This window comes from Candidatus Ulvibacter alkanivorans (genome assembly GCF_003333325.1).
GTDB classification, from domain to species: Bacteria; Bacteroidota; Bacteroidia; order Flavobacteriales; family Flavobacteriaceae; genus Ulvibacter_A; species Ulvibacter_A alkanivorans.
On the sequence record NZ_QOLC01000066.1, the window covers coordinates 57672 to 100938 of the forward strand.

38 protein-coding genes are annotated in these 43267 nt (G+C 41.1%); 16 read left to right on the forward strand and 22 right to left on the reverse strand.

Features of this window, described 5'->3' with window-relative positions; all coding sequences use genetic code 11:
- Positions 1-91 precede the first annotated feature (91 nt).
- From DWA30_RS05435 to DWA30_RS05445, 3 genes are read right to left on the reverse strand one after another with little or no spacing between them, the layout of a single operon-like run.
- Entirely contained in the window at positions 92-1330 is a 1239-nt protein-coding gene (locus DWA30_RS05435) for a DUF1015 domain-containing protein (RefSeq protein ID WP_114491522.1), read from the reverse strand.
- A gap of 6 nt (positions 1331-1336) precedes the next feature.
- Positions 1337-2224, reverse strand: a complete 888-nt coding sequence (locus DWA30_RS05440; protein ID WP_114491523.1) for a 3-hydroxybutyryl-CoA dehydrogenase — start codon at positions 2222-2224, stop codon at positions 1337-1339.
- Between the two features lie 11 nt (positions 2225-2235).
- Entirely contained in the window at positions 2236-3204 is a 969-nt protein-coding gene (locus tag DWA30_RS05445; protein ID WP_114491524.1) for a Gfo/Idh/MocA family protein, read from the reverse strand.
- 128 nt (positions 3205-3332) lie between these two features.
- Here DWA30_RS05445 and DWA30_RS05450 point away from each other — a divergent pair, with 128 nt between their 5' ends.
- Positions 3333-3974 carry a protein-L-isoaspartate(D-aspartate) O-methyltransferase gene (locus DWA30_RS05450; protein ID WP_114491525.1) on the forward strand — a complete coding sequence of 214 codons (642 nt, stop codon included), beginning with the start codon at positions 3333-3335 and terminating at the stop codon, positions 3972-3974.
- 23 nt (positions 3975-3997) lie between these two features.
- On the opposite strand, the gene DWA30_RS05455 is transcribed toward DWA30_RS05450, so the two are convergent.
- The 4 genes from DWA30_RS05455 to DWA30_RS05470 form a co-directional block, all read right to left on the reverse strand.
- Entirely contained in the window at positions 3998-4375 is a 378-nt protein-coding gene (locus tag DWA30_RS05455; protein WP_114491526.1) for a hypothetical protein, read from the reverse strand.
- Between the two features lie 49 nt (positions 4376-4424).
- Complete coding sequence (locus tag DWA30_RS05460) at positions 4425-6902, reverse strand: DUF5686 and carboxypeptidase regulatory-like domain-containing protein (RefSeq protein ID WP_114491527.1); 2478 nt, start codon at positions 6900-6902, stop codon at positions 4425-4427.
- 117 nt (positions 6903-7019) lie between these two features.
- Complete coding sequence (gene smpB / locus DWA30_RS05465; RefSeq protein ID WP_114491528.1) at positions 7020-7487, reverse strand: SsrA-binding protein SmpB; 468 nt, start codon at positions 7485-7487, stop codon at positions 7020-7022.
- 65 nt (positions 7488-7552) lie between these two features.
- On the reverse strand, positions 7553-8515 hold the full coding sequence (locus DWA30_RS05470; protein ID WP_114491529.1) for a peptidoglycan DD-metalloendopeptidase family protein: 963 nt from the start codon (positions 8513-8515) through the stop codon (positions 7553-7555).
- Between the two features lie 71 nt (positions 8516-8586).
- On the opposite strand from DWA30_RS05470, the gene DWA30_RS05475 reads away from it, so the two are divergent.
- Entirely contained in the window at positions 8587-9324 is a 738-nt protein-coding gene (locus DWA30_RS05475; RefSeq protein ID WP_114491530.1) for a DUF6503 family protein, read from the forward strand.
- Between the two features lie 3 nt (positions 9325-9327).
- Here the strand turns inward: DWA30_RS05475 and DWA30_RS05480 are convergent, their stop codons facing one another.
- The gene (locus tag DWA30_RS05480) at positions 9328-9768 is read right to left on the reverse strand and encodes a type I restriction enzyme HsdR N-terminal domain-containing protein (RefSeq protein WP_114491531.1); all 441 of its coding nucleotides are present in this window, start codon (positions 9766-9768) and stop codon (positions 9328-9330) included.
- 85 nt (positions 9769-9853) lie between these two features.
- On the opposite strand from DWA30_RS05480, the gene holA reads away from it, so the two are divergent.
- Positions 9854-10858, forward strand: a complete 1005-nt coding sequence (gene holA, locus DWA30_RS05485; protein WP_114491532.1) for a DNA polymerase III subunit delta — start codon at positions 9854-9856, stop codon at positions 10856-10858.
- On the opposite strand, the gene DWA30_RS05490 is transcribed toward holA, so the two are convergent.
- Both DWA30_RS05490 and DWA30_RS05495 read right to left on the reverse strand, forming a co-directional pair.
- Complete coding sequence (locus tag DWA30_RS05490; protein WP_114491533.1) at positions 10855-11481, reverse strand: DUF6090 family protein; 627 nt, start codon at positions 11479-11481, stop codon at positions 10855-10857. The genes holA and DWA30_RS05490 overlap by 4 nt on opposite strands.
- Positions 11482-11611: 130 nt before the next feature.
- Positions 11612-11983, reverse strand: a complete 372-nt coding sequence (locus DWA30_RS05495; protein WP_114491534.1) for a DoxX family protein — start codon at positions 11981-11983, stop codon at positions 11612-11614.
- 160 nt (positions 11984-12143) lie between these two features.
- Here DWA30_RS05495 and menA point away from each other — a divergent pair, with 160 nt between their 5' ends.
- The 7 genes from menA (at position 12144) to DWA30_RS05530 (ending at position 22108) form a co-directional block, all read left to right on the forward strand.
- Positions 12144-13046, forward strand: coding sequence for a 1,4-dihydroxy-2-naphthoate octaprenyltransferase (gene menA, locus DWA30_RS05500; protein WP_114491535.1), 903 nt, complete (start codon positions 12144-12146; stop codon positions 13044-13046).
- Between the two features lie 27 nt (positions 13047-13073).
- On the forward strand, positions 13074-13754 hold the full coding sequence (locus DWA30_RS05505) for a metal-dependent hydrolase (protein ID WP_114491536.1): 681 nt from the start codon (positions 13074-13076) through the stop codon (positions 13752-13754).
- A 5-nt stretch (positions 13755-13759) separates the two neighbouring features.
- Positions 13760-14800, forward strand: a complete 1041-nt coding sequence (locus DWA30_RS05510; RefSeq protein WP_114491537.1) for an o-succinylbenzoate synthase — start codon at positions 13760-13762, stop codon at positions 14798-14800.
- A gap of 51 nt (positions 14801-14851) precedes the next feature.
- Complete coding sequence (locus DWA30_RS05515; protein WP_114491538.1) at positions 14852-15805, forward strand: CPBP family intramembrane glutamic endopeptidase; 954 nt, start codon at positions 14852-14854, stop codon at positions 15803-15805.
- Positions 15806-15810: 5 nt separating this feature from the next.
- Positions 15811-16890, forward strand: a complete 1080-nt coding sequence (locus tag DWA30_RS05520; RefSeq protein ID WP_114491539.1) for an AMP-binding protein — start codon at positions 15811-15813, stop codon at positions 16888-16890.
- Positions 16891-17011: 121 nt separating this feature from the next.
- Complete coding sequence (locus DWA30_RS05525) at positions 17012-20134, forward strand: hypothetical protein (RefSeq protein WP_114491540.1); 3123 nt, start codon at positions 17012-17014, stop codon at positions 20132-20134.
- A 117-nt stretch (positions 20135-20251) separates the two neighbouring features.
- Positions 20252-22108 (forward strand): vWA domain-containing protein, encoded by a 1857-nt coding sequence (locus DWA30_RS05530; RefSeq protein ID WP_114491541.1) that lies wholly within the window; start codon positions 20252-20254, stop codon positions 22106-22108.
- Between the two features lie 41 nt (positions 22109-22149).
- Here the strand turns inward: DWA30_RS05530 and DWA30_RS05535 are convergent, their stop codons facing one another.
- The 3 genes from DWA30_RS05535 to DWA30_RS05545 all read right to left on the reverse strand — a co-directional run bounded on the left by DWA30_RS05535 (position 22150) and on the right by DWA30_RS05545 (position 25700).
- The gene (locus DWA30_RS05535; protein WP_114491542.1) at positions 22150-22572 is read right to left on the reverse strand and encodes a DoxX family protein; all 423 of its coding nucleotides are present in this window, start codon (positions 22570-22572) and stop codon (positions 22150-22152) included.
- Positions 22573-22680: 108 nt separating this feature from the next.
- On the reverse strand, positions 22681-23967 hold the full coding sequence (locus tag DWA30_RS05540; RefSeq protein ID WP_114491543.1) for an MFS transporter: 1287 nt from the start codon (positions 23965-23967) through the stop codon (positions 22681-22683).
- A 104-nt stretch (positions 23968-24071) separates the two neighbouring features.
- Positions 24072-25700 (reverse strand): acyl-CoA carboxylase subunit beta, encoded by a 1629-nt coding sequence (locus DWA30_RS05545; protein WP_114491544.1) that lies wholly within the window; start codon positions 25698-25700, stop codon positions 24072-24074.
- Between the two features lie 228 nt (positions 25701-25928).
- Between DWA30_RS05545 and DWA30_RS13185 the strand changes: the two genes are divergently transcribed.
- The 3 genes from DWA30_RS13185 (at position 25929) to DWA30_RS05560 (ending at position 29966) form a co-directional block, all read left to right on the forward strand.
- Complete coding sequence (locus DWA30_RS13185) at positions 25929-26105, forward strand: CAL67264 family membrane protein (protein ID WP_245933867.1); 177 nt, start codon at positions 25929-25931, stop codon at positions 26103-26105.
- Positions 26106-26137: 32 nt separating this feature from the next.
- Positions 26138-27829, forward strand: coding sequence for an energy-dependent translational throttle protein EttA (gene ettA / locus DWA30_RS05555; RefSeq protein WP_114491546.1), 1692 nt, complete (start codon positions 26138-26140; stop codon positions 27827-27829).
- Positions 27830-27932: 103 nt separating this feature from the next.
- Positions 27933-29966 (forward strand): S9 family peptidase, encoded by a 2034-nt coding sequence (locus DWA30_RS05560; RefSeq protein ID WP_114491547.1) that lies wholly within the window; start codon positions 27933-27935, stop codon positions 29964-29966.
- 100 nt (positions 29967-30066) lie between these two features.
- Here DWA30_RS05560 and DWA30_RS05565 read toward each other — a convergent pair whose 3' ends face one another.
- The 3 genes from DWA30_RS05565 to DWA30_RS05575 all read right to left on the reverse strand — a co-directional run bounded on the left by DWA30_RS05565 (position 30067) and on the right by DWA30_RS05575 (position 35479).
- Complete coding sequence (locus DWA30_RS05565; protein ID WP_114491548.1) at positions 30067-31365, reverse strand: amidohydrolase family protein; 1299 nt, start codon at positions 31363-31365, stop codon at positions 30067-30069.
- Between the two features lie 5 nt (positions 31366-31370).
- Positions 31371-34328 (reverse strand): amidohydrolase family protein, encoded by a 2958-nt coding sequence (locus tag DWA30_RS05570; protein ID WP_114491549.1) that lies wholly within the window; start codon positions 34326-34328, stop codon positions 31371-31373.
- An 83-nt stretch (positions 34329-34411) separates the two neighbouring features.
- Positions 34412-35479 (reverse strand): DUF3810 domain-containing protein, encoded by a 1068-nt coding sequence (locus DWA30_RS05575; protein WP_114491550.1) that lies wholly within the window; start codon positions 35477-35479, stop codon positions 34412-34414.
- Between the two features lie 85 nt (positions 35480-35564).
- Between DWA30_RS05575 and DWA30_RS05580 the strand changes: the two genes are divergently transcribed.
- Positions 35565-37028, forward strand: a complete 1464-nt coding sequence (locus DWA30_RS05580) for an aminoacyl-histidine dipeptidase (protein WP_114491551.1) — start codon at positions 35565-35567, stop codon at positions 37026-37028.
- 73 nt (positions 37029-37101) lie between these two features.
- On the opposite strand, the gene DWA30_RS05585 is transcribed toward DWA30_RS05580, so the two are convergent.
- From DWA30_RS05585 to DWA30_RS05595, 3 genes are read right to left on the reverse strand one after another with little or no spacing between them, the layout of a single operon-like run.
- A complete protein-coding gene (locus DWA30_RS05585) occupies positions 37102-38205 on the reverse strand; it encodes a peptidylprolyl isomerase (RefSeq protein ID WP_114491552.1) in 1104 nt (367 codons plus the stop codon).
- 7 nt (positions 38206-38212) lie between these two features.
- The gene (gene gldI, locus DWA30_RS05590) at positions 38213-38767 is read right to left on the reverse strand and encodes a gliding motility-associated peptidyl-prolyl isomerase GldI (protein WP_114491553.1); all 555 of its coding nucleotides are present in this window, start codon (positions 38765-38767) and stop codon (positions 38213-38215) included.
- Positions 38757-39779, reverse strand: coding sequence for a DHH family phosphoesterase (locus tag DWA30_RS05595; protein ID WP_114491554.1), 1023 nt, complete (start codon positions 39777-39779; stop codon positions 38757-38759). The genes gldI and DWA30_RS05595 overlap by 11 nt, the downstream gene beginning before the upstream one ends.
- Positions 39780-39860: 81 nt before the next feature.
- Between DWA30_RS05595 and DWA30_RS05600 the strand changes: the two genes are divergently transcribed.
- The gene (locus DWA30_RS05600) at positions 39861-40910 is read left to right on the forward strand and encodes an alkaline phosphatase D family protein (RefSeq protein ID WP_114491555.1); all 1050 of its coding nucleotides are present in this window, start codon (positions 39861-39863) and stop codon (positions 40908-40910) included.
- A gap of 59 nt (positions 40911-40969) precedes the next feature.
- On the forward strand, positions 40970-41389 hold the full coding sequence (locus DWA30_RS05605; RefSeq protein WP_114491556.1) for a nucleoside-diphosphate kinase: 420 nt from the start codon (positions 40970-40972) through the stop codon (positions 41387-41389).
- Between the two features lie 56 nt (positions 41390-41445).
- Here DWA30_RS05605 and DWA30_RS05610 read toward each other — a convergent pair whose 3' ends face one another.
- From DWA30_RS05610 to recF, 3 genes are read right to left on the reverse strand one after another with little or no spacing between them, the layout of a single operon-like run.
- On the reverse strand, positions 41446-41742 hold the full coding sequence (locus DWA30_RS05610; RefSeq protein WP_114491557.1) for a DciA family protein: 297 nt from the start codon (positions 41740-41742) through the stop codon (positions 41446-41448).
- A 48-nt stretch (positions 41743-41790) separates the two neighbouring features.
- On the reverse strand, positions 41791-42204 hold the full coding sequence (locus tag DWA30_RS05615; RefSeq protein WP_114491558.1) for a hypothetical protein: 414 nt from the start codon (positions 42202-42204) through the stop codon (positions 41791-41793).
- Positions 42201-43265: a DNA replication/repair protein RecF gene (gene recF / locus DWA30_RS05620; protein ID WP_245933866.1), complete on the reverse strand. Its 1065-nt coding sequence runs from the start codon at positions 43263-43265 to the stop codon at positions 42201-42203. Before recF ends, DWA30_RS05615 begins: the two co-directional genes overlap by 4 nt.
- Positions 43266-43267: the final 2 nt, after the last annotated feature.

Sequence of the window (43267 nt, forward strand, 5' to 3'; positions counted from 1 at the left end):
TGCAACCGTGTCTCTTATAACTTACAAAGCCCAATTGTTCTAAAAAAATTGATCGCCTTTAAATTAGTAGGTTGTTTTGTCTTGAAAACTATTAGAACTCATAGATCGTAACACCACTACGTAATTTTGGTTCGATATAAGTGCTTTTTGGAGGCATTTTCAACCCTTCATCTGCGATCTGTTTCATTTCTTCTGTGGTGATTGGCAGCAAACCAAATCCAACTTTAAATTCTCCGGTATCGACGGCTGTTTTTACAAAGGCCAAATCGTTCTTACCATGCGAGTAGGCGATTCGTTTGTCATTCCGAAGATCTTCTATTCCTAACACTGGTTTTAAGATGGTCTTATAGAGTATTTGAGGGTCTAAGGCATCAAGCGCATTTTCTATAGGATACCTCTGTTTCCGAAGGTATAACGAATAGAACGATCCGTCGAGATACATACTAAAATGGTGCTTTTTAGAAGGCTTGTAATATTCTTGCCCCCGTTTTTCGATGCGGAACATTGCATCTAACTGAATCAAGAACTCTTCTTTGCTCAACCCGTTTAGATCTTTCACCAACCTGTTGAACTCATAGATCTTTAAGTCACTTTCCGGAATAAGAAAACTCATAAAATAATGATACGAGTTTTTGGAGTTTGAGTTTGTAGCGTTTAGTTCTTCATCTTTTGCCAAAAGATATGAGGATGCCGACCTATGATGCCCATCGGCAATATACAAGGTATTCATGCCTTTAAAAATGTTCTTGATCTTCTTGACCAATTCGGCATCGCTAACATTCCACAAATAATGCGTATCTCGATAGGTGGTGGTAAATTCGTATTCGGCCCTTGACTCCATTTGCGTCGCAATGATTTGTTCGAGCTCCGCGTGATCGGGATAGGTTAACAATACCGGTTCAGCGTTAAAACCAACAGTCTTTAAATATTCCTTAAAGATGATCTCTCTAAATTCTAACGTCTCTTCGTGTTTCTTGATCACATCTTTTTCATAATCGCTAGCACTTGCCGCTGCAACTACACCGTTAAATTCGAGTCCGTCACGATTTACAATTCTATAGAAATAGAACGAAGGCGTATCGTCTTGCATAAAAATACCATCCTCCTTAAATTCTTGATAGCGATTTCGTACCAAGGTATAACGAGCACGACCCGAAATTTCTTTTTCGTATTTATATCCCGGATTTATAATATGTAAAAAGGAAAACGGATTATCCCTAAGTCTAGCTTCTACTTGAGCAGTGGAGTAGCTGTCGTACGAACGGGACGCGATCAAACTTACCTTGTCGCGTGTAGGTCGTACGGCTTTAAAAGGAATAATCGTTGCCATACCTAATTATGAGAATTGTGCTGCTACCTTTTCTGCTCGACGGCTTTCTCTGTAGTCGTAAAAGCCTTCGCCGCTCTTAACACCCATTTTACCGGCCATTACCATATTTACGAGTAGAGGACACGGCGCGTATTTCGGATTCTTAAATCCGTCGTACATTACATGTAAAATAGATAAGCATACATCTAGACCAATAAAATCGGCAAGTTGTAGCGGCCCCATAGGGTGAGCCATTCCGAGTTTCATAACAGTATCGATCTCCTCAACACCGGCGACGCCATTATACAAGGTCTCGATCGCTTCGTTGATCATAGGCATTAAAATACGATTGGCGACAAATCCTGGATAATCATTTACCTCAACAGGGACTTTATTTAATTTCTTAGACAGCTCGGCAACGGTAGCGTAGGTTTCATCGCTTGTGCTATACCCTTTTATGATCTCTACTAACTTCATTACCGGCACCGGATTCATAAAATGCATGCCTATTACCATTTCCGGACGTGATGTTTGAGCCGCAATTTGTGTGATAGAAATAGAGGACGTATTGCTGGCCAAGATAGTGTCATCCGGACAAAAAGCGTCTAGATCTTTAAAAATCTTAAGTTTTAGATCTACATTCTCGGTGGCCGCTTCAACCACTAGTCCGGCATATTCTACTCCCTCTTCTAGGTTGGTATAGGTAGTGATATTGCTGAGCGTTCGCTGCTTATCTTCTTCACTAATCTTTTCTTTAGCGACCATGCGATCTAGATTCTTCGCTATGGTAGCCATTCCTTTGTCGAGGGAAGCTTGTGAAATATCAATTAATTGAACTTTATAATCATATTGAGCAAAGGTGTGGGCAATTCCGTTTCCCATAGTACCGGCTCCAATTACGGCTATGTTTTTCATTGTATGTTGAATTATAAGTGCTTAAATTTTTTTATGATCTGCATGGCAACTCGCAAGGCTTCTGCTCCTTGTTCTAGGGTCACAATAGGAGTTGATCTGTTGTGGATGGCATCAGCAAACGCGTTTAACTCATCCAAAATAGCGTTGTTGTTATCTATCTCCGGGTTATCGAAATAAATTTGTTTCTTGATCCCTTCGGCGTTGGTAAGTATCATGGCGAAGTCATCGGGATTTTCCGGGGCATCCTTCATCTTTACCACTTCACATTTCTTTTCGAGAAAATCTACCGAAATATAGGCGTCTCTTTGAAAAAATCGTGCTTTACGCATTTTTTTCATCGAAATTCGACTTGCCGTAAGGTTGGCAACACATCCATTTTCGAACTCGATACGGGCGTTAGCAATGTCCGGTGTTTCACTAATTACTGAAACCCCACTCGCATTGATCTTACTAACTTTCGAATCGACCACACTTAAGATAGCATCGATGTCGTGGATCATTAGATCGAGGACTACCGAAACATCGGTGCCGCGCGGATTGAATTCAGCGAGGCGATGTGCCTCAATGAACATTGGGTTGTCTATCTTTTCGTGAACCGCCATAAAGGCCGGGTTAAAGCGTTCGACATGTCCCACTTGTCCCATCATGCCTTTTTCTTTGGCTAAGCGCAGTAGTTCGTTCGCCTCATCTACGGTATGGGTAATCGGCTTTTCGATAAAGAGGTGTTTACCGGCAGCAATTACTTGTTTTGCACATTCAAAATGATAGATGGTAGGTGTGACCACATCTATCATATCGCAGGCTTCGATCAATGCTTCCATCGTCGGAAAGCTCTTGTAACCCAATTCTGCTTCAATCGTTGCAGAAGCTTCTTTGTCTCTATCGTAAAATCCAACCAGTTCATATTGGTTCGATTGGTTCAATAATTTTAAGTGAATTTTTCCGAGGTGACCAGCACCCAGCACGCCTGCTTTTAGCATTGAAATCTGTTTTTCACAAAGGTACGTGTTTCATTAGAATTATCGAAGCGTGGCTACCGATTTAGAAATTGCTGTTTTTTAAAGTTGAGGTTTGTAATTTGGAACATCATTTCCGTTCTTTGTTACCCATGAAAGATACATTTACCCATAAAGGAATGCGCAAGCGGCTGGTAACGACGCTTCAGCAAAAAGGAATCACCAACAAAGCGGTTCTGGCGGCGATCAATGCCATACCACGACATTTTTTTATGGACTCAGGTTTTGTAGATCATGCTTATGTCGATAAGGCATTTCCTATCGCAGCCGATCAAACCATTTCGCAGCCTTATACCGTCGCACGACAGTCTGAGTTATTGGAGATCGAAAAAGGCGATAAGGTGTTAGAAATAGGTACCGGGAGCGGTTACCAAACTGCTGTGCTACTTGAAATGGGCGCCGTAGTCTACACGATTGAGAGACAAAACGAATTGTTTAAAAAGACAAAACTATTCTTATCAAAGCTTGGCTATAGACCAAAACGATTAATTTTTGGCGATGGTTATAAAGGATTAGAGGAAGAAGCACCATTCGACGGCATCATTGTAACAGCGGGTGCGCCATACGTGCCTAAGCCATTACTAGCGCAATTACAAGTAGGAGGGAAATTGGTTATTCCCGTAGGCGAAGATGTACAGATCATGACAGTATTTACGCGTACCGCTGAAACTGAGTTTGAGAAAGAAGAATTTGGCGAATTCCGATTTGTACCGTTGTTAGAAGATAAGAACTAACAACTCACAGTAGTTTTCTATCGTTATTCACTCACGAACGTTAGTCGAGGTCCATCCAATTCGGGCATGTCCTCTAGATACAAGGTGTCATTTTCAAAATAATAATCGAAGGTCATTCCATCGACACTAAGTGTGGTCTCTGTTTGTTCAAGCGTGTAGGTGCCAGTTGCTAAAATTTGTAGGTCGTCTTCTACATTGTTGATCACTTCCAGTTCATTTTCGGCCAGTTTAAAGGTCCAAACATGATCGCCAACGTCATAGTTGCCGGGTTCGCATAGGCAGGTAACATGTATCAAATTCCAAGTTCCATTTAATTCGAGTGTCGTGTCTCCTTGACTATCATCGCTCGTACATGATATTAATAAGGGAACAAAAAGAAGTAAAGTATATACAGTTTTCATGGTAGTTGTTTTCCTTATGACATGAGAAATTAAAAAGGTTGCGTGCTTCTTATTCAATAATATTCAAAAACTTTAGTCCAAATATGAATGCACCTTCACTTGTACCGTGATAGAAATTACGAACGTAATCTAAACGTAGCAGTCGGTATTTTCCAATACCCAAATTGTCTATTCCTATTGATACTTCAGTGTAGGGCTTATTGTCGGCAATGCTTAAGGCATGCGCGCCTAGAATGAGATTAAAATTAAGTTGGTTCAATCCCGGGATCTTTCCGAGGAAAAACCCTTTAAAATCATGCTCTATATGACCTTCAAAATAGCTTTTATTGGTGCTTAGTGCATAATATGGCAACAAGTTAAAAGAATTTGTATAATTAGGTGTGGTGCCAACTCGTGTTTGGTTGCCGTTAAAATGTTGATAGTCCACGAACGAAATAGCATCCCCATTAAAAAAGGTACCGCCTTTTAGCCGGTATCTAAAATCGCCTTTATTGCCAAGCGTAATTCGTTGGTATAAACTTGCTCGTAACTGGCTGTAATTATAGCCGTCTTCGGAAGCTGCTGTCCCATTTTCAAATGTGATCTGCAACGCGGGATAATCGCCACTACCTAAATTGTACTTTCCGTCAGGATAAGTCATGTATTTTTGATCGAAGGTGATGTTGGCTGTGATATTGGATTTGAAAATAGTATGTTCTAGTATAGCTGCGCTGTTTTCTTCGGAAGGGTTTAATGGATTGTTAGACGTGAAGGATACATCATCATTTGGAATGGTCACATAGTCTGTATTATTAAAAAGGGGCTTTCGTTCTTCATAACTAAAATTTGTGAACAGTCGCAGTCCATTAAATACCTCTTGACTATATCCGAAGCCGCCGTAATTCATTTCATATACCTTCATATAATTTCGTTCAAAAAACAGTGTGGCAATCGAATTGATCAACGGTGATATTGGTGCTGCTGCATTAAATTGTTGTACCGTGCTTCCGCCGTACAACGATAAGCGAAGACGGTTGGTTCGATTAAAGTTTTTAACGATACCCCCGGTAAGTCGCAGTCGGTCGTCGGCGATACCATAGGTAGCTCTCGAATATACCTGTAACCATTTTGTCTGATTCTCATCGTACCATTTAAAATACGACAATCCGGCGCTACCATTCCACCCTTGCACCGTATTGAACTGGATCCCGGGGAGTGGACCTTCGTATCGAATACGCCATTGGTCGTAACTATTTTGATAGGTGTAACCGGTAAATGGGTCGAGCAGTTGTAATCGGTTTTGTTTCGCATCGATAGAATCTAAATATACCTTAGATTTTCGAAGTGTTTGGATGCTGTCTTTTTTTATGTAATCATTTAATTCTTCGTCGGTAAGTGGAACCGGACGAGTACCTTTCCAAAACAGGCTGTCTTTTTTATTTGCGGCTTCGGCAAAGGATAGGACTTCATTGGTAAAGGAACCTTTATTAAATTCGGGCGTAAAATCGTAGTTGCTATATACGGCTATAAAGCGGCCGTCGCCTTCCACACCAAAAAATCCAAAACTAAAATCGATCGTTTGCGAGATCTTGATCCAAAAGTTAGTCTGTTCGTCGTATTTAAAATTCTGTTTAAACACCAAGGTATTGATAAATGGAACTTGAATTGCATCTCCGTTAGTAGTTAACTCCACACCGTACAACTGCCAATCATCTTCTACGATATACAAATAGCCTTCCCAGACTCGGTCCTTGGGTCGACGTGGCGTCACTTTGATCTTATTAATAAGCTTGTCTTCTTCGTAAAAAACACCATCTAGATTGTATTGATAATAACTTAAGGCGTTATTGGCGATAGGGGAAACGATCGCGGCATTTAGGTCTAGGGTGTTCTCGTAAAAAGAAAAATTGGCCTCTTGGGCACTGTTAAAACTAAATCCGTTGTCATTGCCACTTACCTTACTGGCGATGATCTTCTCTTTAAAGTCGTTTGGTTTCTTATATGCGATCTCACTAATGGTTTCTGAAAGATAGATAATACCGGTTCGGGTGGAATCCAAAGCACCGTCGAAATCACCTACTTCTTGCCCAAGGATCTTCTCCGGAATATCTTCTACGCGCCACAGACCACGAGAATAGAAATCGGCTGTAAATTCTGAAATACGATCTAAATTTTCGCGTCGGTTGGCGATGGTGTTTCGAATGATGCGATACGCCGGGTCTTCAGAGTTTGAGATGACCACAGCATCTAAACTAACGGTCTCTTCTTCCATGACCACATTGAGAATATAGGGTGATGAAATGGGCGTGATCTCTTTCCGAAGTGTTTTATATCCTAAAAATTGAAAAATAACGGTTTGCGAAGTGTTTTCTGCAACAGACAACGAATAGTTGCCATCATCGTTTGTAGTAGTTCCTGAATACGAATCTTCCAAATAAATATTTACATAAGGCAAAGGCTCACCTTTGGTGTCGGTTACTTTTCCTATTAGTTGCGCTTCACAAAGTGAAAATGACAATAAAAAAAAGCAGAGTAGCGGTATTTTCATAGGTGCAATGTATACTTCAAAAGACGAAGATACAAACCCAAATGTTGCGAAGCCTAAATTTTATTTGAATAAAAACCAATTGGTCAAGTACCAATAGTAGATATAGCAGCTGTTTTTCTAATTGTTGAACGCTTTTTTAATTCGGCTGAGGTTTCGCTTGGTGTCGCGCTCCTTTATCGATTCGCGTTTATCGTATTGTTTTTTACCACGACATAAGGCGATCTTCATTTTCGCGAGTCCGCGATCGTTGGTAAATAATAATAATGGAATGATAGTAAGTCCCGAATTTCGAACTTCCTTTTCTAACTTTTTTAACTCGTTCTTGTTTAAAAGCAGTTTGCGTTCGCTCTTCGGATTATGGCTATAGGCGCTTGCGTGCGAGTATTCCTGTACCGTCATATTGATCACAAACAGCTCGCCGTTGTCGTTGAACTCGCAAAAACTCTCCGCGATAGATGCCTTTCCTTCTCGAATGGCTTTAATTTCGGTTCCTGCCAAGACGATACCTGCGGTATACGTATCTAGGATCTCGTACTCGAACTTCGCTTTGCGATTTTTGATCTTTACGTTTTTCTGAAGCGCCATAGGTTGCAAAATTACTATTAATAATGCAGTCTTTAAAGTATCTTTTGCGTTAAGAGGGCGTTAAATCATTCAGGGCGGGAAATGCGATCCAATCGAACGGGTGAATAGTCTTCTTTTAAGGTGTCGTTTACCATTATGGCTTCGAAATAGCAACGCACTCCGGTGGCCGTGTAGATGTCAGGACCATCTTGTACATGCAAGTGTAAATGTGGTTCTGACGAATTACCAGAGTTTCCGCAATTTCCTAAATACTGTCCTTGTTTCACACGGTCACCTTCTTTTACATTTAGTGTTCCTTTTTCAAAATGAGCATACACGATATACTCGCCTGCATCCGTTTTTAGTGTAACACTATTGCCTAACAGTTGCGCGGGATTCATACTGCCGGGCTTATTATCCTCAACACCGGTAATTACATTTATTGCTGTGGCGTCACAGACAGCATATAAAGGCTTTCCGAAGGCATAATAATCCTCATTACGAGTGCCGCTTCTCTCGTACGAACGGCCGTTCTTGCCAATAATTAAAAAATCGAAGGCAGCGCGTTGCGCCCTATCGATTACATGGTAATTTTGTTGCTTGGTGTCACCGCCCCACACTGTAAACCAGGTTCCTTTAAACGGCAGTATAAAAGCTGTTGTGTTACGTGTTATCTTTCCAGGGGATCCATCATCTTCAAATGGTTTGAATAAGAGTCCGTTAATTTCTTCGGAATCATTCAAGGAGATAAAGATATTGATCTTCCCTCGTTCAAAATGCCCGATGTACTGTTCCCGCGTACCGGTATTCTCTTTAAAATCGATAGCTTTTAGATCGCCATATTGCTTCTGAAAGCGAGTTACAAGCAAGGTCGCCGCCTCCAGATCGACCGCTTTTTGCATTTCTTCGTCAAATTGCTCGAAAATCAATTGAGGATTCTTAGCATTATAATTAGCTTGGAAGGTCTCAAGAGCTTCTGCATACGATTCAGACTGTCCTAAAACGAGATTAGTAGCGAAGAGGAGTATACTAAAAAATAGTGTGCGCATCTAAGTGTTTTATTTTTGAAAGGGTATCACATCATAACGTAAATCCCGTACTTTTGTTACAAATATACCAAATGAGATATGTACTGGCTATTCTATTGTTAATTGCAGGTTGGTCCTGTGAAAAAAGATCGATCACCGCACAAGAAATTGTAGATCGGGCTTTAGAAGTCGCTTGTAGCGGGAATTGTGATAATGCAGCCGTCTCGTTTACCTTTCGAGATAGAACGTATAAGAGTGTTCGAAATAACGGAACCTTTCAGTTTGAACGAATCACAATAGATTCCCTTGGTCGGGTTCGCGATGTTTTAACTAATAATGGCTTTGCACGTTATAGAAATGATTCGCTTCAGAAAATAGCAGATACAACGGCAATAAAGTATGCAAATAGTGTTAATTCGGTACATTATTTCGTTCAATTGCCCTATGGTTTAAACGATGATGCGGTTATTAAAGAGTTGTTAGAAGAGACCGAGATAGCAGGAATTCCCTACTATAAGATTGGAGTTCAATTTAAGCAAGCGGGCGGTGGAACCGACTATCAAGATCACTATGTGTACTGGATACACAAAAATAATTTTACGGTAGATTATTTGGCGTATGATTATGTTACCGATGGCGGCGGACAACGATTTCGAGAGGCTTATAATCCGAGAACTATTGAGGGCATACGGTTTGTAGATTATAAGAATTTCAAACCCACAGTGGAGGGAATTGCTACAGCAGAACTAGATAGTTTGTATGCATTAGACCAGCTAAAATTATTGTCTACCATCGAAACCGAAAATATTGAAGTTACATTATTGGACTAGTCCTTATTTTTTTGGTAACGACTTAAGGAAGGTGTACTGCTCTAGTTCACGATCCATTTGGCAATAATAATGTTCCAGTCCATTGGTGACCATTAAATAGGTCGCGTCCAGCACCAAATTATACCGTGCAATTTGATCGAATGTATTTTGAGTAATAGGAATAGTAGGTGCTTTACACTCTACAATGAGTAGAATACTGCCGTCTCGATTAAATACGACCACATCATAGCGCTTCAGGGTGTTGTGTAGCTTTAATTGCTTTTCAACATTTATATGCGAAGCCGGGTAGTTTAGTTCGGTACGTAAAAACCGAACTACATGTTGACGCACCCATTCTTCGGGTGTCAATGCCACAAATTTTTTTCGGATTTCATCAAAAATCAATGGTTTGTTTTCGTTACTTTTGAAACGAAAATCATACTCCGGGAAGTGAAGTGGTTGCATCCCACAAAGAAACAACTTCTCTTTGTTTTATTGAAACAGTGAGGATATAAACTAATCTCTTAAACCGCTAATTGAAGCACGCTGCATGCCTTTAGAAAAAGCCAAGACCATTATTAACGATATAAAGAACGGTGCTATTAAGCCTATTTATTTTCTAATGGGCGAAGAACCGTATTATATCGATGGAATTGCAAGTTTTATTGAAAACAATGTATTGACGGAAGCCGAACGGGGTTTTAACCAAATGGTACTCTACGGCAGGGATGTAAGCATCGATGATATAGTGAGCAACGCGAAACGATATCCAATGATGGCAGAAAAGCAGGTTGTCATTGTTAAAGAGGCACAAGACCTTTCGCGAACCATCGAAAATTTAGCTTCCTACGCCAACAATCCGCAACCTACAACCGTATTAGTCTTATGCTATAAGTATAAGAAATTGGATGCCCGTAAGGCGCTTTCAAAAGCAATAAAAAAAACAGGCGTTATTTTTGAAAGTAAAAAACTCTATGAGAATCAGGTACCCGATTGGATACGAAGGGTCTTGGCCGGTAAAGGCTATACCATTACACCTAAAGCCTCTCAAATGCTCGTAGAATTTCTTGGAAACGATCTTGGAAAGGTAAACAATGAACTAGAAAAACTGCAGCTAATCATTAAGCCCGGAGAGCAGATAACACCCCAATTAATAGAAGAGAACATTGGTATTAGCAAGGACTTCAATAACTTCGAACTGCAAAATGCAATTGGAGAGCGGGATATAAAAAAGGCCTATGCCATCGTTCAGTATTTTGGCCAAAATGCAAAGAACCATCCCTTGGTGATGACCGTAGCCTTGTTATACAGCTTTTTTTCTAAAGTGATGAAGTATCATGCCCTTCGAGATAAATCGAACGCAGCCAAAGAATTAGGTATAAGCCCTTATTTTCTGAAAGATTATAAAATAGCAGCCCGTAATTATCCAATGAAAAAGGTAAGTGCTATCATTGCCGCAATTAGAGAGACCGATATGAAAAGCAAGGGTGTAGGTGCCGCAAACATGTCGCAAGGCGATCTATTAAAGGAGTTGTTAGTTTCGATCTTTAATTAGTCTTCACCTAATCGCAATTCTATTCTTCGCAATACTTCGTTTGCATTGGTCTTGTACCCGCTGAGCACTCCTTTTAAATTTTTACAAGCAATCGCATCGTAAAAAGCAACACGATTCTTGTAATCTAAAGTGGTCATATATTCAAAGAACCTAGGATCTCTTTGTTGTGAAGTGACCTTGTAGAACCAGGGTTGGGTATCTCTCCAATGTTTTAAATTGTCGAAGGTGTTGTCCTTTACTTGTGCAGTAAACTCTTCTACTAGCGCATTAAAAGCGGTGTAAAACTGCACGATCTCAATGGCTAGGCTATCTTTTTCTTTAGAGGCCTCGTTATAACTTTTTAATTGTGTATACCCCTTGTCGTTTAACGTAAGCGGAAAATAGGTGCCTAGCATATTTCCGCAAGGAATACAAGTTTCGTAGGTGTCGGCAGTATAGGTGTCTTTTAAAATTTCGGCTGCAATTTCTTCCTTATCTTCATAATAGGCGATCGCTTGCGATACCATAAGTGTATCCATTTCTAGATCGTAGGAAACATTTTTCAGAATAGTGTATAGGCGTACTTCTTGTCTGTTTCGTTCGTTATGGTTATTGATTTGTAACGCAATTAGGATTCCAACCACGACTAAAAATTATCTCCCCTATGGCGTAAAGCAGATAGCTGCCAAGGCGTTTTTCGGTAACGGCATTAATTTTAAATCGCTTAAAGAATCCTGCCATTCAATTAGGGTTTTTTTATGTTCTCTTCGGAAACTATTTCCGATCGATAGAATATTTACCGGCACCCGTAAGCGCTATCGCTACAAAAGCAACTAAATACAATAACGCTAATTCCTTACGCTGAATCGGGTCGCTTCCATGCACGATAAAGGCTGCCACAGCCATAGTGATGATCGTAGGAATTGTTGCTAATCTTGTTCTAACCCCGATGATGATTAAAATTGGGCAGATCGCTTCACCAATCACTGCGCCTATCTTAGAAATTACAGGGCCTAGGCCTATGGGATCACCAAATTCGAAATTTCCTTGTATAACTTCTAATAGCTTGGGGATTCCGTGAAAGAGCATTAAAATGCTAACGCCAACACGTAGAATTAATAGTCCGAAATGTACAGTAGATCTCATAAGTAGTTTGGTTTGTTTTAGGCTAAAGTATAAAAAGTATTTGAATATTGAAATTGCCCTCCCCAATAATAAATACAATAGCGAAAACGGTTAAAGCAGTTCCAATTTCGTTGCGCCGGTTTTGTTTTTTAACTGTATTTTTGTCGCATAAAGTAACAACATGACCAAAGTACGCGCCTGGATTTCTGCCGCAAGATTGCGAACCTTACCCTTGTCTATTTCCGGGATAATGACCGCTAGCGCTGCGGCCTTACATGTAAACTCATTTTCCGGACTGGTTTTCGGGCTGGCTATCGCGACTACCTTAGGGTTTCAAATACTGTCCAATTTTGCCAATGATTATGGTGACGGCGTAAAAGGCACCGATAATAAAGATAGAGTAGGACCGGCAAGAGCCCTACAAAGTGGTTTATTAACGGCAAAAGAGTTAAAGCGAGGTATGATCATTACAGGTGCTATCACCTTGTTGTTAGCAAGTATGCTCATTTTCGCAGCCTTCGGAAGAGAGAGATTTATCTTGTCACTTATCTTCTTCAACCTCGGGATTGCAGCCATCATTGCTGCAGTAACTTACACGGTTGGCAAAAGAGCTTATGGGTATAGAGCCTTAGGCGATGTGTTCGTTTTTCTTTTCTTCGGAATGGTAGGCGTAATGGGATGCTACTTTCTCTATACACAAAGTGTCTTGGAGTATATTTTCCTGCCTGCAGTTACTATAGGGTTGTTAAGTGCGGCAGTGCTCAATGTAAACAATATGCGGGATCGATTGGCAGATGCCAAAGTGAACAAAAATACCTTGGCTGTCGTACTAGGCGAAAAAACAGTAAAATTGTATCACAGTCTACTAATTGGTGTTGCTTTTTTAAGTGCGGTACTCTACTTAGGCATTCATTACGAAGCGCTTTGGGACCTTCTACCACTACTAGCATTCATTCCGTTGTTTTTAAATGTGATTACGGTCTTTAAAACGCAATCTCTCGCCTTGTTGGACCCTGAATTAAAAAAAGTGGCACTAAGCACTTTTCTGTTTTCAGTATTGCTGTTTGCAACTCAGTTCATTTAAGCGTATTTTTAGTAAAAATTACTAAATATGAAAATTACATTTTATGGGCAGAATTCCCTGGCAATAACTGTAGGAGGTAAAAATTTGATCATCGATCCATTTATTACCGGAAATAAATTGGCCAAGGACAAGGTCGATATCAACACGCTTAAAGCCGATTATATTCTGCTTACGCACGCACACCAAGATCATATATTAGATGCAGAAGCAATCGCCAAAAATACAGGTGCTGTTATTGTAAGTAACTATGAAATTGCTACGCACTACGAGAACAAAGGTTTTGAAGTACATCCAATGAATCACGGAGGTGGTTGGCAGTTCGGTTTTGGCTATGTCAAGTATGTGAATGCCATCCATACCAGCTCATTTCCAGATGGGAGTTATGGCGGTCAGCCCGGCGGATTTGTCATCGAAGGAGAACATAAGAATATCTATATCGCAGGTGATACGGCACTTACTATGGACATGAAACTGATTCCGCTACAAACAAAATTAGATCTCGCTATTTTGCCAATAGGAGACAACTTTACCATGGGGGTCGATGATGCGATCCTTGCTAGCGATTTTGTGGAATGCGACAAGGTTCTGGGCGTACACTACGACACCTTTGGCTATATTGAAATTGATCATGAAGCGGCGAAGAAAAAATTCTACGATGCAGACAAAGACCTCATGCTGCTGGAAATTGGTGATTCGATAGAACTATAGTAAACTTGAAAGCTACCTACCACAAACACATACTGCAATTTAAGCGGCCCAGCGGTACCTCTAGAGGTGTGTTAAAGACTAAAGAGACTTGGTTTCTAATACTGAAAGCGTCGGGAAAAGTAGGAATTGGCGAATGTGGTTTATTGCGTGGGCTAAGCATTGATGATCGCCCAGATTATGAAGAAACTCTAAAATGGGTCTGTGATCATATAGATAAAGGAGAAACGCAGCTCCTCGATGCGCTCACCGAATTTCCTTCCATTCAATTTGGAATCGAAACGGCATTCCAATCGTTGAGAGCCAACACTCCTTTTGAATTGTTTCCAACTTATTTTACAAATAATAAAGCTCCCATACCCATTAACGGACTCATTTGGATGGGGGATAAGGCATTTATGAGGGCGCAGATCGTCGAAAAAATTGAACAAGGCTTCAGCTGTATCAAAATGAAAATAGGCGCGATCGACTTTCAGACTGAACTAGAATTATTGCGTTATATACGATCTGAATTCGATGCTTCAGCCATAGAACTACGTGTCGATGCCAACGGTGCATTTCAGCCTTCCGAAGCCCTAGAAAAACTAACCCAATTGGCAGCATATAACCTCCATTCTATCGAACAACCGATTCAACAAGGACAATGGGAGGCAATGGCGCAATTGTGCGAAAAAACACCCTTGCCAATTGCATTAGACGAAGAATTGATCGGGGTTTATTCCGAAGAAAAGAAAGAACAACTCTTAACCAGCATTCAACCCCAATATATAATATTAAAACCTAGCTTGATTGGTGGATTTCAAGCCAGTGACACCTGGATTCGACTCGCAGAAGCACGATCGATTGGTTGGTGGATCACTTCTGCTCTGGAAAGTAATGTAGGATTAAACGCTATTTCACAATACACCTACACAAAAAATAGTAAATTGCCACAAGGATTAGGAACAGGTAGTTTATACACCAACAACATTCCATCCCCGTTACACGTAGCTCATGGAAACTTGTATTATAAACAGGAGGGGAATTGGGATTTTAATAAAATTATGTAACAAAAACAGTCTAGTGGGGACTTACAGCCACATTTAAAATTTATTGAACTTATGTACATAGCGCAGGCATTTAGATTTTTAAACGATTGGTGGCGATATTTGGTTGGAGCGGTTATAATCTTCTTAGCAAGTCAGTTTGGGGCCATCCCTTTTATTGGAGCAGTAGCTTATAAACTAATGAGTGAAGGCAAAGATCTTAGCGCTCTGGAAGATCCCAACAAATTAATGACGGTGCTCGACTCTAATCTTACATTGTTCTTAATGTTGTTAAGTTTTGCAATTGGTCTTGCCGTATTGATCTTGATCGTTAAATATTTGCACAATCAATCCATGCGCTCACTTACCACAGCTCGTAAAAAGACGGATTGGGGACGTATTTGGTTTGGTTTTTTATTGATCGTGTGTACCACGGTGGTGTTAACAACTATCGATTACTATACCAACCCTGACAGTTATGTATTGCAATTCGATTTGATCCCCTTTTTAATCTTAGCGGTTATCGCAATTATAATGGTGCCCTTACAAACCAGTTTTGAAGAATACCTATTTAGAGGGTATTTAATGCAAGGGATAGGCGTGATCGCTAAAAATCGCTGGTTGCCGCTAGTGATCACTTCGGTTATTTTTGGCGGGCTACACTTTTTTAATCCCGAAGTAGAAAAACTAGGTAACATCATCATGGTGTATTATATAGGCACCGGATTCTTTTTGGGTGTTATGACCCTTATGGACGAGGGGATGGAACTGGCATTGGGATTCCATGCCGGTAACAATCTTATTACTGCATTGCTGGTAACGGCAGATTGGACGGTTTTTCAGACAAATTCGGTTTTAAAAGATGTGTCTGATCCCAGCGCCGGCTTCGATGTGTTAATACCGGTTCTTATCGTTTATCCTATTTTTCTTGCCATTATGGCGTGGCGTTATAAATGGAGCGATTGGAAGTATAAGCTCTTCGGAAAAGTGGTTCCTCCACCACAAACGCAATCCACAGAAATACCATAAGCACGGTGAAAAGAACCTCACACCATATTCACCCTGCCTTTACGCTAAACGGTTTGCATTTTGAAACAGCCGAAGAACTACATGGCTTTGCAAAACAGTTAAAAGCAGACGGGGATGAACATGAAGTGAGCATGGGGAAGTTTCTAATTCGTTGGTTGGATGATAATGATACTATTCCCGTAAGAACATCGGGCTCTACAGGAAAGCCTAAGAAAATTGCACTGTCCAAATCTTCAATGATCAATAGTGCAATGGCTACCGGTACCTTTTTTAAAGTGGGCGAACACGCTTCCGCTCTTTTATGTCTGCACCCTAAGTTTATTGCCGGTAAAATGATGATCGTACGGGCCATGGTAATGGGTTGGCAATTACATGTGGTGGCACCGGAAAAAGACGCGCTAACACAATACGATAATGATTACGATTTTGCTGCCATGGTACCCTACCAAGTAAACCATTCCATTAAGGACTTGGGGAAGGTGAAGAAGCTCATTATTGGCGGCGGACCCGTTTCTAACGAACTGGAAGCCAAATTGCAGAAAGTAGATACCGAAGCTTTTGCAACCTACGGAATGACCGAAACTTGTACCCATATTGCAGTAAGACGACTAAATGGTCCGGCCCGTTCCAACACGTATTCGGCTATGCCCGACGTTAAGTTTGATGTCGACAAAAGAGGATGTTTAAGAATCGAAGCCCCTAAAATAGTCGATAAGGTGCTTAAGACCAACGACATCGTCGACCTACAATCAAAGACCTCGTTTCGATGGTTAGGCCGTTACGATAACGTGATTAACAGCGGTGGGATTAAGATCTACCCGGAATCGGTAGAACAACAGCTTCAAGCGTATATTTCGTATCCGTTTATCATTGCTTCGGAAAAGGATGAAGCCTTAGGAGAGCGCTTGATCTTGGTCCTTGAAAAAAACAGCGATGAACAACTCCCTAACTATACCGAAGCATTTTCAAAACTTGCTCCGTACGAAAAACCCAAACGAATCTATACTGTCTCAAAATTCGCTTATACCAAGACGGGCAAAGTAAAACGTCGCCACATCATGGAAGTGGTACGTAAATATCGGTAAGAGGTATTCTATTTTTTGAACGCACATGTCTATCGAAGTATCAAAGCTGTGATGCCCAAGTTTTTTGTATATTGAACTCTAAATGATGCTTTTAGCTCCCCAAGCATAAACGATTCTGCTTATGAAAAATTGGTTGGAACGAGGAGTTAACTATCAAATTGCAGTTTGGATAGGACTTTCGATAGTACTCATTATATGTATCTCTCTCTTTAGGATCAACGATTTTATCGCGCATCCGCAGCATGGTCACGTCGAACACGCAGATGCAATCAACGCCATAATTTTTAGCCAGGAACACTATTGGACCGCCTTATGGTTCAAGACCTTTTTTGTGTTGGACTTTTTCTGGGCGGCATTCTTACTGTTGATCGTTGCCTATTTTATTCGGACGCTATTAAAGTCTCGATTTTTCACGATTGGCTCTAAAACAATTACCGCAGGACAGATCTATTTTACTGCTGTAATTTTGTTGCTCATAATAGAAATAATAGAAGCGTTGGCCTATGGTTATAAGGGGGTTAGACAACTCATCTCTCTTGAACTTATAGTAAGCATCAAATTAGGATTATATGTAATATGCGCTTTGTTCTTTCTGTATTGGGCGTTGCAACGATTTATTTTTCCGAAGGCAAAGAACTTTATACGATTTTTACAAACGTCGCTACTTAGTGTCTTGTTTATTATAATTATCTATTTATTGGTAACTGCAATGCCGCAAGGTGGCACCTTGTTAGTTACGCTGTTCTACAGTCCGTTGAACATTCTATTCCTATTTTTCCTACTTACCTTTTTAGCCATTTTGCTGTCTCATTTTCCGGTCTATGTGGATATCTGGTTGTACGGCGATCGTGATTGTGTGAGTCTGAATATGTCTAAACGGCATACTCGAATTCTCGGATTCGGAATTATTTACTACGGTACCCATAGGTCTTCCAAAGAAAAAAAGAACGAATTCAACAACGAAGATGTAAAAATGTTAAGACGTAGTCTAGGCGTTCTTATCTATGGGGCTGTTTTTCATATTTTTATTGCCTTGATTCCTCGGTATTTTGAGATCTACTTTGATACCGTTAAGGTCACCTTCTTCCTGCTGATCATTACGTACGTCATTTACTATGTGTGGGGACAGATGTACAACAATTGGAAACACATCTTAGACAAAAGCGATCAAGTGGAAATTCGGCGAACCATCGCGACAATAGTCAAATATGTCCGTTTCTTTCCGTGGTACTTCGGTCTATGTACGCTAATGGTACTAACGACCGCGGTCTTAGCAATGGTATATCAATGGAGTGTAATTCCCTTGATATTCATGTTGGTAACGATTATTTGCCAGATGTATCTTTATATCTACTTTAAAATATGTCGCACCTTCTTTAAGTATGTATTTTATTCGAATTCGCTTTATAACCGTAATTCCGATATGTTCGATGCTACCACTTTAGAACTGTTTAAAAAATATGCGAAAGTAGAAAACCAGAAAGTAGCGATAGTGAATAGACAATTCGCTAAATTAAGTGATAACATCAGCTATTTGAATTTAATGCGATGGAGTGGTATTTTTTCTTTTGTTACCATTGTTGCTGCTAATATTTGGATCGGTTTTTCTTCGGCTCTAAATCCGATAAACATCATTATTCTGTACATTATTCTATTCTACTCCTTTATTATTTTGCTTTGGAAACATGTGTTGTATTACTATCGACTTAGAGAGGAAAAAAAGGCGCTTAACTTCTTTAGATTTGGAATTCCGCTCATCGTATTTTCCATAATTGGCTGGTGTGTATATAGCGCCGGGCAGCCTAATAACTTGCATTCGTTAAGCTTAACAAAAGCTGAACCTCGACTGGAGTTCACAGATTTCTTAAAGAATAAACTTTCGCAGAACACAGAGAAGAAACCTAATTATTTCTTCGTGGGATCCTATGGCGGCGGACTGAAAGCAAACTTATGGAATCTTTTGCTGCTCAACAGGTTGGATGAAATTAGTGAAGGGGATTTTATGAAGCGAACAGTGGTCATGTCCGGTGTTTCCGGCGGTGCCGTAGGAATAGGAAACTACTCGGCTTTAGTGGCGAACGAGGATGATCCGTCACGATTGCGCGAGGCGATAGAGCGAATTGGAGTCTCTAATGTGTTGTCTACAGAGCTAACTTACTTAATGGGATGGGATATGCTTCGGGAGTATGCGCACTTCGGAAACTATCGCGGTAAGGATCGATCGTATTACAGCATGCAAAAGCATGCGAAAAATGTAGGCATGCCTTTGAAGGATTACAATACCTACGGCTTTTCTGAATACTGGGAACGAACTTACGACAAACGAAAAAGAAAGTATCCACTTCTCGTAATGAATACGACTTCTGTAGCGGGAAGACAAGGCGTTGTTGCGACAGTGCGATTTTCAGATAGTACATTTGCAGGGGCTGATAATCTAACACAGTTCTATGACAATGAAACCGGTTCTAATGTAACCTTGACCTACTATGGGGCGGTATCGACCACGAACCGATTCCCGCTTTTTAGTCCAACAGCGAAAATACGCGGCCAAGGAAGCTATCTAGATGGCGGCTATTTTGAGAATTCGGGTATGCTGAGTGCACTGGAGGTGTACGATGCCATTCAACGAGACGATGATTTCGTAAATAAGATCCAACCCGTTTTTATCAATATCATAAACTCCAAGAACTTTTATATAGAAGAGAAACTAATAGAATGGGGCTTTCAGGCCTCCGACCTAAAAGACTCCGGAGAATTGGCCTCTATTATAGGCACGGTAGTGTCTATCGATAAATTGCCACGCTATGTCTATAATAAGATCGAGAATAGAGGATTTGCAGTAGTTCCTATTATGATGCCTCACAAATTAAGTTATACCGATGTACAAGCTGTGATAAAAGCAAAGGTCAAGGACCCATTACGACTTATGGACAGTATCAAGGTACACAATAAGATCATCGACGATGCGCTGCATTCTTATGAGCGCTATAAACGCGATGCGTGGGGAGTGGTAGAACCTCCGTTGGCTCGTATATTGGGAGAGCCCGCGGTTCGCTATCAGGAAGCTATGATCTATTTTCATAAAGACCTGGATAAGACCATGGAACGTGTCTTTAGCTTTATAGAAACCGATACGCTCGTAACCGACCAAAACAAGAATACACTGCGACGACCCTCTTCCAATTATCGCAGAATGAAAAGTAAGACGCAAGGCAATATTGAGTCAAAAAAAGATAGTTTGTAATATTCGCTCTAGATAGAAAAAGCACTTCACTCATTATAAAGTAGTGTTCGCTCATTGTTCGTTTTTTTTCTTCGGAAGCCTAGGTAGTTTTAATCTATAATTCTAAAACACTACCTTATGAAAACGCTATTTTACACCTTATGCTTATGTTTCTTGTCGCTTCAAGTAACTGCACAACAAAAAACAATTACCGGAACCGTTAGCGATGACAATGGACTGCCACTACCCGGTGCCAATGTCATTGTAAAAAACACCTCCAAAGGAACCCAAACCGATTTTGATGGGAACTATAAGATCACTGCTTCAGTGGGTCAGGTATTAGTATTTACGTACGTTGGCTTTGAGACCGTTGAGAAGAAAATTAAAACGAATACGACTAATATCAATGTGCAACTATTAGCAGGTTCAGCCTTAGATGAAGTTGTTGTTACCGGTTATAGTAACTCAAGACGAAAGCGAATGAGTGTAAGCTATCAACAAAAGCTTGAAGGAAAAGCCGCAGGCGTACAAGTTAGTGGAGCTACCGGCGATCTAAATAGTTCGTCCATCACCTACCGATACGCTAATACCAATCCTAATTCTGAATCGTATGCAAAGATTGAAGAAAATATCTTTAAACGAGTGGAACTTGCACCGCTCTCTACCTTTTCTATCGATGTGGATAAAGCCGGATACAGTAATGTGCGTCGCATGATCAATAATGGAGAGAAGATCCCTAAGGACGCAGTAAAAATAGAAGAGATGGTCAATTATTTTGCGTACAAATATCCGCAACCAACCGGAAATGATCCGTTCTCGATCAACACCGAAGTTGTTAATTCCCCATGGAACGATAAAGCGAAATTAGTTAGGATCGGACTTAAGGGAAAAGAGATCCCACTAGACAAGGTGCCGGCTTCCAATTTGGTCTTTCTCTTAGATGTTTCTGGATCAATGAATAGCCCCAACAAACTTCCATTATTACAAAAAGCCTTAGAAATTCTTGTGGATCAATTGCGTGAAACAGATAAGGTTTCGATCGTAGTCTATGCCGGAGCCGCCGGTGTTGTACTAAAGCCTACATCCGGTGCAAATAAAAAAGCCATATTAAAAGCGATCAATTCATTAAATGCAGGAGGGTCTACAGCCGGCGGTGCAGGAATAAGACTAGCGTACAAAATTGCCGAAGCGCAATTTATTGAAGGGGGAAACAATCGGGTGATACTTGCTACCGACGGCGACTTTAACGTAGGAGCGTCCAGTGACCGTGACATGGAAGACCTCATTGAAGAAAAAAGAAAGAGTGGCGTATTCTTGACATGCTTAGGATTTGGAATGGGGAATTATAAGGATTCGAAAATGGAGACATTGGCCGATAAGGGCAACGGAAATCATGCCTATATAGATACCATGCAAGAAGCTAAGAAAGTACTGGGAACTGAGTTCTTCGGAACCATATATACCATCGCAAAAGATGTTAAGATACAAGTCGAATTCAATCCTGCTAAGGTTCAAGCTTACCGCCTCATTGGGTATGAAAACAGATTGCTGAATGACGAAGATTTTAAGGATGACACCAAAGATGCAGGAGAGCTGGGAAGTGGCCATACGGTTACCGCTTTGTATGAGATCATACCAACAGGGGTGAAGAGTATATACGTAAAAGATGTACCGGGATTAAAATATACGACCGCCACGTCTAATTCATATACAGATGAATTGTTAACTGTAAAGTTTAGGTATAAGACACCTGCCGGTTCGGTTAGTAAACTAATTGTAAAAAGTGTACAAGATACCGGGAAAAGTATCGATCAAGCTTCAATCGATTTAAAATTTTCGGCAGCAGTGGCCTTATTCGGAATGCAACTTCGAGATTCTGAGTTTATCGATACTAAAAAGGCTTCCGAAGTAATTAAACTGGCAGAAGCGGGGAGAGGTGAAGACCCGGAAGGGTATCGCGCAGAGTTCATCCGATTGGTGAAAAGTCATAAATAGTTTAACCTATAAAAAAAAAGGAGCCAAAGCGGCTCCTTTTTTTATTGTTGCATCTTTAAATAATAGTCTACCGAGTGTTTGCCCGACCCATAGAACAAGAAGAAAAGACAGGCCAACAAGACCACAATAGATAGAATAAGATTAGTTACATTCATGTCGCCTATAAAATTAAGTAAAACAGCGCCTATCAATATGGGCAATTGTGCGATGATCGCCCATCGCGTTAAGAGACCAAATACGATAAGTAATCCACCAACAAAATGGGCAGGGGCAACATAATGTACAAAGAGCATGTCTCCGGTATAACTCTCTAAGGGTTTAATAAGTTCCATAAGTACGTCCATATTAGACATAAAGTCGATTCCCTTTATAAATAAAAAAACGCCAAGAGCAACTCGTAATAGATCAAGTGGGTAATACGTATGGGCATTGGCCCATTTGTTCAAAGACTTAATAGTTCCCATGATGATATAAGTTATTGTGAGTACCTAAGGTACTCATTTTTAGTATTATATCATAATTTTATTGAGAGGCAGAAAGTTTGAGTAATCAATAATTTAATACTAAAACTGCTAAGAGTTCTTATTCTTTTTTTTGGCAGCAATATAATAGAAGCGTATTGAGGCTATTAATCCAATCGTCGCAAATACGGCTAACATCGCAAATACATGTTGATGTCCAACCTCACCGGGTGAATTATCAAGCAAAAAACCCATTGCCGGACCCGCAAAGATATCGGGTGTGTATCCAACCAAGGAGATAAGCCCTACGGCGGTACCTGTCACGGCCAAGGGTATAAGACCTTCTTGCATTGCGGCAAAGTATAGGGTTCTAAAGGCATAAACACCTGCGGCAGTAATAATGAGTGAAAGAAAAAAGAGTCCGCTAGTTTCGGGACTTATAATACCGCTAGCATATAAGCCCGCACCAATGAGCATGATCAAAAAGGCTAGGATCATCATTAGGGAGACCCGGGTCTTATCGGCCAACAACCCAATTCCGACACCAACGACAGGGCGGATATAGAGTAGGAAGGCTCCCACTTGTGCCGATTCAATTTCGTTGTATAGCATGACCTCGCGCGCGTAGAGTGAAAACACATCGGTTATCTTATAACCAACATAGGCACAAAGTACGATAACCATAAGCAACCAAACGGCGGGAATCTTTAATGCGATGGTGTATTTTTTCCATAAGGCTTTACGATCGAGTGTAGGGTTTGAACTGTAGTTACTGTTATTGGTACGCAAGAATAATAGGATTAGCACTCCAATGGTACTAATAATCGCTGAAGAAATTAAAATAACATATCGAAATGCATCGGTGCGTTCGGCGAGCGTTGCGTCTTCAATTTCAGAAGTGATAAAAATTGAAAAAATCAGAATACCTAACGATCCGAATCCTGCCGCTACCAAACCGCGCCCTCCGTCTAAAAAACCAAATGCGAGGCCTTGTTTTTCTTCACCACCCCAAATTCGAGTTGCTTTTATCATAGCCGACCAAAACAAGAAAATGGTCGTAAAGCCCCAATAACCGTAAAGCACTTTTAACTGGCCATAGGATGGAAATGCCGCTAAAAAGAGTCCGCCAATTGCTGTTAGAAATAAGGCTGCGGCCATGAGCACTCTCGGCTGGAACTTGTCGGCTAAGCTTCCGCCAAAAACGTAGGAGAAGAAAGCAACGGTACCATAAATAGAGAAACAGACCCCCAACTCGAGATTTGTTAGATCGAACACATCTAAGACCGTAGGTCTAAAGATACGGGCGAGCACGAAGGGTAAAATAAACACTGCTTCTCCCGCTAAGATCAATAGGAGTATATAGTAAAACGGATGTTTTTTAGTAGCAGGGGTCGTCATCTATTTTGAAAGATACGTTTTTCTGCTGAATGTGTGCCAATATATGGCACGAACGAAGGACATGCATACGATCGTGCCTAAACCGCTCATTTGTTTGGACTTACCTATACTTGGATCACCCCTAGATTAAATGGTTTTTCTATAGGTGCATGGTTAGCAGCTTCTATTCCCATACTGATCCACGTTCGCGTATCCAACGGATTGATCACGGCATCGGTCCAGATTCGGGCGGCAGCATAATAGGGTGAAATTTGTTTGTCGTACCGCGCTTTTATCTTGTCGTATAGTTTCTTTTCGTCTTCGGGAGTGATCTTCTTTCCTTGTTTTTTTAAGGAAGCCGTTTCTATTTGCAGTAACACTTTTGCGGCACTATTTCCGCTCATTACGGCAAGTTCGGCACTTGGCCATGCAACAATCAATCTTGGATCGTATGCCTTGCCGCACATAGCATAATTCCCTGCACCGTAGGAATTTCCTACCACAACGGTAAATTTAGGGACTACACTATTGCTTACCGCATTCACCATTTTTGCGCCATCTTTGATGATCCCGCCATGTTCACTTTTACTGCCCACCATAAACCCGGTGACATCTTGCAAAAACACCAATGGAATTTTTTTCTGGTTGCAGTTGGCTATAAAGCGCGTAGCCTTATCGGCACTATCGCTATAGATCACACCGCCAAACTGCATTTCTCCTTTTTTGGTCTTAACTAGTTTTCGTTGGTTAGCAACGATCCCTACTGCCCAACCATCTATTCGAGCATAGCCTGTTAGAATTGACTGTCCGTAGCCTTTTTTGTACTCTTCGAAATCACTGTTGTCTACCATGCGTAGAATTATCTCGCGCATGTCGTATTGGTCTGCTCTTGATTTTGGAATGATACCAAAGATCTCTTCCGGATTCTCTTTAGGTTTTGCCGGCTTCTCTCTGTTGAACCCTGCTTTATCGTAGTCCCCAATTTTTGAAACGATATTTTTAATGGTATCGAGTGCATCTTTATCGTCTTTTGCCTTATAATCGGTTACCCCGCTAATTTCACAGTGGGTTGTCGCACCGCCTAAGGTCTCATTGTCGATAGTCTCACCAATAGCAGCTTTTACCAGATAACTACCGGCTAAAAAGATGCTTCCGGTCTTGTCTACGATCAAGGCTTCATCACTCATGATTGGGAGATAGGCACCACCTGCGACACAACTTCCCATGACCGCAGCAATTTGAGTAATTCCCATACTGCTCATGATAGCATTGTTTCTAAAGATTCGCCCAAAGTGTTCTTTGTCCGGGAAGATCTCATCCTGCATGGGCAGATAAACTCCTGCGCTATCGACTAGATAAATTATGGGTAATTTGTTCTCTATGGATATTTCTTGCGCTCTTAGGTTCTTTTTAGCGGTGATAGGAAACCATGCGCCTGCTTTAACCGTAGCATCGTTTGCGACCACAATGCACTGCTTGCCTTTTACATAGCCCATTTTAACTACTACGCCACCACTAGGCGCGCCACCGTGTTCTTCGTACATCTCATCGCCTGCGAAGGCCCCTATTTCGATCGCAGGTTTTTTATCATCCAATAGGTAGTTAATACGTTCTCTAGCGGTCATTTTACCTTTGGCGTGATGCTTTTCGATACGTTTTTCGCCACCACCTAATTTAATTTTGGCTAGTTTATTCTTTAATTCTGAAACTAATAGTTTATTGTGATCTTCGTTTTTATTGAAGTTAATATCCATGGGTTTTCTTGCTTTTTGCTAAAATACGAAAGTATGCATTTTTTGGTATGGAAAACATGGATTTATTCCCGATATTTGCTAGAAATCACGAAAGCGAGTCTGCTGTGATCAAATTACAAACTGCGTTAGCGATTGAGGTTTTGTTGAAGCTCGCCGCCACTTGGCGGAAGCGACTACCGAAAGCGCGGTACGCCAGCGGCGTGAACGCCATTAAGCATACACATAATGATGAATAAAAATACAGTTTTAGGATGGGCCACGTTTATTATGATCGTGGTTGGGGTTGCATTAATTGCCATGGGTGCATTTCGTTATGACGATGTGGCCGGATGGGGGTTTGCATCTGTAGGTATTGGCTTCTTTGCCATTGCCTGGGTATTTAACGCCTTGAAAGGCAGAGTGTAACCGGAAAATAATTAATTAATAAAATAGTATATATGTCTGACGATAAGAAAGTGATCTTTTCGATGAGCGGGGTTACAAAAACGTATCAGAACGCTCAAACTCCAGTTTTAAAGAATATTTATCTAAGTTTTTTCTACGGTGCTAAGATCGGGATCCTAGGTTTAAATGGAAGTGGTAAATCGACCTTGCTTAAGATCATCGCAGGTGTTGAAAAGAACTACCAAGGCGATGTGGTATTTGCGCCGGGGTATAGTGTGGGTTATTTAGAGCAAGAACCGCAGCTGGACGAGTCTAAGACCGTGATCGAGATCGTTAAGGAAGGGGTAAAAGAGGTTGTAGACGTATTGGACGAGTACAATAAGATAAACGATATGTTCGGGCTTCCGGAAGTATATGAGAATCCGGATAAGATGCAAGAACTTATGGACAAGCAAGCAAAATTGCAGGATACTATAGATGCGACCAATGCTTGGGAATTGGATACAAAGCTAGAGATCGCAATGGATGCATTGCGTACGCCGGATCCCGATAAAAAAGTGAGTGTGCTTTCGGGAGGTGAACGCCGACGCGTTGCCTTATGCCGTTTATTGTTGCAAGAACCTGATGTCTTACTATTGGATGAGCCAACCAACCATTTGGATGCCGAAAGTGTACACTGGTTAGAGCACCACCTATCGCAGTACAAAGGAACCGTGATCGCAGTGACGCACGACCGTTACTTTCTAGATAATGTAGCGGGATGGATCTTGGAATTGGATAGAGGAGAGGGCATCCCTTGGAAGGGTAATTATTCTTCATGGCTAGACCAAAAATCGAAACGATTGGCGCAGGAACAAAAACAGGCGAGCAAACGACAAAAGACGTTAGAACGAGAATTGGAGTGGGTGCGTATGGCACCTAAAGGCCGACAGGCAAAGCAAAAGGCCCGTCTTAATAATTACGATAAGTTGATGAGTCAAGACCAAAAGAAACTTGACGAAAAGCTAGAGATCTATATTCCGAACGGACCGCGATTGGGAACTCATGTGATCGAAGCACAAGGTGTTGCGAAGGCCTATGGCGACAAGTTGTTGTATGAGGACTTGAACTTTAAATTACCGCAGGCCGGTATCGTAGGGGTTATTGGTCCTAATGGAGCCGGTAAAACGACGATCTTTAGAATGATCATGGGAGAAGAAACACCCGATAAAGGAAGCTTTGACGTAGGTGAAACTGCCAAGATCGCGTATGTCGACCAGTCGCATTCTAATATTGATGCTGAAAAGACCATTTGGCAGAATTTTAGCGACGGCCAAGAATTAATTATGATGGGAGGACGCCAAGTTAATTCGAGAGCGTATTTAAGTAGGTTTAATTTTAGCGGTAGCGAACAAAACAAGAAGGTGTCTATGCTTTCTGGTGGAGAACGCAACCGATTGCATTTGGCCATGACCTTAAAAGAAGAAGGAAATGTATTGTTGCTCGATGAGCCTACCAACGATTTGGATGTAAATACGTTACGAGCCCTTGAAGAAGGATTGGAAAACTTTGCCGGGTGTGCTGTTGTGATCTCTCACGACCGTTGGTTCTTAGACCGTATTTGTACCCATATACTAGCATTTGAAGGCAACAGCCAAGTGTATTTCTTTGAAGGTAGTTTTAGCGATTATGAAGAAAATAAGAAAAAGCGTTTGGGAGGAGATCTGCTTCCGAAGCGAATCAAATACAAGAAACTTATTCGATAAAAAATAGGTTACGATCTACAAAACCGAAGTCATTAGCTTCGGTTTTTTTGTTTGTAGCAGAGAGAAAAACTGCTACCTTTAGCTTTCAAAAAAAGACAAAAAGATGTATAGCTTTATTCGATTTATAGTATTTACAGGCTGCTTATTTTATATTTCTGCAACGGCAACGGCACAGGAATTTAAGAAATTTGAGTATTTGGATGTGTTTCAATTAGAATATGCGGGCGATCCGCAGATCGCACCAAATGGAGAACAGATCGTGTACCGAAGAACGGGCTTCGATATCATGAAGGATCGCAGTGCGGGGAATTTGTGGATACTGAATAGTGACGGTAGTAACCACCGTAAACTAACGACTCGAGAGGGGAATGAAAGTAATGCACGTTGGTCTCCTAGCGGTGATCGCATCGCATTTGTGAGCAGTACAGACGAAGGAAGTGAGATCTATGTGTATTGGGTACGATCTGGTGCGATAGCCAAATTATCCCAATTAGAGAATAGTCCGTCGAACTTACAATGGTCTCCAGACGGTTCGGCCATTGCTTTTAGTATGAAGGTTAACAGTGCGGCCCCGGTAATTGCTAAGATGCCTTCCAAGCCTAAAGGCGCCAAATGGGCAGAATCTCCGCGCATTACGGATCGTTTAAAGCATGAGGCTGATGGTGCCGGATATTTAACCCCCGGATTTTCACATATTTTTACGATTCCTTCGGAAGGAGGCAGCCCTCGGCAACTTACCAGCGGTGATTTTAATCACGGCGGAAATCTTTCTTGGTCACCAGATGGTCGGTATATTTATTTTTCTGCCAACAGAAATGAGGACTGGGAGTATGATTTTAGAAATTCTGAAGTGTATGCCATACATACTACCAACGGAACCATTAAAGCACTTACAGAACAATCGGGCCCCGATGCCAATCCGATGGTGTCTCCCGATGGGAATTATATTGCCTATACAGGCTATGCCGACAAAGTGCAAACTTATCAAGTTTGGGAGTTACATGTAATGGATGCTTCGGGCAATAACAAACGAACCATCACTACCGGTTTTGATCGCAGCGTTGGCAATCCAGTATGGGCTGAGAATAGCAAGGGTTTGTATTTTACTTACGATGATAAAGGACAAACGAAGATCGCTTATATTTCGTTGAAAGGCGAGGTAACCGATATCGTTTCCAATATGGGTGGAACGACACTTGGAAGACCGTATGCAAGCGGTAGTTTTAGTCTTTCCGAAGCAGGAGAGATCGCCTATACACTTTCAAGACCGGACCGACCAGCCGATGTAGCTTTAGTTGAAAAAGGATCCGATTTTAAAGTGCTCACCCAATTGAATGAAGACATTTTAGGCCACCGTACGTTGGGAGCGATGGAAGAGATCTGGTACAAGAGCTCGGTGGATGGAAGGGACATTCAAGGATGGATAGTGTATCCTCCGAACTATGATAAGCAGAAGACGTATCCTCTATTGGTAGAGAACCACGGCGGACCAATTTTAAATTATGGCGATCGGTTTTCTACAGAAATTCAACTCTACGCCGCCGCCGGTTATGTGGTGTTTTATCCAAACCCGAGGGGAAGTACAAGCTATGGTGAAGAGTTTGGTAATTTATTGTACAATAATTATCCGGGAGAAGATTATAACGATGTCATGGATGGAGTCGATGAACTTATAAATAAAGGGATCACGGAAGAAGGCAAGCTATTTGTTACCGGCGGTAGTGCCGGTGGTATCATGACCGCTTGGATCATTGGTAAAAACAACCGATTCAATGCAGCTGTGGTAGCAAAACCAGTAATGAATTGGATAAGCAAGACGTTAGTGGCCGATAATTATTACGGATATGCAGACTCCAGGTATCCGGGTCAGCCATGGGAAAACTTTGAGACCTATTGGAAGTTCTCGCCAATTTCTTTAGTAGGGAATGTGGAAACCCCAACCATGGTCATGGTGGGTATGGACGACCTGCGAACACCACCTAGTGAGGCCAAACAATTATATCACGCATTAAAATTACGCAAGATAGAAACCGTATTGGTAGAAATCCCGGAAGCTTCACATGGTATAGCCGCTCGACCGAGTAATTTGATCACCAAGGTAGCGCATACGCTAGCATGGTTTGAGAAATACAAATAGATGTCTCCTAAATGTGCTAAATACGAGATCGTACTATTTATTCAATCGGATGAAACGATGTAGTTTTCTTCCAGAAACGAATTGATGGACTCCGGGGTTTCTATTTTTTCGAATTATTGTATTTTCCCATATAGCGCTTCCACAATTCAGTTTGGTGTGTTTCTAATGAAATGTCACGACCGTCGATAAACGCGTGTTCCAATTTGTTGGTGCGCATATCTAAGGCATCCCCTTCACTTACAAAGAGGGTGGCGCTTTTTCCTACCTCTAATGTTCCATAGTCAGCATCGATCCCTAAAATTTTAGCTGTATTTCCGGTAACTAGTTGTAATGCCGTTTCCTTGTCTAGGCCTTGCCCGACTACCTGTCCGGCATAGAACGGAAGGTTTCGTGTTTGGAAATTAGAAGTTCCTTCGTTTTGAAGTCCGACAAGCAATCCGCCCTCTACTAAAAGTTTAGGCAGCTTGTAAGGTAGGTCATAATCATCGTCCTCACGCTCGGGTAGGTTATGGGTATGTTGCACCAATACTGGAATATTGTTTTTCTTTAGAAACGGAACGATCTTGTAGGCTTCGTAACCACCAACAAGGACTACATTAGTGATACCGCTTTCTTTGGCCGTTGTAACAGCATCGATGATCTCTTTTTCACCATCGGCATAGATGTACACTTTTTTGCTTCCGTCAAATACACCTTGCATGGCTTCAAACGATTCGTTTTTAGCCTTAGGAGTGCTTTTTCCATAGGCTTTGCTATTTACCATAAACTGTATAAGCTCGTCGCGTTGCTTGTTGTAATCCTTATTAGGTTGCCAACCGCGAGGTTCGCCTTCCCACCATCTTCCGCGTCGGAAACTGTTGGGCCAGTTCAAGTGAATTCCATCATCCACTTTAATGGCTGCGTCTTCCCAATTCCAAGCATCGAACTGCACTATGGAAGAAGTACCAGAGATGCGTCCGCCTTGTGGTGTAATTTGCCCAATAAGAACGCCATTGGGGCGCATGGACTCCACAACTTTACTTTCGGCATTATAGGCGATCAAGCTTCGTACATTGGGTATCATGTTTCCTAGCTCGTCTTGATCATTTGTAGCGCGTACAGCGTTTATTTCGATCAATCCTAACGACTTGGCAGGAGCGATCATACCGGGATAAACGTGTTTGCCTTGTATATTGATTAGGTTTCCTTTTGTTGGCGTGCTCGCATCACCAATAGCGGTGATCTTACCGTTTTCGAAAACAATTACACTATTCTCGATGACGGTACCATTTCCAATATGAGCCGTCCCTCCTTGCAAGGTAATCGGTTCGCTTTGGGGTAATGCCGGCGTTTGTTGAGCGAAACTAAAAACGCTCAAAATTAATGCAAAGGCTAATAAGCTGTTCTGTATCTTTTTCATGGCGTTTATTTTATAGTTTCACATTCTAAGTTTCTATTCTCTTTACGTTTAGGTGGTTTGGTCTTCCCGCCACCCGATTTTTCGGCCAACATCATTTTCATCAATTCATTTAGTTCTTGCTGAATGGCCTTGCGTTTCAATTTATCTTGTTCGATATCGAAATACACGGTTCCTTCGATCATAGTTTTTTCAGCTTTGGCATAAACTGAAAGAGGATGGTCGCTCCAAAGTACTAGATCGGCATCTTTTCCTTCTTTAATGCTTCCGACGCGATCATCTATATGCAACAACTTGGCAGGGTTGATGGTGATCATCTTCCATGCTTCCTCTTCGCTCATGTCACCATATTTTACACTTTTGGCAGCTTCCTGATTTAGCCTTCTGGACATTTCTCCATCATCACTGTTTATGGCTACGGTAACACCTTGGCTCGCCATTATAGCGGCATTGTATGGAATCGCATCGTTTACTTCATATTTATACGCCCACCAGTCGCTAAAGGTCGAACCACCTACACCATGGTCGCGCATTTTATCGGCTACTTTATATCCTTCAAGAATATGTGTAAAGGTATTTACACGAAAGCCAAACCTTTCGGCTACCTTCATGAGCATATTTATCTCACTTTGAACGTACGAATGACAACTAATATAGCGCTCACCATTTAAGATCTCGGCCAAGACTTCCATTTCTTCGTCATACCGATAAGGTGCACCACTTTTTTTCTTCTCGTCGTATGCCTTTGCACGGTTAAAGTAATTTACATACAGTTGTTCCACCCCCATACGGGTTTGTGGAAAACGATTGTAGCTGTCCCAATTACTTTGCTTAACATTCTCACCTAAGGCAAATTTTATAAACTTCGGTGTGTTCTCATAGATCATATCATCTGCATCCTCACCCCATTTTAATTTAATAATTGCAGAGCGCCCACCTATTGGGTTAGCAGAACCGTGTAAGATTTGAATGGAAGTAACACCACCAGCAAGATTACGATATATGTTTACATCTTCCGGGTCGACCACATCTTCTATTGTTACCTCTGCCGATGAATTATGTCCTGCTTCGTTAATGGCTAAAGCTGCAATGTGAGAGTGTTCGTCTATAACACCTGCGGTTAAGTGTTTGCCGCTTGCGTCTATCACAGTAGCACCTCCGGCAGACAAATTTTTGCCAATAGTTGTAATCTTTCCATTTTTTACAAGCACATCGGTGTTTTCAAGTATCCCATCTGCTTCACCGGTCCAAACCGTGGCATTCTTAAACAATACATTTCGCTGACGTGGTTTGTTGGTAAAACCATACCCTACATTTGGGTAAGTGAGTGGAAGGACTTTTGGCTTCCCATCTTTTTTCTTTTCTTTTTCTTCGGAAGCATCCGCTTTTCCTTTTTTTACTGCGGAAAAAGAACTTTCCGATCCGTCGGGTAACAATAGTCGTCCTGAGAAATTCTCACCGTCCCTCGGAATGATCCCGGTAGAGCGATACACCTCTTGGGTTTCTTCGTCAGTAAAAGATAACGACACCCAATTGTTGCTGTACTCAATTTTTGAAGGATATTCGACATCGCCCAGTTTTATAGTCGATTTTGGTTTTGAAGCAGTTCCACTAATTGTAAAGTCGTACGTTTTTCCGGCGGCCGATAGACTATAGGTACCACTTATATCTTTTTGGTCTTTGGTCTGTATTACATTTCGTTCTCCTTGCACCCAATTTTCATATAGGGTCGTTTCCGAATCGAAGATTTCTCCAGAAGTGATCAAGAAATTGGCGTATTGTCCGGGTTTCAATCCGCCAATCATGTCGCTTGCACCTAGTAACGCAGCAGGAATAGTGGTAAGTGCTTCTAAGGCCTCTGTTGGATCGAAACCGTACTCGATCGCTTTTTGAAGTTTCTCTTTGAACTCGGAAGGTTTTTTTAATTCGTGGGTTGTAAGCGCAAACTTTATATCGTTATCGGCCAACATTTTCGGATTCATAGGCGCTTGGTTCCAAGTTCGCATATCGTCTAGCGCGATATAACTCGCCAAATACGGATCGCTCACATCGTAGGCGTCTGGGAAGTTAATTGGAATAATATAGTTTGCACCGGTGGCTTTAATACTTTCAATCGCTTCATATTCATCGCCACCACCTACGATCACATAATTAATGTTGAATCGATCGCCAATTTTGTCGGCTCTAAGGTTGTTGCTCTTACTACCTGCTTCGAAGAAAGAGATAAGATCTCGATTTTGAATAAGCGCTTCTAACGAACGGTCTTTAGTTTCTATATTACCTTTCGCATACCATTCGGCATCCCAATACATTTGTCTTAGCAATGCCATGGCACCCATTAATGAGGTTGGGTACGATTGCCGACTTGCCACGCTCTTTGAGAACGAATAGAATTGCCCCGAGCGATCGTTCAACAATCTACTCGCTTCGCCACCTTCATCGTTAAGTGCAACTAAGATCCCTGTCCCGCGAGCGATACCGTCCATTTGATGACTGTTTACTACACCAAATCCGGCAGCACGTAATGCTTTAGCGTTCTTTGCATTGTACTTAAATGAGTTTATAGCATCTTGCTCCAGCATAATATGGTCGTTCCAATAAAATCCTTCTCTAGATGCTTCGTACTGAGGTGAACGACCTTGTCCTTGAGCTCGTTTTGGTTTTTCTATTCCGAAGGAAGTATAGGGATCGATAAAGGAAGGATACACATGCTTGCCTTCTAAGTTTATTATTACAGCATTCTGTGGAATAGTAACAGACTTTCCTGAAGCTACGACCTTGCCGTTTTGAATAAGCAGTGTCCCATTTTTTACTACCTCTGTGGGGGTAATATAGAGCGTAGCATTTGTAAAGGCTGTATAGTTGTTATTTTTTTCTTTGAGGCCGTCATTCTTCGGAAAGTAATCTTGGCCAAATACTAATGTAGTGCTAAAAATAAGCAGTAGGAGAAAGGTGTATTTTTTCATAGGTTTTGAAAAATGTTAAAAAAAGGAAGGCTAAAGATAACGATGCAATTCAAGTCATCAAAAGCCTAATTGTTTTTTAACAATTAAAATGGTTTGTCTTCAAAATAATTTACAACCAGGGCCACCATATAGCTATAGCTCATTATGCCTTGCGACTGATTGTTGGCCTTTAAGAATTGATCCCAAAAGCCTTTGGAAAATGTTTCGAACGGATTTGCATAGTTTGCCCAAAAATCACGCATTTCTTTATAACTCGCTAAGATTCCCGGGTTAATGGTATCGACCAGTACGTGATAAACCTCTATGTCTCTTCGGGCAACTTCGTTTACACAATATCGCAATGCGAAAATATATCCTGCATACTGAATGTACGGATCGTCATTGTGAAGTGTGGCTAGGGTTGCAATAAAGTTGGCCTCGTTCTCGGCTGCATAGCCTATTTGATGTGCTTCCTCATGACAACTCACCACGGGAAATTTATAGGTTTTAATTAAATTGTTCACTTGGGCTTCTCCAGAAAACGGATTGTAATAACCACTATACCCCATGTACGTGAGTCCTAAGCTCCATCCACTTTTTTTAATGCTTTTGGGGTGATAGGAAAGTTGCGGATACGTTAGTCTTAAATTGTCATATCCGTTGCTTGTTTTTTTGAACACTTCTTGCTGCGTGTAAGGCAAGTCGATCTTTACACTATCGGGGTAACCTAGTTGACGGTGCATATTGTTAGCTTTGGCGATAAGTCGTTCGGTGGTCGAAATAAGCTGTTCGGTAGTATAATCGCGTTCTAATCCGAGTGACTTATGCAACGGTACTCTATAGTAATTGAGTCCCCACAACAAGTTAAAAACAAAATAAACAATAGATAGGGTGGCTGTGATATCCAAGAAAAAACGAACAGGTTCAAACTTAAGTCGTTTTAGGTTCTTGTATAACCAACGTAATGCCATGATTGAAATAAGAATATAAAAGACATCACCAATCGAAAAGGGGATCCAACCAAACAAATACCGAGACATTTTTGAAAGGATGGGGTATAGCCCTAGGCTGTAGTATTCTTCAATAAATTCAGGGAATTTTTTTAGGATTTGTAAAACAATTATTTGAACAGGAAGCAGCGCTGTTAAAATAAGGGGTGTTCTGTTTTGCATAAATCAAACTTACAAATAAAACTTTTATCGCTGCGTTTTTTGAGCCGTTCTAATTGCGTAATTTTACATTCTAAAATTAAAAAAGATGAATGAAGCTATAAGAGAATTATCGCCAAAAGTACTTTGGAATAAATTTGCAGACCTTAATGCCGTTCCAAGACCTTCGAAAAAAGAAGAGCGCGTGATCGCATTTATGAAAGAATTTGGAAAGAGCTTAGGATTAGAAACGATTGAAGATGAAGTAGGAAATGTTATTATTCGTAAACCGGCTACTAAGGGAATGGAAGATCGCACCCCTATTGTAATGCAATCGCATTTAGATATGGTGCATCAAAAAAATAATGATACTACCTTCGATTTTGATACGCAAGGAATAGAGATGTATATAGATGGTGATTGGGTCCGAGCAAAAGGAACCACGCTAGGTGCCGACAACGGCTTGGGTGTAGCAACTATTATGGCAGTATTAGAAAGTGACACTATAGCACATCCTCCACTAGAGGCACTATTTACCATCGACGAAGAGACCGGAATGACTGGAGCCATGGGGCTAAAAGGAGGGATTTTAAAAGGTGATATACTGTTAAATCTTGACACAGAAGAAGACGATGAAATTGGTGTTGGATGTGCAGGTGGAATAGACATTACTGCAAAAAAGAACTATCGAGAGACCGATGCTCCAACCGATGGTGTTACCTATACAGTTACCGTAAAGGGATTACAAGGAGGACACAGTGGTATGGATATTATTAAAGGGCTGGGCAATGCAAATAAACTAATGAACCGACTCCTGTACAGTACTCGTAAGGTTATGCAACTTGCCAATTTACAAGGAGGTAGTTTGCGAAATGCTATTCCTAGAGAAAGTGTTGCAACTGTGGTAGTACCTAAAGAATACGAACAGGCATTTCTTTCAGAATTTGAACAAGAAAAAGAACATATTGTCACTGAGTACAACAGTTTAGAGCCGGCAATTTCTATTTCCGCAGAAAAAGAAAATGCGACCATAGAAAAGGTAATGGAGCAACAGGAGCAAGAATTATTTCTTAAAGCGGTTTATGGTGCGCACAACGGTGTGTATCGAATGAGCCCGGCAATCGATGATCTTGTGGAAACCTCAAACAATATCGCCAAAATAAATGTGAAGGAAGGAACCATAACCATTGAATGTTTAACCAGATCTTCGGTAGCATCTTCTAAGAACGATCTGGCCAATACGCTACAATCGGTGTTTGAATTGGCCGGATTTACAGTTGCATTTTCCGGAGCGTATCCTGGTTGGGCTCCCAATATGGAAAGTCCCATATTAAAAGTGTTAGATTCACTCTATGAAAAATTAAACGGACAAAAAGCAAATGTAGCTGCCTGTCACGCCGGATTAGAATGTGGCATTTTAGGACAGAACTATCCCGATATGGATATGATCTCCTTTGGGCCTACCATCAAGGGGGCTCATTCTCCCGATGAGCGCGCGAGTATATCCTCGGCTCAAAAATACTGGGAATTTGTAATTGAGATCCTTAAGAATATTCCCGTAAAGTCGAAATAATTTAATCACGGTTACTAAAAAAAAGCCTTTGTGAACTTCACAAAGGCTTTTTTAATTTTATAGTATTAACTAGTTATTGTATCGCAACTAGTTCTAACTCGAAAATTAGATCGGAGTTAGGTGGGATCACAGGTGGATACCCACTTGGTCCATAGGCAAGGTGGGCAGGAATAAACAGTACTGCCTTGTCTCCAACACTCATTTGTAATAGTCCTTCGCGGAAACCGGCAATAAGCTTAGCATCCGGACTGTAATCGGTTGGTACCGGAACGTATTGTCCTGCGGCCAATCGCGCTTTATTAACCATATTGTATTTTTCGGCTACATCCAATCGGTTGCTATCGAATAACATTCCGTCTGATAAATATCCGGCGTAGTTCATAAGCACTTTGCTTCCTTCGGCCGGTTTTTCTCCGGTTCCTTCTTCAATAATATTAATCTTTAATCCTGAAGGTAATTCTTCGGCATTTTCGCGTAGTTCTTCCAAGGATTTTACGGTTGCGCTTGCCGTTCTCATTAATTCCTCTTTTCTCTTTATCTCTTCTTTCTCAAGTTTTTCCATTTCCGAAGAAAAAGAAGCGATCTTTACATTGCCGTTTCTAATAATGTTTACTTCGTTGATAACAACTTCATTTACCGGTTTGTCACCGGGTTTGGTAGTTTCTACTTCTCCTATGGCATCAACTATTTCTTGTCCTTTTACGATCTCACCAAATACGGTATGTTTACCGTCTAACCATGGTGTTTCTTTTAGGGTGATAAAGAATTGACTTCCGTTCGTATCGGGACCAGAATTCGCCATAGAAAGTATTCCTTTGCTATCGTGTTTTAAAGTATCAACGATCTCGTCGGGAAAGGTATAACCGGGATTTCCGCTACCCGTTCCTGTTGGGTCCCCACCTTGTATCATAAAGTCTTTAATGACTCTGTGAAAGGTAAGTCCGTTAAAATATTTTTTCCCTCTAAAGGTAGAATCGACCATTTTATTTTCGCCTTCAGCCAACGACACAAAATTAGCGGTGGTTACAGGCGTAGCTTCATGGTATAATTTGGCTACAAAAGTACCTTTGTTTGTAATAAATTCGGCATAGACCCCTTTGTCTAGATCGGGATATTTACTCTGGCAAGACACGACTGCCAGTGATAATAAAAGAATAGCGAATACTAATTTTTTCATAGTTGTTTTAATTTTCTTGAATTTGTTCAATTGATTTTAAGGTTATGGTACTTTGTACTGGTGTGTTGGCGCCTAATTTATTCTGAATGCCGTAATAGCCATACGCTTTATACGACGGAAAGAGAAAGGTTACTGTTTCTCCTGGCTTCATTAATTTCACTCCGTCTCTAATACCGGAGATAAGGTCCTGATTACTTTGGTCGACCTTATATACTTGTAGACCATTTTCTTCTTCGGAAAGCACCACGGTACCATCCAACTCCTTTATATTATAGGTAAAAGTGATCTTATCACCAAAATCTGGCTTGGTCGTTGCCGTTGAATCTTTCGAATTGTAATAATACCAGAATCCACTATCTGAAGCCAAATATGAATTTTCAGGTCTGTTTTCCATGACCTTTAAGATCTCTTGTTTTTCTGCTTCGTAGATCTTTTTGTTTCGCTCAACAGATTCTTCGATAAATGTGCCACTTGACTGCTTCACAGGTTTGCGAGCTTCCGGACTTTTGCATGCGAGTATCAAGCTACAAAAGAATAGTAGATATAGAAAATTACGAATCATGAATTAGGGCATCTTTATAAGAGGGCAATATACTAATAAATTCACTAACGGTTTTGGTCAAGGATTTAGTACTTCTGCCTCCGGCCGCATTGTTGTGACCACCTCCATTGTAATGGGATCGGGCAAATTCGTTTACCGAAAAATCACCTTTACTACGCAACGACATTTTTACAATCGCCTCTTGAGTGTTTTCTATAAATATGACCGCAAACACCACATTTTTTACCGAGAGGGCGTAGTTTACAAAACCTTCGGTATCACCCTTTTTAAAGTTGTGCTCGTCTAGTTCGTTTTGCGAAAGTGTTATGTATGCGGTACGGTACTCGGGTAAGATGTTGAGGTTTTTTAAAGCCACGCCTAGAAGTCGCAATCTATCCTGACTATTGGTGTCGTATACATTTTGATGAATGCTTGCATTATCGGCGCCGACCTCAATGAGGTGTGCGATCACGTTATGTGTGATAGCGGTTGTCGCTGCAAACCTGAACGAGCCCGTATCGGTCATGATGCCTGTATACAGCTGTGTGGCAATATCTTTAGTGAGCAAATCTATCTTGTTCAAGGCGCTCATAAAATGATACACCATTTCACTGGTCGAGCTCATTGTGGTATCACTATAAGTAGCCACTGCATAGTCATCTGGCGCCTGATGGTGATCAATCATTACAAAAGAAGCTTCGCTTTCTGATAGGATAGGACAAAGATCGCCAGACCTGTTTAATGCGTTAAAATCTAAGGTGAAAATCACATCGGCTACTTCAAGAATGGCTTTAGAGCGCTCTGTTGCTTTTTCGTGAATCGTGATAGCGTCGCAGCCCGGCAACCATTTTAAAAACTCGGGAAAATCGTTAGGCATGACGACATCTGCTTGATGCTTCATTTGTTTCAGAAGAAATTGTAGTCCGAGACAGGACCCGACTGCATCGCCATCCGGATTTTTATGACCAATAATAGCGATCTTTTTAGGGGAGTCTAGAAGCTTCGATACAATTGCGGTAGTTTCAGTATTCATACGCCTGCGAAGATACAATTTATTAACCTTCAACTCGAATACATTGCTTAATTTTGAAGAAATCTTTAACACACAGATCCAATGAAAAAGCTGTTTTTTCTAGTTGTAGTCCCGTTCCTTTTTTGTTGTAATGCTTCGGAAAAGAAAATCGCTTCCGAAGCAATAAAAGTAACTACTGAGGCAGATACATTCACAATAGTGTTGGGAAGTTGTAGCGACCAAGATAGACCCCAACCGCTTTGGAGCCCTATTATACAACAAGACCCAGATCTTTTTATATGGGCAGGTGATAATATTTATAGTGATACTGATGATCTAAAGAAGATGGAAGCCGATTATGCAAAGGCTTGGGCCAATAAAGAGTACCAAACACTAGCGGCTCGCACCGAGATAACCGGGACGTGGGACGACCATGATTACGGAAAGAACGATGCAGGTAAGGAGTGGGCGATCAAGGAAGGTGCACAACAGTTGTTTTTGGATTTTTTAAAGGTTCCTGCCACAGACGAGCGGCGTGAAAGGCGCGGTGTGTATAATGCACAAGTATTTACTACAGGCGCGGGCACTATAAAGGTAATTTCCTTAGATACTCGTTATTTTAGAGATTCTCTAAAAACGAGCAAGGATCCCGATAGACGATACGATGCTTGGGAAGTAGGGCAGGGAGGTACTATTCTGGGTGCAGAGCAGTGGCGCTGGTTGGAACAAGAATTGAGCGATGCTACGCCCGATTTCACCTTTATCGTAAGTAGTATTCAGTTTTTGAGCGATCAACACGGTTGGGAAAAATGGGCGAACCATCCTTCCGAAGTACAGCAAATGTATTCCGTTTTACAGCATGCAAAGGCAAAGAATATTGTAATATTAAGTGGGGATAGGCACCATGCCGAGATCTCACGTGTTCCCGTGCCGGGATTGTCTTATCCGTTGATCGATTTTACGTCCAGTGGTATGACCCACACATGGCCGGGAACGCCAATGGAGGAGAATCGTCACCGGGTCTTTAAAGGTACCAAAGAATTGAATTTTGGTGTGCTCAAAATTGACTTTGAGAAAGCCGAAATTACATTCGAAATTAGAGGTGAAGACGATGTGTTATACGAACGATATGTGCAGTCGTATAATCTATAACGATTTTACTTGTTTTCTGTTTTCAATTCACTACTTTTGCACCAAATTTTAAGAATCCTATGAGAACAGATAGAACGTTTACCATGTTAAAGCCTGATAGTGTTGAAAAAGGACACATTGGAGCTATATTAGAAAAAATCACATCGGCAGGATTTAAGATCGTTGCCATGAAATTAACACAGATGACTACTGCTGATGCAGAGGAATTCTACGCCATCCATAAAGAACGTCCGTTTTTTGGTGAATTGGTAACCTATATGACTCGTGGGCCAATTGTTGCGGCTATTTTAGAGAAAGATAACGCAGTAGAGGATTTCCGTACGTTGATCGGGGCGACAAACCCGGATGAAGCAGCCGAAGGAACCATTCGTAAATTATATGCAGCTTCTATTGGTGAGAATGCTGTACACGGTAGTGATAGTGACGAGAACGCAGCTATCGAAGGCGCGTTTCACTTTGCTGGAAGAGAAATTTTTTAAGTTTAGTTAAACTTCAATTATTGCAGAAAATGCCCCTTATTCGAGGGGCGTTTTTTTTATCGTAAGACCAGTTTTGAGATGAGAGGTTTTTTCATTTCTTCATTGAGAAGATCGATGATCTTTTGCTTTCCGTAGCTTAATTCTTCCCTTAGTACCGAACTGCTTAACTGTACATAGAGGGTGTCTCGGTCTAATTTTATTTGAGCTGTATATTTAACAATTGCAGCGCCCATAACCGTAGCCCAAGCTTCTTTTATTGAAACTTTATCAAGACCTTGTTGCAGTCTGTTGGTTTCAATAAAATCTTGTAGAATAGTACTTATTGGGTTATGGTCACCTTGTCTTTTGCTCACAACTGTAAGATTTTCTTCCGAAGAAAATAGCGGAATCGTATTCGTAAATCAATTAAAATCAAAGGTACGAAATCGCTTATAGGTATATACCTTATCGTCTTGATTTTTTACTTGCATCACACTGTCTTGTAACTTGATAATTGTTTCGCGCCAGGTGTCATAGGGCGTTTTGTAAATCAGAAAAACACTGTCGTTTTCCTTAAGTATGTTGAATTTTTCTATAGATTCACTCGTGCGATAAGTACCGTCCAGCTGGGGTGCTACCTTTTTTCTAATTCCAGAATCTCCGTTGACCTCAATAAAATCGATGGTAGTATTTACATTAAACTGTTTCTCCAGTCCATTAGGGAGTTCTACGGTCTTGATCTCCCAATAGCCGGGAAGTTGTTCTAGTTGAATCGTGTTAGAGGGCTTTCCGCAGCCAATAATTAAAAGCAAAAAAAGGAGGGTGATTATTCTCATAAGGGAAACATGGTATACGATTGGTGTACTTTTTTAATAACTGCTTCGGTTCTATCGGCATGGGTGTCACTAATAAACAACTGCCCAAAATTTTCGTCATCCACTAATTTAATAAGTTGTTCGACGCGTTGCGCATCCAGTTTGTCGAAGATGTCGTCTAACAGCAGAATTGGATTTACTTTGCTATGTGCTTTTATAAAATCGAATTGCGCCAATTTAAGAGCAATGAGATATGATTTTTGCTGGCCTTGGGACCCAAACTTTTTAATAGGATGCCCGTCTATTTCGAATAAGAGATCATCTTTATGAATCCCAAAGTTGGTGTACTGGGTTATTTTGTCCTTCTGAATATTTTCGTTGAGTAGGCTAAACAGGTCTTGCTCATTTAACTGACTCTTATAGGTTAGGCTTACTTGTTCGTTGCCCTTACTGATGGATTGGTGTCGCTTTAAGAATATTGGCAAAAATTCTTCTATGAACGCCGATCGCTTGCCAAAGATAATCGTACCGTATTCGTGAAGTTGTTCATTATATATTTCTAGGGTATCACTGCTGAACGTATTATTTGCGGCAAAATACTTTAGTAAAGAATTGCGCTGCGCCAGTATTTTATTGTAATTTATTAATGTTTGCAAGTAAGCAGGGTCCCCTTGGGAGATAACACCATCTATAAATTTACGACGTGTGTCACTGCCTTCAATAATGAGGTCTCTATCGGCCGGAGAAATAATGACCAGCGGTAAGAAGCCAATATGCTCACTAAATTTCTCGTAAGCTTTACCATTGCGTTTAATGATCTTCTTTTGTCCTTTTTTGGCACTCACGACTATCTTTTCTTCTTTCGACTTTTTTTCGTATTTGCCTTCGATCACAAAGAAGTCTTCCCCGTGTTTTATGTTTTGGCTTGTTATGGGGTTAAAGTAGCTCTTTCCAAAAGAGAGGTGATAGATCGCATCTAAAACATTGGTCTTGCCAACCCCATTATGACCTACAAAACAGTTGATCTTAGGGTCGAACGCAAATGTTTCGGCGGCAAAATTCTTATAGTTTAAAAGCGACACAG

What these genes read in the sequence shown, in the direction of transcription:
- holA (WP_114491532.1), top strand. Translation starts at nt 9,854, where the DNA reads ATGCCTTTAGAAAAAGCCAAGACCATTATTAACGATATAAAGAACGGT.
- DWA30_RS05600 (WP_114491555.1), top strand. Translation starts at nt 39,861, where the DNA reads ATGAAAAAGCTGTTTTTTCTAGTTGTAGTCCCGTTCCTTTTTTGTTGT.
- gldI (WP_114491553.1), bottom strand. Translation starts at nt 38,767, where the DNA reads ATGATTCGTAATTTTCTATATCTACTATTCTTTTGTAGCTTGATACTC.
- DWA30_RS05470 (WP_114491529.1), bottom strand. Translation starts at nt 8,515, where the DNA reads ATGCGCACACTATTTTTTAGTATACTCCTCTTCGCTACTAATCTCGTT.
- ettA (WP_114491546.1), top strand. Translation starts at nt 26,138, where the DNA reads ATGTCTGACGATAAGAAAGTGATCTTTTCGATGAGCGGGGTTACAAAA.
- DWA30_RS05570 (WP_114491549.1), bottom strand. Translation starts at nt 34,328, where the DNA reads ATGAAAAAATACACCTTTCTCCTACTGCTTATTTTTAGCACTACATTA.
- DWA30_RS05605 (WP_114491556.1), top strand. Translation starts at nt 40,970, where the DNA reads ATGAGAACAGATAGAACGTTTACCATGTTAAAGCCTGATAGTGTTGAA.
- DWA30_RS05450 (WP_114491525.1), top strand. Translation starts at nt 3,333, where the DNA reads ATGAAAGATACATTTACCCATAAAGGAATGCGCAAGCGGCTGGTAACG.
- DWA30_RS05525 (WP_114491540.1), top strand. Translation starts at nt 17,012, where the DNA reads ATGAAAAATTGGTTGGAACGAGGAGTTAACTATCAAATTGCAGTTTGG.
- DWA30_RS05515 (WP_114491538.1), top strand. Translation starts at nt 14,852, where the DNA reads ATGTACATAGCGCAGGCATTTAGATTTTTAAACGATTGGTGGCGATAT.
- smpB (WP_114491528.1), bottom strand. Translation starts at nt 7,487, where the DNA reads ATGGCGCTTCAGAAAAACGTAAAGATCAAAAATCGCAAAGCGAAGTTC.
- DWA30_RS05435 (WP_114491522.1), bottom strand. Translation starts at nt 1,330, where the DNA reads ATGGCAACGATTATTCCTTTTAAAGCCGTACGACCTACACGCGACAAG.
- DWA30_RS05540 (WP_114491543.1), bottom strand. Translation starts at nt 23,967, where the DNA reads ATGACGACCCCTGCTACTAAAAAACATCCGTTTTACTATATACTCCTA.
- DWA30_RS05505 (WP_114491536.1), top strand. Translation starts at nt 13,074, where the DNA reads ATGAAAATTACATTTTATGGGCAGAATTCCCTGGCAATAACTGTAGGA.
- DWA30_RS05580 (WP_114491551.1), top strand. Translation starts at nt 35,565, where the DNA reads ATGAATGAAGCTATAAGAGAATTATCGCCAAAAGTACTTTGGAATAAA.
- DWA30_RS05565 (WP_114491548.1), bottom strand. Translation starts at nt 31,365, where the DNA reads ATGAAAAAGATACAGAACAGCTTATTAGCCTTTGCATTAATTTTGAGC.
- DWA30_RS05545 (WP_114491544.1), bottom strand. Translation starts at nt 25,700, where the DNA reads ATGGATATTAACTTCAATAAAAACGAAGATCACAATAAACTATTAGTT.
- DWA30_RS05460 (WP_114491527.1), bottom strand. Translation starts at nt 6,902, where the DNA reads ATGAAAATACCGCTACTCTGCTTTTTTTTATTGTCATTTTCACTTTGT.
- DWA30_RS05445 (WP_114491524.1), bottom strand. Translation starts at nt 3,204, where the DNA reads ATGCTAAAAGCAGGCGTGCTGGGTGCTGGTCACCTCGGAAAAATTCAC.
- DWA30_RS05480 (WP_114491531.1), bottom strand. Translation starts at nt 9,768, where the DNA reads ATGCAACCACTTCACTTCCCGGAGTATGATTTTCGTTTCAAAAGTAAC.
- DWA30_RS05595 (WP_114491554.1), bottom strand. Translation starts at nt 39,779, where the DNA reads ATGAATACTGAAACTACCGCAATTGTATCGAAGCTTCTAGACTCCCCT.
- DWA30_RS05535 (WP_114491542.1), bottom strand. Translation starts at nt 22,572, where the DNA reads ATGGGAACTATTAAGTCTTTGAACAAATGGGCCAATGCCCATACGTAT.
- DWA30_RS05495 (WP_114491534.1), bottom strand. Translation starts at nt 11,983, where the DNA reads ATGAGATCTACTGTACATTTCGGACTATTAATTCTACGTGTTGGCGTT.
- menA (WP_114491535.1), top strand. Translation starts at nt 12,144, where the DNA reads ATGACCAAAGTACGCGCCTGGATTTCTGCCGCAAGATTGCGAACCTTA.
- DWA30_RS05440 (WP_114491523.1), bottom strand. Translation starts at nt 2,224, where the DNA reads ATGAAAAACATAGCCGTAATTGGAGCCGGTACTATGGGAAACGGAATT.
- DWA30_RS05575 (WP_114491550.1), bottom strand. Translation starts at nt 35,479, where the DNA reads ATGCAAAACAGAACACCCCTTATTTTAACAGCGCTGCTTCCTGTTCAA.
- DWA30_RS05455 (WP_114491526.1), bottom strand. Translation starts at nt 4,375, where the DNA reads ATGAAAACTGTATATACTTTACTTCTTTTTGTTCCCTTATTAATATCA.
- DWA30_RS13185 (WP_245933867.1), top strand. Translation starts at nt 25,929, where the DNA reads ATGAATAAAAATACAGTTTTAGGATGGGCCACGTTTATTATGATCGTG.
- DWA30_RS05530 (WP_114491541.1), top strand. Translation starts at nt 20,252, where the DNA reads ATGAAAACGCTATTTTACACCTTATGCTTATGTTTCTTGTCGCTTCAA.
- DWA30_RS05615 (WP_114491558.1), bottom strand. Translation starts at nt 42,204, where the DNA reads ATGAGAATAATCACCCTCCTTTTTTTGCTTTTAATTATTGGCTGCGGA.
- DWA30_RS05560 (WP_114491547.1), top strand. Translation starts at nt 27,933, where the DNA reads ATGTATAGCTTTATTCGATTTATAGTATTTACAGGCTGCTTATTTTAT.
- DWA30_RS05585 (WP_114491552.1), bottom strand. Translation starts at nt 38,205, where the DNA reads ATGAAAAAATTAGTATTCGCTATTCTTTTATTATCACTGGCAGTCGTG.
- DWA30_RS05475 (WP_114491530.1), top strand. Translation starts at nt 8,587, where the DNA reads ATGAGATATGTACTGGCTATTCTATTGTTAATTGCAGGTTGGTCCTGT.